Here is a 48,382-nt window from a genome sequence, read left to right on the forward strand (position 1 = left end):
GCGAGCCTAGTGAAGACTGGGCGCGAGTGACCTGACCACGACACTGGGAGGCAGCGCCATGACCCGCCCGATCACCGCAGGCGTCGACGGAACCGAGGAGAGCATCGCGGCACTGGACTGGGCGGCCCGGGAGGCGGTCCGCCGGGGGCTCGCGCTGCGGGTGGTGCAGGCCTGGCGGTTCCAGCCGTACGAGGCGATCGACGCGGCGGACCTGGAGACGCAGGCCGGGTGGGTGCGGGACGCCGTCGCCGAGGCGGCCCGTGCCGTCAGCGGCCGCCACTCCGGCCTGGAGGTGACCACGGACGTCCTGGAGGGCGAGAGCGCCGAGCAACTGGTCGGCGCGGCGGCGGACGCCGAGATGCTGGTCATCGGTGCGCGCGGGCACGGACCGGTCGTCGGGTTCCTGCTCGGCTCGGTCGGCCAGCAGGTGATCGCCGAGACGACACGGCCGGTGGTGCTCGTCCGCGCCGGTGACCAGCCGACGGCCGAGGCCGCGGGCCGCGAGATCGTCGTCGGCCAGGAGGGCGAGCCGGAGGACAGCGCCGACACACTGCGGTTCGCCTTCGAGACGGCCGCCGCCCGCGGGGCGACCGTGCGGGCGGTGCGCGCCTGGACGCTGCCGCCGGTGTTCGCGTACAGCCCCGGCTCGATGCAGCTCCTCGACGAGGCCGGCGGCCTGGAGCCGTACGAGAGGAAGGCGCTGACCGCGGCGCTGCAGCCGTGGCGGGAACGCTTCCCGGACGTGCCCGTGGTCGAGCACATCGAGATGGGCAGCGCGGGGCAGGTGCTGCTGTCGGTCGCCGGGCGGGCCCAGCTGATGGTCGTGGGCCGCCGCGCCCGCCGTACGGCCGTGGGCGCGCGGATCGGCTCGGTGGCGCACGGCGTGCTGCACCACGCGCCGTGCCCGGTGGCCGTGGTCCCGCACGCCCGGGTCACTCCGGCGTGACCGGCTCCAGGGTCTCCCGCGCTTTGGGCAGCACCCTCTCGATGTAGTCCGCGACCGCCACGTCGAGGCCTATGTCGTGCTGGGCGCGCTCGGACAGGTACCAGCGGTGTTCGAGCAGCTCGTGGTAGATCTCGGCCGCGTCCATCGAGCCGCGCAGCTCCAGAGGGACGGCCCGGACCGTGGGCCGGAAGACGTCCCGCACCCAGCGGTGGGCGAGCACCTCGGGGCGGGCGGCGAGGGGGTCGCCCGGGGCGTAGTCGTCCTGGGTGGCCATCCAGCTCTCCAGGTCGTTGAGCAGCCGGCGGGCCTGGTTCTCCTCGGTGTCCAGGCCGGTCAGCCGCAGCAGCTGGCGCTGGTGGTGCCCGGCGTCGACGACCTTCGGCACGAAGGTGACCGTGTCGCCGTTGGAGGAGTGCTGGATCTGCATCTCGGCGACGTCGAAACCGAGTTCGTTGAGGCGGCGGATCCGGCGCTCGATGTAGTGGTACTTGCCCGCCGGATAGACGGAGGTCCGGGTCAGCTCGTCCCACAGGTCGCCGTAGCGGGCGCAGATCTCCATGCCGAACTCGATCGGGTCCACGGAAGGGTGCAGCGCCCCGGACGCCTCCAGGTCGAGCAGCTCGCCGCTGATGTTCACGCGCGCGAGGTCGAGGTCGTACTCCCGCTGTCCGGTGCTCAGTTGGGGATGCAGATCCCCGGTCTCGGCGTCCACGAGGTAGGCGGCGTAGGCGCCCGCGTCGCGCCGGAAGAGCGTGTTGGACAGCGAGCAGTCGCCCCACGCGAACCCGGCCAGGTGCAGCCGCACCAGCAGCACGGCCAGGGCGTCCATGAGGCGGTGCATGGTGGCCGGACGCATCGTCGTCTCGAACATCGAGCGGTACGGCTGTGATCCGCGCAGATGCCGCGTGATGAGCACCGGCTCCAGCGGGGCGTCGTCGGCGCCGGTGCGGCCGGTGACCACCGCGAGGGGGTCGACGGCGGGGATGCCGAGCCGGTCCAGGTCGCGCAGCAGCTCGTACTCGCGCAGGGCGGGCCGTTCGGCGAGTTCCTTGACGGCTATGACCTCGTCGCCGGCGCGCGCGTACCGCACGACGTGCCGGGAGATGCCACGCGGCAGCGGGACCAGGTACTCGTCCGGCCACTCTTCCAGGGGCAGGTGCCACGGCAGGGCCAGCAGGAGCGCGGGATGCTCCGGGTTGGTCGCGCTGATCTGCAGTGCCATGGCGTGCGTGTCCTTGCCTCGCGGGTGATCGTCACCTCACCTTAGAGGGCTCGCTCCTTGGCCTGAAGTGCCGATTCAAGGACCGGACCGCGGTGCTCGGGGCCGTGCCCGGGCAGCAGCAGCCCGGCCTCCAGCCCGGCCAGGACGTCCAGGGACGCGACGGCCCGCGCGCGTTCGTGGTGGAACATGTCGGGCAGCAGCTGCGGCCCGTGCACGCGTGAGGTCGGGTGGCCGGTGACCAGGGCGTCGCCCGAGATCAGCACGCCCGCGTCCGGGAGGTGGAAGGCCACGTGCCCGTCGGTGTGGCCCGGCGTGTGCACGGGCACGGGCCGGCCGGGCAGGTCCAGCGCACCTGGCGCCGGGAACGCCTCGGGCGTACCGACCGGGACCTTGGCGGTGCCGCCGGAGCGCAGGGCGTGCACCGCCCAGGGCAGCACACCCGGCCGCCAGCTGTTCTTCGCCACCTGTCCGATGGTCACCTGGTGGAGGAACTCCCGGCGGGCGTGCGGCACTTCGGCCTCGTGCAGATAGACCGGCGTGTCGTAGGTGCAGCGCAGGAACTCGGCGGAGCCCAGGTGGTCGTTGTGGGCGTGGGTGATCAGCACCGCCGCCACGGCCTCCGGCGAGCCGCCCACCTCCGCCAGCGAGGCGAGGACCTGCTGCCGGTCCCCGGGATAGCCGGTGTCGATCAGGGTGAGTTCGTCCCCCTCGCTGAGGATCACCCAGTTGGTGTTGCTGCCGTGCACCAGATGAATGCCGTCGGCGACTTGCCGCACGTCTGCCCGCATGACCGACCCCGAGTTGAGAGTTCCTGCCCGACGGCATCAGCAAAGCAGAGTCCGCGGCGACCGGAACCACCGGGTCCGCGCCAATTCGCTGCTCAGGCACGCATCCCGGTGTGCGACGCGCGCAGAGGTAGGGCGGCCTCCGGCACCGTCCGCCGGAGGCCGCCCCCGCGTGCGCCGGAAGCGGCCGCCTCTCCGCCTCAGCGCACGCCGTTCGGCCGGAACTGGATGCTGATCCGCGGACCGGCGGCCCGCGTGCTCTTGGGTACGCAGTGCTCCCACGTCCGCTGGCAGGAGCCGCCCATCACGATCAGGTCGCCGTGCCCGAGCGGCCGGCGCACCGACTCGCCGCCGCGCATCGGACGCAGCAGCAGATCCCGCGGCGCGCCCACCGAGAGGATGGCGACCATCGTGTCCTCCCGCGCGCCCCGCCCGATCCGGTCCCCGTGCCAGGCCACGCTGTCCCGGCCGTCGCGGTAGTAGCAGAGCCCTGCCGTGGCGAACGGCTCGCCCAGCTCCTCGGCGTAGTGCGCGGTGAGGGCGGAGCGCGCCTCGTCCAGCAGCGGGTGCGGCAGGGGGTCGTCCGCGCCGTAGAAGGCGAGCAGCCGGGGTACGTCCACGACCTGGTCGTACATCTTGCGGCGCTCGGCGCGCCACGGGACCTCCGCGGCCAGCTGTTCGAACAGGGTGTCCGAGCCGCCGAGCCAGCCGGGCAGCTCGTCGATCCAGGCGCCGAGGCCGAGCCGCGTCCGGCGGATCCCGTCGAGGGAGCCGAGGCGCAGCTGGTCGGTCTGGTCGAAGAGGGAGCCCTGGAGGTGCGTGCTCATGGAGCCAGCGTACCTCTTATTCGAAAATATGTTCCCACCTAATTCGGGCCTGTCGCTTGGGGTCCATCGCTTTCGGGTCGGACGCTTTCGATACACCGCTGTATCGGATACATTCGCGTATCGAACGGAGGGCCGGGCATGGTGGCGGAAGAAGCGGTGCGGCGCGTGACGAGGCGCCGGGTACGCACGCGTGCCAACCTCCTCGACGCCGCCTTCGCCGTGTTCGCCGCCAAGGGCTTCGGGCGCGTCTCCATCGAGGAGGTCTGCGAGGCCGCCGGATACAGCCGGGGCGCCTTCTACTCCAACTTCGGCAGCCTGGACGAGCTGTTCTTCGCCCTCTACCGACAGCGCGCCGACCTGATCGCCGAGCAGGTCTCCGGCGCCCTCGCCCTCGACGGCCCCGACCTCGACGTACCGGCCGCCGTCGACCGCGTCACCGAGGTGCTGCTGCTCGACCGCGACTGGCTCCTGGTCAAGACCGACTTCCTGGTGCACGCCGCCCGCGATCCCGACGTCGCCCAGATCCTGCTGGAGCACCGGGCGCGACTGCGGCAGGCGATCGCCGACCGGCTGGCACGCGCGCGTGGCTTCGCGAAGCCACCCGCCGTGCTCGGTGACGCCGAGGGCGCGGCCCACGCCGTGGTCGCCGCCTACGACGGAGTCACCGTCCAACTGCTGCTGGACAAGGACGTCGACGGCGCCCGGATCTGGCTGAAACACCTGCTCACCGCGCTGCTGACCGACGGCAGCGGCACCCCCCAACGAGACCCCCACCAGTAAAGGAACGGTCGCCATGGATGCGGACGTCATCGTCGTCGGAGCGGGCCTCGCGGGCCTGGTCGCCGCGCACGAACTCACCAGCAAGGGCAAGCGGGTTGCTCTGGTCGACCAGGAGAACGCCGCCAACCTAGGGGGCCAGGCCTTCTGGTCCTTCGGCGGGCTGTTCCTCGTCGACTCCCCGGAGCAGCGCCGCCTCGGCATCAAGGACTCCTTCGACCTCGCCTGGAACGACTGGCAGGGCAGCGCGCAGTTCGACCGGGCCGACGACGAGGACTCCTGGGCGGTGCGCTGGGCGCGCGCCTACGTCGAGTGGGCAGCGGGGGAGAAGCGGTCCTGGCTGGAGGGCCACGGCATCAAGTTCCTGCCGACCGTCGGCTGGGCCGAGCGCGGCGACCTGCGCGCCGACGGACACGGCAACTCCGTACCCCGCTTCCACGTCACCTGGGGCACCGGCACCGGCGTGGTCGAGCCCTTCGTCGACTCCGCCAAGCGGGCCGCCCGCGACGGACTGCTGACCTTCTACCACCGCCACCAGGTCGACGAGCTCGTCGTCGAGGACGGCTCCGCGCGCGGGGTGCGCGGCACGGTCCTCGCCCCGGACGACTCGGCCCGCGGTGTCGCCTCCAACCGCGACCGCGTCGGCGACTTCGAACTCACCGCGCAGGCCGTCGTCGTCACCACCGGCGGCATCGGCGCCAACCACGACATCGTCCGCCGCTACTGGCCCGAGCGCATGGGCACCGCGCCCACCGAGATGGTCACCGGCGTCCCCGCGTACGTCGACGGCCGCATGCTCGACATCAGCGCCGAGGCGGGCGTCCGCCTGGTCAACCGCGACCGCATGTGGCACTACACCGAGGGCCTGCAGAACTGGGACCCGATCTGGCCCGGCCACGGCATCCGCATCCTGCCCGGCCCGTCCTCGATGTGGTTCGACGCACTCGGCCGCCGGCTGCCCGACCCGTGCCTGCCGGGATACGACACCCTCAACACCCTCAAGCACCTGCGCACCACCGAGGACATCGCCGCCTACGACCACTCCTGGTTCATCCTCACCCAGAAGATCATCGAGAAGGAGTTCGCGCTCTCGGGCTCCGAGCAGAACCCCGACATCACCGCCAAGGACAAGGCCGCGGTCCTGAAGAACCGTCTCGGCAAGGGCGCCCCGGGCCCGGTCGACGCCTTCCTGCGCAAGGGCGCCGACTTCGTCACCGCCCCCACCCTGGAGCAACTCGTCGCCAAGATGAACGAGTTGACGGACAAGCCGCTCCTCGACGCGGCCGACCTGCGCCGCCAGATCGAGGCCCGCGACCTCCAGATCGCCAACCCGTACACCAAGGACTCCCAGATCCAGGGCATCCGCAACGCCCGCCGCTACATCGGCGACCGCCTCGGCCGCGTCGCCACCCCGCACCGCATCCTCGACCCGGGAGCCGGCCCCCTCATCGGCGTCAAGCTGCATGTCCTGACCCGCAAGACCCTCGGCGGCATCCAGACCGACCTCGACTCCCGCGCCATCGGCACCGACGGCAACCCCATCGAGGGTCTGTACGCGGCCGGCGAGGTGGCCGGCTTCGGCGGCGGCGGCGTCCACGGCTACAACGCCCTGGAGGGCACCTTCCTCGGCGGCTGCCTCTTCTCGGGCCGGGCGGCCGGCCGGGCGGCGGCGAAACAGACCGCCTGACACGGTGGCCATGAGGAGAGGCGGTCGGCGGAACCTGTCGGCCGCCTCTCGGCATTCCCGGAACAACCCGTCCCCGCAAGGGGATTGACCCTCGGACGGCTCCACTGGTTCAGTGGCTCAGCCACTCATCCACTCGGCTCGTGCGAGGAGACGTCCATGGAAGCGCTGCCCCGGGAGACGATCGTGGACGTACTCGAGGCGCGACTGCGCGACGACATCCTCGGCGGCCGGCATCCCGCCGGAAGCTATCTGCCTCCCGAGCGCCAACTCGCCGACGGCTACGGGGTCACCCGCACCACCCTGAAACACGCCTTCGGCCGACTGGTGCAGGCCGGCCTCCTCGAAACCCGGCACGGCGTGGGCACCAAGGTGCGCGACTACGCCCGCCTCGGCGGCGCCGACCTGCTGCCGATGCTCGTACGCCACGACGCGAAATGGGTCCACGAGATCTTCGAAGTACGGCGCTCCGTCGGCGCGTTGATCGCCGAGCGCGCGGCGGCCCGGGCCACCCACGCCCAACGCGCCGAGCTGCGCGCCCTGTTGGACGCCGTACGCGAGGCGACGAGCCCCGATGACGTCCAGCTCGCCGACGTCGAGGTGCACCGCGCCCTCGCCCGCGCCACCGGCAACCGGGTCTACGTCCTGCTGACCAACACCCTGTTCAACGCCTACCTCCCCGTCCGTGCCGCCCTGCGCGGCCCCTTCACCGACCCCGAGGCGGCGCACCGGCGGCTCGCTCCGGTCGTGGCCGCGGTGACGTCCGGCGACCGCGCCGAGGCCCACAGCGCCGCCGACGCCTACCTCCGCGACACCGAGCGGATCATGCTGGAGGGGCTGGCATGAGGGGCACGACCTTCACCGAGACCATGCTCGGCACGGTCCGCCTCGACACCGGGCCGCTCCGCCGCATCCGCCTCGACCTGCGCGCCGAAGCCGACGAGCTGGTGCGCCCGCACCGCACCACCCGGGCCCGGCTGACCGGCCGTACCCGCATATCCGGACTGGCCGACGACCTGCACACCACAGGCGAGTTGGAGATCTCACCCCTCGCTCGGCGACGCATCCGCTACCGCCTGTCGTTCACCGCCGACGGCCGCCAACTGACCCTGGACGGCTGGAAGTCGGTCACCCCGCGCCACCCGGTGAAGTCGATGACGGTCCTGCCGTTCACGCTGTACGAGGACGGGGCGCACGTCGGGCAGGGAACCCTACGCTTCCCCGTCGCCACCCAACTGGTGCCCTTCCTCCTGGGCTTCCGCTTCCCACGGAGAGAGGATCCGGCCCGGTACCTCGCTCCCCGCTCGGACGGCAGCCCCGGCCGCACCGAGGTCTGGTACACCACCCTCACCGACCCTGCGACCGGCACCGGCGTCTGGCTCCACCACGAACTGGTCACCCCCACCGACGGATCCGCGCCCTTCGCCCACGGCTGGGCCGCCACCTACCCGCCCGAGGGAAAGCCCCGGCACGTCCGCTTCGGCCCCGCCCGTTGGGACAGCCCCGCGGACGGATTCACGGCCGCGGGTGTCACCGCCACCCCGGGCCGTCTGACCGGAAGCGCCGGCGACTTCCACTGGGACCTGACCGAACAGCCCCTCGCGGCGCCCCTGTTCACCTTCCCCCGCTGGTCCTGGAAGCGCCCCCTGCTGCCCGCCGCCCACATGCTCCCGGCGGCCCGGGCGAGCTACGACGGCACCTTCCACGACGGCGAACGTACCCTCACCCTGCGCGCCGCCCCCGGAGCCTCCGCCCGTATCCACGGCCACGGCAACGCCCGCCGCTGGGCCTGGCTCCACGCCGACCTGGGCGACGGCGCCGTACTGGAAGTGATCGCGGCCGTGTCGACACGGCCCGCACTGCGCCGACTTCCGCCCCTCGTCTTCCTGCGCCTGCGCCACCGGGACCGCTTCTGGCCACGCCGAGCCGAGCGCTCGGCGATCGGCCTGCTCGGCCTCGGGCGGTTCCGCGCGCGGATCGGCCTGCCCCAATGGACCGTCACCGGCCGCACCTTGCTGCGCCGCCTCCGCGTCGAGGTCACCCAGCCCGCCGACCGCACGCTCACCCTCGACTACCGCGACCCCGACGGCGCATCCGCTGTCTGCCACAACAGCGAGACCGCCGATGTCGACGTCCTGCTCGAACGCTGGTGGGGCCACTGGCGCACCGAGGCCACCTGGACCCTGCACGGCACCGCCCACGCCGAGGTGGGGGACCGATGACCGCCCAGGGACTGGTCGCCGCCCTCCTCGCCGACACCGGCGACACGCCATGGACCGCCCGCGTCCCCGGCCGCCTCGGCACGTTCCTTTCCGCACTGCCCGGACCCGTGCGCACCGGCCTGCGGGCCGCGACCGCCGCCGTGGACGCCTACGCCGTCCTGCACAGCGGGCGCCCCCTGGCCGGTCTCACCCCCGACGAGCGAGAAGCCGTACTTGCGTCCCTCGCCGCACATCCCGCGCTCCTGCCCGCCCTCGACCTCCTCAAAGTCCCCGTCCTGCTCGCCGCGGCCACCGAGCGAACACCCGCCCCGCACACCGCCACCGCACCCGACGACCCGCCCCTGGACTGCGTCCCGGCAGCGGAATGGCCGGCCCGCGGTACGGCCGACGCCGTCGTCGTGGGATCCGGCGCCGGGGGAGCCATGGCCGCCCGCACCCTCGCCCGGGCCGGCCTCGACGTCGTCGTACTGGAAGAGGGCGAACACCACACCACGGCGTCCTTCGGCCGACGCGCACCCCTGGACCGCTTCACCGCCCTCTACCGCGACGGCGGCGCCACGGCCGCCCTCGGCAACCCACCCCTCCTCCTGCCCGTCGGACGAGCCGTCGGCGGCACCACCGTCGTCAACTCCGGCACCTGCTACCGCGCCCCGGACCACGTCCTCGACCGCTGGGACCGCCGCTTCGGCTTCCACCTCGCCGAAGGCCTGCCGACCCGGCTGGACGAGATCGAGCGCACGATCCGGGTCGCCACCCAGCCCCTCGACGTCCTCGGCAGCAACGGCCTGCTCGCACTCGCCGGAGCCGAGAAGCTCGGGTGGCGCGCCGGTCCGCTGCGGCGCAACGCCCCCGGCTGCAAAGGTTCTTGCCAGTGCGTGGTGGGCTGCCCCACCGGCGCCAAACAGAGCGTGCAGCTCTCCGTCCTCCCCGATGCCCGCGCCCACGGAGCCCGCCTCGTCACCGGCGCCCGTGTCCGGCGGATCCTGGTGGAGCGGGACCGACCGGGGCCGCCCCGGGCGGCGGGCGTGCTGGTGCGCCGGGCCGACGGCACCGAACTGGAGATCCTCAGCCCCCTCGTCGTCGTGGCCGCGGGCGCCCTGCAGACCCCGCCCCTGCTGCGCCGCTCCGGCCTCGGCGGTCACCCCCGCCTCGGCCGCAACCTCAGCGTGCACCCCGCCACCAGCATCGCCGGCCGCTTCCCCGACCCGGTCACGTCCTGGAGCGGCGTCCTGCAGAGCGCCGGGATCGAAGAACTCCACGACCAGGGCGTCCTCATCGAGGCCACCGCGAGTCCACCCGGCATGAGCAGCTTCGTCCTGCCCGGCCTGGGCACCGCCCTGCGCCGCGAACTCGACGACGCCGACCGGCTCGCCGTCCTCGGCGCCATGATCGCCGACCGGCCCTCAGGCCGCGTCCTGGGGCGCGAACGCACCCTCGTGCGCTACGACCTCGATCCCCGCGACGGCGACCGGCTGATGACGGCCGTACGCGCCATGGCACGCGTCCTCTTCGCCGCCGGAGCCCAAGAGGTCCTCACCGGCATCCCGCGCGCACCACGCGCCCGCACCCTGGCCGAACTCGACGAACTGCTCTCCGCGACGACCCCGCGCGACCTGCACCTGTCCGCCTTCCACCCCACCGGCACGGCCGCCGCGGGCAGCGACCCGCAGCGCGCACCCGTCGGCCCGGACGGCCGGCTGCGCGGCGTCCACGGCGTCCTCGTCACGGACGCCTCCGTACTGCCGTCCTGTCCGGAGGTGAACCCCCAACTCAGCATCATGGCCGCGGCCCTGGCCATCACCGAGAACTACCTCGAAGAGGACTCCAGCAGCCCGACCAGCACAGCGGCATGACTCCGCTCAGGCTCCTTGGCGGACGTCAGCAACGTCACGGGCCCCTTCCGCACCCGTCCCCGCAGGTCGCCGAGGAGCTCCGCGGCCTCCGGCTCGGCCAGCTCAGCCTCGTACCGCCGCGCGAACTCCTCGTACGACCCCTCACCCGCGTGGTACCAACGCCGAAGCTCCGTCGACGGCGTGAGCCCCTTCGGCCACTCGTCGACACGCGCGGCTTCCTTCTTGAGCCCACGCGGCCACAGCCGGTCGACCAGGACCCGCACACCGTCGTCCGGCTCGGGCGGATCGTAGACGCGACGCACACGAACACTCACAGCAGGGCCTTTCCGACGGTGCGGCCGACGATGCCGAGCCTAGTGCGGGGGAATCGGATGACGCTGCGTGACTTGACCTGAATGAGGAGGAGCCCGGACCGCGACGGCGCCTAGCCTTGGGGCGATTGATCACCCCGTATCCGTCCAGGAGGGCACGTGAGGCACTACCGCCGAAAGTCCGTCAGACCCGCGACGGTCCTCCGCCGCGAGGCCCTCGTCGCCACTGTCCCCGTCGCCGTGGCCGCTTTGCTCGCCGCGGCCGGGCCCGCGTCGGCCGGCACCGTCGGTGGGTCCGGTGTCGGTGACCCGTACTTCCCGCTCGCCGGCAACGGCGGCTACCACGTCGACCACTACGACCTGACGCTGCGTTACGACACCGGCAGCCGTCACCTCGACGGCACCGCCGTCCTCACCGCCCGCGCGACGCAGCGGCTGACCCGGTTCGACCTCGACTTCAACGGGCTGCAGATCACCGGCCTGACCGTCGACCACGTCAAGGCCGACTTCCGCCGCGACGGCCAGGAACTCGTCGTCACCCCGCGCCGGACCCTGCACCAGGGCGAGGAGTTCCAGGTCAAGGTCGCCTACAAGGGCACCCCCAAGCAGGTCACCGACCCCGACGGCTCGGCCGACGGGTGGATCCCCACCGACGACGGCGCCTTCGTCGCGGGGGAGCCCCAGGGTGCGATGACCTGGTTCCCGGCGAACAACCACCCCAAGGACAAGTCCTCGTACGACATCACGATCGCCGTGCCCAAGGACCGGACCGCCGTCTCGAACGGCGTGCTGGTGGGGCAGCGCACCGCCCACGGGTACACGACGTTCCACTGGCGGCAGACGGAGCCCATGGCCGCCTACCTCGCCACCGCCACCGTCGGGAAGTTCAAGGTCGAGCAGTACACCACCCGTGACGGCCTGCGCGTCTACAACGCCGTCGATCCGCGGGAGGCCTCCGCCGCCGCGCCCGTGCTGAAGAAGCTGCCCTCCGTCCTGGAGTGGGAGAGCAAGCTGTTCGGGCCCTACCCGTTCCGCGCCGCCGGTTCGATCGTCGACAAGGCCGAGAGCGTCGGATACGCGCTGGAGACCCAGTCCAGGCCGCTGTACGACCGCGCGCCCGACCTGAGCACGCTCGTGCACGAGAACGCCCACCAGTGGTTCGGTGACTCCGTCTCCCTCACCTCGTGGAAGGACATCTGGCTCAACGAGGGCTTCGCGACCTACGCCGAGTGGCTCTACAGCGAGCAGCACGGCGGCGACAGCGCGCAGAAGACCTTCGACGCGCTCTACGCCCTTCCCGCGAGCAACGACCTGTGGGCGTTCCCGCCGGGCGACCCCGGCAGCGGCGCGAACATCTTCGGCACCCCCGTCTACGCCCGCGGCGCGATGGCCCTGCACGAACTCCGCAAGGCCGTCGGTGACCGGACCTTCTTCAGCATCCTGCGGGACTGGGCCGGCCGGAACCGGAACGGTCACGGCACGACGGCGGAGTTTGAGCGGCTCGCCGAGTGGGAGTCGGGTAAGAGCCTTCACCCCCTGTTCAACACCTGGCTCTATGCTCCCGGCAAGCCGAACAAAGCCTGAAACCTGACGAGTTCCTCACATGTCTCGGTCACAGTCGATCCCGTGATCATGAATACTCGCCGCACCGTCCTGCTCGCCGCCTCCCTGCTCCTGACGGGATGCGGCGGCGGGGCCGTGGCGTCCTCGGGCCGTCCGTCCGACGCCGCCACCGCCGAACCCGGCACGCCCGGTGTCAGCCCCCTGCAGACGTCCGAGCCCGAGATGTCCGCCGAGGCCGCCCGGGTGCAACTGCCGGGCCTGGGCCCGAAGACGCTGGCCGAGGTCCCCTCCGACGCCCGGCAGGCCGTCCTGGTCACCGGGCGCGGCGCGAACTCCCCGAAGTCCACGGTCGTCCTGTACGAGCGGACCGCGACGGGCTGGCAGGCGGGCACGGCGTGGCCCGCGCACAACGCCCTCAAGGGCTGGTCCGACCACCACATGGCCGGCGACCTGCGCTCACCGATCGGCGTGTTCGGCCTCACCGACGCCGGCGGGCTGCTCGCCGACCCCGGCACCAAGCTGCCGTACGACCAGGGCTCCGGATTCAACTCGCCCGGCACCGGATTCGAGGGCGAGCCGCTCGCCGGTTCCTTCGACTACGTGGTCGCCATCAACTACAACCGCCGGGCGGGCACTTCGCCGCTCGACTGGACCCGTCCGCTCGGGGCGGGCCGGGGCGGCGGCATATGGATCCACGTCGACCACGGCGGGCCCACCCACGGCTGCGTCAGCATCGCCAAGAACCACATGAAGGAGCTGCTCCGGGCGCTGGACCCGGACCTGCACCCGGTCGTCGTCATGGGCGACGCCGCGTCCCTGGCCCGCTGACCGCTTAGGATCCGCCGGGTGTGCGCACATGTGCTGGTCGCCGAGGACGACGAGATGCAGGCCGAACTCATACGCCGCTCCCTGCTGGCGGAGGGCCACACGGCCACCGTCGTCCATGACGGGGCGGCCGCGCTGGACGCCGCCCGCCGGCTCGGACCCGACCTCGTCGTCCTCGACCTGATGCTGCCCGTGATCGACGGCTTCGGGGTGTGCCGGGTGCTGCGCGGCGGGGACCCCGCCCACGCCGACATACCGGTGCTGATGCTGACCGCCCGCTCCGAGGAGGACGACCTCCTGCTCGGCCTCGAACTGGGCGCCGACGACTACATGACCAAGCCGTACAGCCCGCGCGAGCTGATGGCCCGTATCCGCACGGTGCTGCGGCGCAGCGGGCGGACCGCCGCCGTACCGGAGAATCCCGTCGTACGGGCGGCGGGAATCACCGTCGATCCGGAGCGGCACGAGGTGCGCTGCGACGGGGAACCCGTGGAGTGCACGCCGGGCGAGTTCCAGATCCTGCTGGCCATGGCGGGGGAGCCGGAACGGGTCTTCACCCGGCGGCAGTTGCTCCAGTGCACCCGCGGCTTCGACCGGGCGTCCACCGAGCGGGCCGTGGACGTCCACATCATGAACCTGCGCAAGAAGATCGAGGCCGACCCGCGCAGGCCGGTGCGGCTGCTGACCGTCTTCGGGGTGGGCTACAAGCTCAGCGGCGGGCGCGCGTGAAGACCCGCATCCCGTTGCGCAAGCGGCTGCTGGTACGGCTGCTGATCGCGTCCGCCCTCATCGCGGTGTGCTCCGTGGCCGCCACGACCTGGCTCGCCGTGGAGACCACCACCCGGGCCCTGCGCGAGGAACAGGGGCAGGACCTGGCCGACGACATGAAGATCCTTGCCGAGCTGAGCGGTTACGCCGCCACCCACCCGCAGTGGAAGGGCGTCCAGTCCGTGGTCAGCACGCTGGCGGAGCGGACCGGGCGGCGGATAGCGCTGACCAGCACCGACCGCACGCTCATTGCGGATTCGGCCCGCAAGGGCACCGCCCTGCCCCTCGGCGCCGCCGCCACCGTCGACCCCCTGCACACCGACACCTACACGCAGCCAGGCGCCCAGCTGAGCGGCATCGACCCGCGTGCCGTGGGACCCTACCGGCTCACGGCGAAGGAGCGGGCCAGGCTGGACGCGTTCGCCGGGAACATGCGGGCCTGCTACGCCAAGCACGGGATCGACGTGAAGATCGAGCACAGCCCGAGCGGCCGTCCGGCTCTGATCAACTCGGACGGCAGCGACGCCTCCGGCTATCTGACCGAGGAGTGCGGTTACGGGCTCGGCGAGCCCGCCCCGAGCGAGCAGACGGCGCTGAAGGCGCTGGCCGCAGCGGCCCGCGACTGCCTGCGCAAGCAGGACCCGAGCCTCGACGCGCCGCTGTACCTCTACATGAACCCGGTCGGCAGGAACCCGGTCGGCCGGCGCATCCTCGCCAAGTACGCCAAGGATCTCGACCCGAAGGCCCAGAAGACGGCGGAGACCTGCACCGAGGCGGCCCAGCGCACCCAACTCGACCCGTACGTCGCCCCCGCGGCCGACCTCTACCTCGGCGGCGACGACACCACCGCGCCCCGTTTCAACATGTCCCCGGCCAACAAGGCGAAGATCGTCGGCGTGGTCGGGCTCGTGCTCGCCGTCACCGTCGCCGTCACGGCCGTCGTCGCCACTCGGCTGGTACGGCCCCTGCGCGCGCTGACCGCGGCGGCCCAGCAGCCGCCGGAACGGCATGTGCGGGTCCCGGTGACCACCCGCGACGAGACCGGGATCCTGGCCGAGGCCTTCAACGACCTGGCCGAGCGCCGCGAACGCATCGAAGCCCAGCGCAAGGCCATGGTCAGCGACATCGCCCACGAACTGCGCAGCCCGCTCACCAACATCCGCGGCTGGCTGGAGGTCACCCGGGACGGCGTCGTCGACCCGGACCCCGCGCTGCTCGCCTCCCTGCACGAGGAGGCTGTCGTCCTGCAGCGCATCATCGACGACCTCCAGGACCTCGCGGCCGCCGACGCCGGCACCCTGCGCCTGCACGCGGAGCCCGTGGACGCCGACGAACTCCTCGCCCAGGTCGCCGCCGCCCACCGCGTCGCCGCCGCCAAGGCCGGGGTCGCCGTGCGCACCGAGACCGACGGGGACTGCTGGCTCGACGCCGACCCGGTGCGGATGCGGCAGGCTCTCGGCAACCTCGTCTCCAACGCCCTGCGGCACACCCCGGCCGACGGCACGGTCACCCTGGCCGCCCGCCGCGAGGGGAGCGAGGTGGTCCTCACCGTCGCCGACACCGGCAGTGGCATCGCGCCCGAAGATCTGCCGCACGTCTTCGACCGGTTCTGGCGGGCGGAGAAGTCCCGCAGCCGACGCACCGGCGGCAGCGGCCTCGGGCTGCCCATCGTCCGTCACCTGGTCGCCGCGCACGGCGGCACGGTCACGGTTGCGAGCGAACCCGGCACCGGCGCGGTGTTCACCCTGCGCCTGCCGGGCGCTCCGCATCCGGACAGGCCCTAGCCGTTACGGGCCTGTGCCGCGCGTCGTCGTCGTTGCAGCAGGCGGCGTTCGTTCTCGTTCATGCCGCCCCACACGCCCAGGCACTCACCCACGTCCAGTGCCCAGCGCAGACAGCGCTCGCGCACCACGCAACGGCCGCACACCGCCTTCGCCTGTTCCGTCTGCAACAGGGCGGGGCCGGAGGTACCGATCGGGAAGAAGAGGTCCGGGTCCTCGAACCGGCACGCGGCCTCGTCTCGCCAGTCGTCCATCAATGTCACCTGCGATCGATGTCGTATGTGCCCTCGCGAATGGCTTACTCGCTTCCGGGTCACCTGTCGATGCGTGAGTGAAACAACGGAGTCCTGAGAGGGCGGCGGTCACTGCTCGCGCAGGCCCCACGGAGAGCCGTACTCGGTGAGCAGGTCGAGGAAGGGGCGGGCCGGGAAAGCCTCCGGGCCGAGGACGCCCGAGCCCGACCAGGCGCCGCCGGCGAGGAGTTCGAGGGCGACGACCGGGTTCACCGCGGTCTGCCAGACCACGGCCTGGCTGCCGTACTCGGCCATGGACCACTGGTTGTCGACCACGTGGTAGAGGTACGCCTCGCGCGGCCGCCCGTCCTTGGTGCCGCGCACCCAGGTGCCCGCGCACGTCTTGCCGTGCATCCGGTCGCCCAGCGTCGCCGGATCGGGCAGACACGCGGCGACGACGTCCCGGGGCGAGACCGCGACCGGTCCGGCGGCGCTCGGCACGGTCACCGGCTCCGTGCGGTCCAGGCCCAGCAGGTGCAGCGTCTTGAGGGTGTCGATGAACTCCCGGCCCAGGCCGTACTTGAAGGTGACCCGGCGCGCGTCCACCCAGCGCGGCACGAGCAGCACCTCCTCGTGCTCCACGTTGACGCACTCCACCGGGCCGATGCCCTCGGGGAAGTCGAAGACCTCCGGCTCGCTGAACGGCTCCGTGGTGAACCAGCCGCGGCCGGCCTCGTAGACGACCGGCGGGTTGAGGCACTCCTCGATCGTCGTCCAGATGCTGAAGGAGGGGGCGAAGTCGTAGCCGTCGACGGTCAGGTTCGCGCCGTCGCGGACTCCGATCTCCTCGATCTCGTCGAAGAGCTCGTCGGCTGCGTACCGGGCGAAGACGTCCGACAGACCGGGCTCGACGCCCATGCCGACCAGGGCCAGCGCGCCCGCCTTCTCCCACTCCTCGGCCTGCGCGAATTGGTCGTCGCCGAGCTTGACCCCGCACTCCTCGTAGGGGCGCTCGGGGTGCGGGTGGGACAGGGACATCGCCATGTCGAGGTAGGAGGCGCCGGCGGCGCGGGCCGCCCGGAACAGGGGCAGCACGAAGCGCGGGTCGGTGGCGTTGAGCAGGACGTCGCAGCCGTGCCGGCGCAGCAGCTCCGTCACCGCGTCCTCGTCGCTCGCGTCGACGCGCTCGGCCAGGAAACGGCCGTCGTCGACCGCCGCGACCGCGGCCTCGGCGCGCGCCGGGTCGTAGTCGGCCACCACCATCGCCCCGAAGAACGGGCGGCGGGCCGCGATCCGGGTGATGGCGGTGCCCACACCGCCGGCTCCCACGAGCAGTACACGCATGACAGATCTCCCTGTCCTGAGGATGGATGACGAGGGGCCCCGCCGCAGATACAACGCCGCCGCCTCACGTAAGGTCAATGGCGTTGGCATAAGGGAGGCGGGCATGCCGAAAGCGGTCGTACCCGAGGAGAAGCGGCGCAGGCGCAGGCCGACCAGGAGCGGGACGGTGCTGTCGGAGGCGCTGATCGTCGAGACCGCGCTGCGGATGCTGCGCGAGCACGGCAGCGCGGGCCTGACCGCCCGCCGGCTGGGCCTCGCCCTGGACGCCGACCCGAGCACGCTCTACCGCTACTTCCGCGGCATGGACGACCTCATCCTCGCCATCGGCGACGCTCTCATCGGGCAGGCCCTCGACGGCTGGCAGCCGACGGGGGAGTGGCGGGCCGACCTGCGCGCCGTGGGCCTGCGCATCCATGCCGCCTACGTCGCCCACCCCCAGGCCGCCGTGCTGACCACGAGCCGCGTCACCGGTCGTGCGAACGAACTGGCCGCGGACGAGGCGGTGTTGGACGTACTGCGCACCGCGGGCTTCCCGCTCCCGGACACCGTGCGCGTCTACCACGCCTTCATCGACCAGACCCTGGCCTTCGCCGCCCTCGACGCCGCCTCCCTGGCCCTGCCCAGCGCGGCCCTGCGCGCCGACGAGGGCATGTGGCGCTCGACGTACGCCCGCCTGCCCCGCACCACCCACCCGCGCATCGCCGAGGCGGCACCCCTGCTGGCGGCCCGCATGGTCGACAGCGCGTACCCGACGGCACTGGAGATGCTCCTGGACAGCGCGGAGGCACAGCTGCGGGCGCTGAACGGCTGACGGCTGATTCCGCCCGTCGATTGTTTGATGCAAGTGACCTCTCTATAGTCGATTGCATCAAACAATCCACCGGGAGACGCCATGAAGGAGACCGCCGCCCTGCTCCGAGCCCTCCACTGGCCCGACACCCCCGACCGCCTGCAGGCCGTCCTCGCCCAGCAACTCCTCGCGACGAACCAACTGCGCGAGGGCTACGAACACTTCACCGAACTCGCCGCCGCCCGCCCCGAGTCGGCCCTGGCCGAAAGCCTCGCGGCGGTGTTCCACGCCCGCCTCGACGGCCCGGACGACAAGGCGCTCGCCCAGCTCGACTCCGCGGCGTCCCGCGGTCTCGGCCTGCCGCAGTACTTCCGCGGCACCACGCTGGCCCACTTCCCGGACTGCGCCGGCCGCGCCGACACGGTCGTGAGAGACCTGGAGTTCGTGCTCGCCGTACGCGACCAGTTCCCGGCGGGCTTCCTGCACTCGGTGCACGCGGGCCTGGCGCACGCGTACACGTGCCTGGGCCGCACGGAGGACGCCGCGGCGGCCCGGAGCCGTGTCGGACACGGCCCCGACGTCTCACTCGTCACGGACAACCTGGTCAGCCGCGAGGACGGGCTGCGCATGGGCCCGCCCCGGCTCGTCGAGAAGGCGCGGGGTGTGTACGTCGTCCAGGGGTACGACTTCGCCGACTTCGCGTTCGTCGTCACCGGCGAGGGAGTCGTGGCGATCGACGCCGCGAGCCACCCCGGGCACGTCGAGGCCGCCCTGCGCGACCTGCGTGCCGTCACCCGGGCCCCGATCACCCATGTGCTGCTCACCCACGCCCACTTCGACCACATCGGCGGACTGGAGGCGCTGACCGGCCCCGGCACCGAGATCGTCGCCCAGGCCGCCTTCCCCGACGAACTCGCCCTCCAGGCCGCGAGCCCGCCGCCCTTCGCCTCCCTCCTCCCCGCCGACCAGGACCGCAGCCCGAACGCCGTGCCCGACCGGCTCGTGGCCGGCCCCGAAACACTGACGGTCGGCGGGACACGCTTCACGCTCATCCCTGTCGGCGGAGGCGAGACACGCGACGGGCTCCTGGTCCATCTCCCCGACGAGGGCGTGGTGTTCACCGGAGACATGTGCATGCCCTACCTGGGCGCGCCCTTCTTCCCCGAAGGCTCGGCGGAGGGCCTGCTGGACGCCCTGCGCACGGTCCAGGACCTGAACCCGCGCCTGCTCCTGCACGGACACACCGCGCTGACAGAGAACTTCACCATCGAGGCCTTCCCGGGCCTGCTGGCGGCCCTCGGCGATCTGCTGAGGATCACCGGTGAGGACATCGCCGCGGGCCGCTCCCTCACCGGGCTGCTGGACCGCGACCACCTGCCCGACGCCCTGCGCGACCACCCCGCCGCGATCCTGCCGTACCTGGTGATGCGCGAGGGCTTCGTGCAGCGCGTGTACGACCAGCGGACCGGCTACTGGAAGGCGGACGGGGAGGGTCTGGAGCCGCTCGCCCCGGGGCAATGGGCCGCCGCGCTGGACCTGTTGGGCGGTGGCAGGGCGGAGGCCTTCGCCGCGGCCGGCGAGGAACTGCTCGGGCGCGGAGAGCCGGAAGCGGCGCTCAGGATCGTCGACCACGGCCTGCTGAGCCACCCCGGCGAGGCGCCGCTGGCAGAGCTGCGCCGGCGGATCCTGCTCGCACTGGTCGAACGCAACCAGTTCTTCTCGCCGTTCAAGTTCGCGTACTACGTGGGGCTCGCGGGACTCACCGTCTCGCCCGCGGGCTGAGCACCCGGTCCGGGCTCCATCTCGCAGTCCTGAGGACCCAGCGGCAGGCCGCAGTCCGAACAGGTGAGCCCCGGTCGCAGCCGGCCGCCGCAGCCGTGGTGCAGGACCACCAGCGGCGGCCCGTCCGGGGCCCGGTGCCGGTCACCCCACAACAGCAGCGACATGATCACCGGCCACAGCTCCAGGCCGGCCGGGGTCACCCGGTACTCGTACCGCTCGGGCCGCGACTGATACAGGTGCCGCTCCAGGATCCCGGCCTCGCACAGCTTGCCCAGCCGGTCCGAGAGCACGTTGTGCGCGATGCCGAGCCCGCTCCGGAAGTCCTCGAACCGCCGCGTGCCCCGCAGCGCGTCCCGCACGATCAGCAGCGTCCACCGCTCGCCCACCACCTCCAGCGACCGGGCGATCGAACAGACCTGACCTTCGTACGTACGGGGAAGCACCCCGTCATCGTACGTCGATTGCATCACGCAAGTCAGTGCCGGGCGGCCGGCAGCACTTTGCCTGTGGATTCCCTGTGGTCCGCCATGTGACCAGGGTGAAGGGAAGTGTCGGAAGTGACGGGAGTGCCATATTAATGTGATCCACCTGAACAGCCTTTCGAGGCAGACCCTTTGGGAAAGGTGCCCCGGCATGTCGCTGAACCCCGGCGATCCGGAGTCCATGGGCGGCTACACGTTGCTCGACCGGCTCGGCAGTGGCGGTATGGGTGTCGTCTATCTGGGCCGCTCGGACTCGGGCCGGCGGGTCGCGGTCAAGGTCGTGCACGCGCCCTACGTGCAGGACGAGGAGTTCCGGACCCGCTTCCGGCAGGAGGTCGCCGCCGCCCGCCGGGTGAGCGGGGCGTTCACCGCCCCGGTCGTGGACGCCGACCCCGACGCCCCGCAGCCGTGGATGGCGACGCTGTACATCCCGGGCCCCACGCTGTCGGACGTCGTGGCCAAGAAGGGCCCGCTGCGCGGTCGCGAGTTGCGCGTGCTCGCGCTCGGGCTGGTCGAGGCGCTGAGGGACATCCACCGGGTGGGCATGGTGCACCGGGACCTCAAGCCCAGCAACGTCCTGATGGCCGAGGACGGACCCCGCGTCATCGACTTCGGCATCTCGTACGCCGTCGACAACGAGGCCCTCACCGTGACCGGCCGGCTGATCGGCACCCCGCCCTTCATGTCGCCCGAGCAGTTCGCCGCACCGCGCGAGGTCACCGGGGCGTCGGACGTCTTCTCGCTGGGCTCGCTGCTGGTGTACGCGGCCACCGGCAACCGCCCGTTCGACGGAACCAGCCCGTATCTGACGGGCTATCAGGTCATGTACGAGGCACCGGACCTGAACGGAGTCGGTGAACCGCTCCGCAGCATCGCCGAACGCTGCCTGGACAAGGACCCGGCCGCCCGGCCCGGACTCGACGAACTGCAGGGCATGCTCCGGCAGTTGCCGCAGTCCGACGAGCCGGCGGCCTTGGCTGCTCCGAGAGTGGCAGAGGTGCCCGACTCCCTGGAGACCAGCCGCCAGGTTGCCGACCGACACCCGATCGCACCCGGCCCACCCGTCGACGGCGGGCAGACGGAGACGTACGGCACCGGAACTGGTCACGGACGCCGCCGGCGGCGCGTCCTCGTCGGTATCGCCGCGGCCGTGGCCGTCACCGGCGTGAGCATCGTGGCGGTGCGTCTCGGGTCCGACCAGGACGGCGGCTCCTCGTCGTCCGCCGCGCCCGGGGCGGCCGCGAAGGTGACGCTGCCGCCGAAGCACGTGCCCTGGGACTACCAGATCGGCGGCGCGTACCCTCCGGCGGCCGGTGTGAAGGTGGTCGGCCGAGACCATGACAGCGAGCCCGCGCCGGGCGTCTACAACATCTGCAACATCAACGCCTTTCAGGCGCAGGCGGACGGGGAGCGCGACTGGGACCCCGACCTGCTGCTGCGGGACGCCAAGGACAACGTCGTCTACGACGAGGACTGGGGCGAGGCGGTCCTGGACATCCGTACGGCGGCCAAGCGGCAGCGCATCGCCGCCAAGCTGAACGCCTGGATCGACGAGTGCGCGGCCAAGGGATTCAAGGCGGTCGAGCCCGACAACTACGACGTCTCCACCCGCTTCCCGAAGTACCTCAAGGCCGACCAGGCCGAGGCGCTGATGAAGCTGCTCTCGGCGCACGCTCACGCGAAGGGCCTGGCCATCGCCCAGAAGAACGCCGTGGAACTCGTCGCCGACCACAAGTCCGTGGGCCTGGACTTCGCCGTGTCGGAGGAGTGCGCCGAGTGGAACGAGTGCGGAGAGTTCGCCGAGGCCTTCGGCGACGACGTGTTCGTGGTCGAGTACACGGCCAAGGGCATGGCACAGGCCTGCTCCGGCTGGGGCAGCACCCTGAGCGTCGTCCGCCGCGATGAGCAGGTCGTGCCACAGGGAGCGAAGGGATACGTCCACCAGACCTGCTGACGCCACACCCCGCTAGGTCGTCGCGAGGGCCTCGGTCGGGGTCAGGCGGGCGGCGCGGAGGGACGGGTAGACACCGGCGAGCACGCCGATCAGGATCGCGCCGAGGAACCCGGCGGTCACCGACGTGAGGGGCACGACCGGCGGCCAGTGCTGGTGGCCGGCGTAGGCGATCGTGGCCAGGGTGCCCAGTACGATGCCGGCCAGGCCGCCCAGCGCCGACAGGACGACCGACTCGGTGAGGAACTGGGCGCGGATCTGGCCCCGGTTGGCGCCCAGGGCGCGGCGCAGGCCGATCTCCCGGCGGCGTTCGAGGACGGAGATGACCATCGTGTTGGCCACTCCGATACCGCCGACGAGGAGCGCGACCCCGGCCAGTCCCAGGAAGAGCGCGGAGAAGGTGGACTCGGTGGCCCGTTTCGCGGCCAGCGCGTCGGACGGGCGGCTGACCTGGACCACGCCGGGCAGTTCGGGGTTGACGGTGGCGGGCAGCACGTCGCGCACCGCCTCGATCTGCGACTCCTTCGCCTTGAGGTAGATGACGGTCGGATGTCCGTCGAACCTCAGCAGGCTGCGCGCCGAGTCCCAGCCGACCAGGACCGAGCGGTCGATGTCCGGCGACAGTGGGGTCTTCGCCAGGACGCCGATGACGGTGAACCACTGACGGTCGATGTAGATCTGCGGGGCGCTCTGCCCGGCGGTGACCTTCGGGATGCCGAGCCGGGACGCGGCGACCGAGCCGAGCACGGCCGTGGGGAAGTCCCCCGTGTTCGCACTGAGGAACCGGCCCGAGCCCACCTCGGCGTTGATCGCCCGCGGCAGGTCGGGCTTGCTCGCCAGGACGGTCAGCCCCGAGTAGTCGGCGTCGTCCTGGCGGTCGTTGCGGAAGACCTCGGCATGGGTGTTGGCGACGGCGCTGGCCACCGTGACCGGTCCGATCCGGCGGACCATGTCCACCGACTCCGGCGGCAGCAGCACCGGCGGGTCCTGCCGGGCGGGCACGGCCTGGAGCATGTCGGTGCCCAGCGCGGACAGCTCCCGCATCAGGGCCTTCTGACTGGACGCCGGAATCCCGGTGACGACGATCAGGGTGGCGATGCCGATCGAGATGCCGAGGGCGGACAGAGCGGCCCGCACCTTGCGGGTACGGATGCCCAGCAGTCCCAGGCCCAGGATGTCCAGGGGCGCCAGCCGCACCGGCCTGCTGTCGGTGACCCGGGCGGCCGACCTCGTGGATGTGGTGGTCATGACCAGCTTTCCGTGCGGGCGTATACGTCGGTGCGGACGTCGGAGAGCAGCCGGCCGTCCCTGATCTCCACCCGGCGGGGCAACTGGGCCGCGATGTCCCGGTCGTGGGTGATGACCGCGATGGTGGTCCCCTCGTGGTTCAACGCGGTCAGCAGATCCAGTACGGCCACGCCGTTGGCGGTGTCCAGAGCGCCCGTCGGCTCGTCCGCGAGCACCAGGACGGGCCGGTTGACGAGCGCGCGGGCGATGGCCACCCGCTGCCGCTCACCGCCGGACAACTGCGCCGGCAGATGCCGGGCACGGCGGGCGAGACCCACCCGGTCCAGCGCCTCCAGAGCCAGCGCACGGCGCTTGCGACGCGGAACCCCGGCGTACAACAGGCCGGTGGCGACGTTCTCGGCGGCGGTCAGCCCGTCGGTGAGGTGGAACTGCTGGAAGACGAAGCCGAGTCGGCGCCCGCGCAGCGCCGACAGCCTGCGGTCGGAGAGCCGCGCGATGTCCTGGCCGCCGATCTCCACGGTGCCGCCGGTCGGACGGTCCAGCGTGCCCATGATGTTCAGCAGGGTCGACTTGCCGGACCCGGACGGGCCGACGATGCCGAGCAGTTCGCCCTCCTCGACGGTGAGCGAGACGTCGTCGAGCGCCGTGACCCCGCCGGGGTACACCATGCTCGCGCCGCGCACCGCGAGGACCGGGGGTGCGCTCATGACGTCGTCACCACCTTGGTCCCGGCGTCGATGCCGTCGCCGCTGATCTCCACCAGGCCCTTGGAGAACATCCCGGTCTTCACCGCCACCAGTCGCCCGCCTGGCAACTGGACCGCGTAGCCGCCCTCCTGCAGTGCCAGCAGGGCGCCGATGGGCACGGTGAGCACGCCCTTGCGGGTCTCCGAAGCGAAACTCACCCGCACGGGGGCGGAGTTGAGCCCACGCACCGCACCGGTGTCGCGCAGGGAGATACCGACGGTGAGCCGCGGCTGCCCGGCGGTGTCGTCGCCGCTCGACGCGTCGCTGGTCCGGACGGTGGTACCGATGGCGGTGATGGTGCCCTTGACCGTGGAGTCGTCGGGCAGACTCACGGTCACCGTGTCGCCCCGTCGCATCGAGCCCGCCGCGTCCGGATCCACCGCCACGGTCACCGACTTGACGGTGGACGTGACCGTCATCAGGGTCCCGTCGGCCGCGTCGGCCAACTGCGCCTGTACGCCGTCGACCCGTACGGCACCGGGCAGCACGGCGAGATCCCCGACGCCCAGAACTCCGGTGACCGGCATGCCCACCGCGGTCTGCCACCGCTTGACCGCGGCGATGAGACTCGCGGTCAGGACCCCGTCGCCGCGCTTGACCTGGACGGGCGTGGGGGAGGCGGAGGGCAGGGCGCTCGACGGGGTGCCGGTGGCGTCCGGCTCCGGCGTACTGCTCGCCGCCCCCGAACCCGGCGTGGCGACCGCTTGCGGGGTCACCCACGTGTCCACCGACGGCTGTACGCCGATGTCGTAGCCGAGGGCCTTGAGGTTGTCGGCCACCGTTTTCACGTCCGGGCCGGTGGTGTCCCTGGCCTCCAGCGTCCGGTACAGGGGCGTTTCACCGTAGAAGACCGGTACCGGCACGTTGTCCACGCGGTACAGCGGCTCGCCCCGGCGCACCGTGGCCCCCGTCGCCGGCAGCCAGGTGATCAGGCCCGCCCTGCCGCCCTTCACCGTGGTCGCCCGGCCGTAGCCGAGAGTCCCGTCCAGCGTCTGGGCGTTGGAGAGGTCGCTCCTGGTCACGACGGCCGTCGCGGTCCGTACCGTGCCGGCGGACGCGGTGTCCTGCTTCCCGTCGCCGTCCTGCCACGCGGTCACGGTCCACGCGCTCGCCACGACGACGGCCGCCGCCACCGCCCCGACGACCACGCGCCGTCTGCCCGGTGGACGGGTGACCCCGTTACTTGTGTTCACCGAACGCCTTCACCTGGCAGTCGAGCACGTACTCGTCGTAGTGCGGCCGGTTGAGCTCGTCTCCGGTCTCCAGGGCCCAATTCCCGTCCGACACCAGGGCCTTGATGCCGTGCCCCTTCATGCACTTCACCATGGCGCGCACGTCGTCGCTGTAGTCCGGGTTCTTGGCCGGGTCCAACTCGGGCGGATCGAGCGGCTCCTTGTTCTTGCAGGCCAGCACCGCGGGATCGTTCGGCTTGCGCTTGTACTTCTCCGCCGCCCCGTGGTCCTTCAGGCACGCGAGCCAGGCGTCGTACATGCGATTGACTTCCTCGTTGGTGCTGTCCAGCCGGATCTGCGGACGGCCGGCGTCGGGCTCGGCGCTCGCGCTCGCCGAACCGCCCTCGGCCGCCGGGCTGGTGAGCGAGGCGACCTCGCCCTTGCCGCTCTTGTCCGCGTCGTCGTTTCCGCCGCCCCCGCAGGCGGTCAGGACGACCAGGCCGAGAGCGCCGACGGAGGTGACCACCGCGGCTCGATCGAAGAGGTTCAACATGGCGCAGACCATGGCCCGAAGTTATGACGATCCTGTCAGGACGCCGTCAGAAAGCCGTCTGACCAGATCGCCGCGTGCCTACGCTGACCCCATGAACGCCCGTGTCCTCGTGGCCGAGGACGACACCAAACAGGCCGAGGTGATCCGCCGCTATCTGGAGCGCGAGGGTCACACCGCCCTGCTCGTCCACGACGGGCGCGCGGCACTCGACGAGGTGCGCCGCCACCGGCCCGACCTGCTCGTCCTCGATGTGATGATGCCGTTCGTCGACGGTCTGGACGTGTGCCGCATCCTGCGCCGCGAGAGCGATCTGCCGGTGCTGATGCTGACCGCCCGCAGCACCGAGGAGGACCTGCTGCTCGGCCTTGACCTCGGCGCCGACGACTACCTGACCAAGCCCTACAGTCCCCGCGAGCTGATGGCCCGGATCCGCACCCTGCTCCGGCGGACCCGGGCGTCCGGCGCCGCGCGGGAGGATCCGGTACTGCGGGTCGGTGCCCTCGCCGTCGACCCCCTCCGCCGTGCCGTCGAGATCGAGGGTCGGCAAGTCGCGTGCACCCCGGGCGAGTTCGACGTCCTCGCGACGATGGCCGCCGAGCCGGAACGGGTCTTCACCCGGCGCCAGTTGCTGGCGAGCACCCGCGGGGACGACCGTTTCATCACCGAGCGCACCATCGACGTACACGTCCTGAACCTCCGCAAGAAGATCGAGCCCGTACCGCGTCAACCGGTCTATCTCCAGACGGTGTTCGGCGTCGGCTACCGCCTCACCGACGGCAGCCGTGGGCGCTGAGGAGAGGAGCGGCAGGCTGCCCCTGCGGCGGAGCCTGCTGGTGCGGCTGCTGGCCGCGTCGATCACCATCGCCGTGTGCTCGGTCGCGGCCACCGCATGGCTCGCGGCGCGCACCACCACCAGCGCCATCCAGCAGGAGCAGGGGCAGGTCCTCGCCGACGACGCGCAGATCTACGACACGCTCATCGGTTACGCCGCCGCCCACACCGACTGGTCCGCGGTGAAGCCCACCCTCGCGCGGCTGACCGAGCGCACCGGCCGCCGTATCACCCTGACCACCCAGGACCGCCGGCCCATCGCCGGGTCCGGCACCGCGACCACTCTCCCGACCAAGGCTTCGGCGCTGGTCGACCCGCTGCGGGCCGACCCGGCGCTGCTGCCCGGTGTCAAGGCGGACGGTATCGACCCGCGAGCCGTCGGCCCGTACCGGCTGCCGGAAGCCGAGCGCAAGGAACTCCGGGGCCGTGTGGACAAGTTGCAGTCCTGTATGCGCGGCGCCGGTTTCCCCGCCGGGGTCACCGAGGAGCCGAGCGGCAGGCCCTCCCTCGTCCTCGCCGGAGACAGCGACATCCAGCGGAAGGTCAGCGAGGTGTGCGAGCTGTACACACTCGACGATCCCACTCCCACCGAGAAGAAGGCGCTCGACCGGCTCAACACCCTGGTCGCCGGCTGCCTGAAACGCCAGAGCCTCGGCCCCGTACCGGTCGGCCTCGACTTCGCTCCCTCCGGGAAGGACAGCGAGGTCGTCCAGCGGTGCATCGACACCGCCCGCCGTGAGCAACTCGTCCCGTACGTCGCCCAGCCCGCGCTGCTGTTCGTCGCCACCCCGGCCGGATCGCCCGCCGCCCCCGGCTTCGACCTTTCCTCGGCCAACACGGCCCGCGTCGCCGGAGTCGCCGCCCTCGTGCTCGTCCTCACCGTGGCCGTCACCGTCACCGTGGGCACCCGGCTGGTGCGGCCCCTGCGGGCACTGACCGACGCCGCCCGTCACCCGACCCAGCAGCATCTTCGGGTGCCGGTGACCACCAACGACGAGATCGGTCGTCTGGCCGCTGCCTTCAACGACCTGACGGAGCGCCGCGAGCGTGTGGAGATCCAGCGCAAGGCGATGGTCAGCGATGTCGCCCATGAACTGCGCACCCCGCTCAGCACGATCCGCGGCTGGCTGGAGGCGGCCCAGGACGGCCTGGCCGCCTCCGACGAGGCGTTCGTGGCCTCGCTCCTGGAGGAGGCGCTGCTGCTCCAGCACATCGTCGACGACCTCCAGCACCTGGCCCAGGCCGACGCGGGCCGACTCCGGCTGCACCCGGAGCCCCTGAGCCTGCGGGAACTCCTCGACCACGTGGCCGCGGCCCACCGCGGCGCTGCCGAGACCGCCGGGGTCACGCTCACCACCCGCATCGAGGACGCCCCCACCCTCCACGCCGACCCGGCGCGCCTGCGCCAGACCGTCGGGAACCTCCTCTCGAACGCCGTCCGGCACACGCCTCCCGGCGGCACGGTCACCCTGCGCTGCCGGGCTGAGAGCGACGAGGTCGTGATCGAGGTCGCCGACACCGGCACGGGAATAGCCGCCGACGACCTGCCCCGCGTCTTCGACCGCTTCTGGCGCGCCGACAAGTCCCGCAGCCGGCAGACCGGCGGCAGCGGCCTGGGCCTGGCCATCGTCCGCCAGCTCACCGAGGCCCACGGCGGCACGGTCTCGGTGACCAGCACCCCGGACACGGAGACGGTCTTCACACTGCGCCTGCCACGCGCCTCCGACGCGCGGTCGGCCGAAGCCGCCCGATGACACGGGACCGGGTCAGAGCCCGGTGGCCGTACGGATCAGCCCGGCGAGGGCGAGGGAGCGGCTGTGGGCCGGCCAGGCGATGTGGGTGACGACCGGGAGCGCGTCGGTCACGGGGACGGCGGCGTGCTCGGTCCACAGCCAGGCGCGGGCGTAGTTCGGGACGACGGCCGCGGTGCGGCCGAGGGCGATCAGCTGGGCCAGCTGCGTCTGGTCGCGGATCTCGGGGCCCGGGCCGGGCGGATAGACGCCGTGCCGGGGCCAGCGTGCGAGCGGGAGGTCGGGGATGTCGCTCACCTCGGCCAGGGACAGCGTCCGGCGTGCGGCGAGGGGATGCCCGGCGGGAAGGACGGCGATCTGCCCCTCGCGCATCAGCTCCTCGCTGTCGAACCCGGCGAGGGAGTTGAACGGCGCGTGCATGAGCGCCACATCGGCGCGCCCGTCGCGCAGCATCTCCTCCTGCTCGCACATGCCGCTCGGCAGCACCTCGATCTCGGCGGCGTCGGGCTGGGCCGCGTAGGCGTCCAGGAGCTTCCGCAGCAGTTCGTGGGAGGCCGCGGCCTTCACCGCCAGCACCAGACGGTTGGGGGAGCCGCCCGGGCCGTCGGCGTCTCCGGCGCGACGGGTACGGCGGGCGGCGGCGGTGGTCGCGTCGAGGGCCGTGCGGCCCTCCAGCAGCAGCACCTCCCCGGCGCCGGTGAGGGCGACGCCGCGCCGGTTGCGTGTCAACAGGCGGACGCCCAGGCGCCGTTCGAGTTGCTGGATCGCCCGCGACAGCGGTGGCTGGGCCATACCCAGGCGCTCGGCCGCGCGTCCGAAGTGCAACTCCTCCGCGACGGCCAGGAAGTACCGCAGCTCACGGGTCTCCAGGGTGTCCATGGCCAGAGCGTACTTCGGTGATACCCGCCGGGTATGACAGAGCACCGTATCGGTGTTGGATGCGTCCCTCGTCCGCGAGCGAGCATCGGCGACATGAGCGAAACGAAGATCGCGCTGGTGACCGGCGCGAACAAGGGGATCGGGTACGAGATCGCGTCGGGGCTCGGCGCCCTCGGCTACCGCGTGGGTGTGGGAGCCCGCGACGAGGCCCGGTGCGAGTCCGCCGTCGAGAAGCTGCGCGCGGGCGGGGTGGACGCGTTCGGCGTGTCCCTGGACGTGACCGGTGATCAGAGCGTGACCGCCGCGGCGGAACTGATCGAACGACAGGAAGGGCACTTGGACGTCCTGGTGAACAACGCCGGCATCTCCGGAGAGACGGGGCCGGGATGGGTGCAGGATCCGACCACGCTCGACCTCGCCCTGGTCCGCACGGTCGTGGAGACCAACGTCCTCGGTGTCATCCGGGTGACCAACGCGATGCTGCCGCTGCTGCGCCGCTCGCCGTCGCCCCGCATCGTCAACGTCTCCAGCTCCGTCGGCTCCCTGACCCGGCAGGCCGACCCGGACACCGAGATCGGCCCCGTCATGGCGGCCTACGCGCCCTCGAAGTCGTTCCTCAACGCCGTCACCGTGCAGTACGCCCGGCAGTTCGCCGGTACGGACATCCTGATCAACGCCGCCTGCCCGGGCCTGGTCGCGACCGACTTCAACGGCTTCTACGGATCCCGGACACCCCAGCAGGGCGCGGCCACGGCGATCCGGCTCGCCACACTGCCCGACGGCGGCCCGACCGGCTCGTTCTTCGAGGACGACGGCCCGATTCCCTGGTGACTCGGGGGCTCACGCCCCGCGCAGCGCCTCCGCGGCCGCCGCCACGACCGCCTCCGACACCGCAGCCAGCGCGGGCGAGTCCAGCTTCCACTGCTGCCAGTACAGGGGTACGTCGACCGACCGCTCGGGCGCCAGGTGGACGAGGCGGCCGGCCCGGAGAAGGGGTTCGGCCTGGACTTCGGGGACCAGGCCCCAGCCGAGTCCCGCGGCCACGGACTCGGCGAAGCCCTCCGAGGTCGGCATGTAGTGGCGTTCCGCGCTCGCCCCGCGCCGGTCGTGCCGCAGGCGGCGGACGAAGGCGTCCTGGAGGTCGTCGCTGCGGTCGAAGGCCACCGTCGGCGCGGTGGCGAGGGAGTCCCGCAGCGGTCCGGTGAGGTGCTCGCGCGCGAAGTCCGGGTTGGCCACCAGCACGTACCGCATCCTTCCCAGCGCCCGCACCGAACAGCCCGTGACCGGCTCGGGCGACGAGGTCACGGCCGCCATCACCAGGCCCTCCCGGAGCAGCGACGCCGTACGGGTCTCGTCCTCGCGGCGCAGCTCGAAGCAGAGCCGCGGCTCGTACCGGACGCGGGTGAGCGCCGGGAGGAGCCAGGTGGCCAGGGAGTCGGCGTTCACCGCGATCGACACCCGGGTCGGCTCCCCGGCGCCGCTCATGCCGAGTTCGGCCCGCGCGTCGCGCTCCAGGCGGGCCAGCTGCCGGGCGAACCGCACCACGACCTGGCCCGACTCGGTGGGCCGCACCGGTTTCGTCCGGATCAGCAGCACCCGGCCCGTGCGCTGCTCCAGCGCCTTCACCCGCTGGCTCACCGCCGACGGCGTCACATGCAGCGCCGCGGCCGCCGCGTCGAAGGTGCCCTCGTCGACCACCGCGAGCAGCGTCCGCACCTGGTCGAGGGGAAGCTCGGTCAGCTCTGACTTCACGAGCGCTAAGGATACATAAGAATCTTTAGCTGTACGTCAGGATGTCGCTTCCCTAGCGTCAAAGGCATGACCAACGCCCTGACCGCCGCGGCCGCCGGATTCGGCACCGGCCTCTCGCTGATCGTCGCCATCGGCGCCCAGAACGCCTTCGTCCTGCGCCAGGGGATCCGCCGCGACGCGGTCCTCGCCGTCGTCGGCATCTGCGCCCTGTCCGACGCCGTCCTGATCGCGCTCGGCGTCGGCGGGGTGGGCGCGGTGGTGGTGGCGTACCCGCAGGCGCTCACCGCGGTCGGCTGGATCGGCGGCGCCTTCCTGCTCGGCTACGGCGCCCTGGCCGCCCGCCGGGTGTTCCGGCCGGGCGACGCGGCCCTGCGCGCCGAGGGCGAGGCGGCCGGATCGCGCAGGCGGGCGGTGCTGACCTGTCTGGCGCTGACCTGGCTCAACCCGCACGTCTACCTCGACACCGTATTCCTGCTCGGCTCGATCGCCGCCCACCGCGGCCCGCTGCGCTGGACCTTCGGCCTCGGCGCGGCACTCGCCAGCCTGTGCTGGTTCGCCGCCCTGGGCTTCGGCGCCCGGGGGCTCGGCCGCTTCCTGGCCAGGCCGAGCGCCTGGCGGGTGCTGGACGGACTGGTGGCGGCGACGATGATCGTGCTCGGCGCGCTGCTCGTCGTAAGGGCGTGAAATCCTGATGAAGGTGAGCGGCTGGAGTCCACAAGCTGAGAATGCGCGTCCCGAACTCTCGGCCGCTGCTGGGATAGTGAACTCCGGACCCGAAAGATGTATCGAGCAACCAGGACGCGCGTGGACACCAGCGAGAGCAGCACCGAACCCCAGTCACCGGCCCCCGCCGCGGAGGAAGCCCCGCGCCGGGGCTGGCGCCGCTGGGCCATGGACACCCGTCCGCTGCGGATCCCGGCCTACCGCCGGCTGTGGTCCTCGACGATCGTCACGGCGGTCGGCAGCCAGCTCACCGCGGTCGCCGTACCGAAGCAGATCTACGACATCACCGGCTCCTCGGCCTGGGTCGGCGCCGCCAGTCTCGCGGGTCTGCTGCCGCTGATCGTGTTCGCGCTGTGGGGCGGCGCGGTCGCCGACAGCATGGACCGGCGCAAGCTGCTGCTGATCACCAACAGCGGGATCGCCGTCACCTCGCTGCTGTTCTGGCTGCAGGCCGTCACCGGGCTGGAGTCGGTGGCCGCGCTGATGGTGCTGCTCGCCGTGCAGCAGGCGTTCTGGGGGCTCAACGCCCCGGCCCGTAACGCCTCCATCGCGCGGCTGGTCCCCGAGGGGCAGCTGCCCGCCGCCAACGCCCTCGGCTCGACCGTCATGCAGACCGGCCAGGTCGTCGGCCCGCTGCTCGCCGGTGCGCTGATCCCCGTCATCGGACTGCCCGAGCTGTACCTGATCGACGCGCTCGCGCTGTGCGTCACCGTGTGGGCGGTCTACAAGCTGCCCTCGCTGCCGCCGCTCGCGGGCGCGGCGACCCGGCGGGCGGGCGTGCGGGAGATCGCGGAGGGCTTCCGCTACATCTCCATGCACAAGGTGCTGCTGCTCTCCTTCCTCGCCGACATCATCGCGATGGTCTTCGGCATGCCCCGCGCCCTGTTCCCGCAGCTCGCCGCCGAGACGTACGGCTCCTACGGCGAAGGGCTCGCGCTCGGCCTGCTGTTCGCGGCGATCCCCATCGGCGCCGTCCTCGGCGGACTGTTCTCCGGCACCTTCTCCCGGGCCCGGCGGCACGGTCCGATGGTGATCGGCGCGGTCGTCGCCTGGGGGCTGGCGATCACGGGGTTCGGGCTGAGCGGCAACCTGTGGATCGCGGCCGCCTTCCTGGCCCTGGCCGGGGTCGCCGACATGGTCTCGATGGTCTTCCGCGGCGCGATCCTGCTGTCCGCCGCCACCGACGAGATGCGCGGGCGGATGCAGGGCGTCTTCACGGTCGTCGTCGCCGGCGGCCCGCGCCTGGCCGACGTCCTGCACGGCACCGCGGGTTCCGCCTTCGGCCCCCGCGCGGCCGTCGCCGGCGGCGGACTCCTGGTCGTCACCGTGATGCTGGGCCTCGCCCTCGCGATGCCCGCCCTGCGCCGCTACCGCGTCTGATCCGCTACAGGGCGCCGCGCCGGTGCGTCGCGTACTGCTCCATGAGCTTGCCCCGCGTCGTCTCCAGCCGGTGCGCGAGGATTTCGGCGACGCTGCGCACCAGCACCACCCCCAGCTGCGGGTCCTCCTCGCACAGCCGCAGCACCTGCGCCGCCTCGAACTCGTAGGCGCGCACGGGGCTGAAGGCCTCCGCTCCGAAGTCCCACTCGTGCGGCGGGAACAGCCAGGACCAGCCGAGCAGATCGCCCGCGCCGAGGGTCGCCACGGTCACCCGCTGGAGCGAGTTGACCCGTTGGTCGAGGGAGACCGCCCCCGAGCGGACGACCCAGAAGCGGTCGGCCTTGCCGCCCGCCTCGAAGATCCGGGTGTCCTCCGGGAAGGAGACCTCCCGCGCGAGCGCCATCAGGCTCTGGCGCTGGGGTGGGGGCAGGGCGGTCAGCAGCTTGATCGCTTTGGTCATGACGCGGGGCTCCTCGCCGGCCGGGGTTCCGGTGTTTCCCTACGCCCATTTCATCCGCTGCGGGCGCCGTGAGCACCTCGGCGGACGGCAGTTCTGCGAAGAATCCCCAGGACGTGAAAAAGCCCTGGCTGGACGGGGGAGGCCAGCCAGGGCCGTAAGCGGTGGTGTCGGAGGACCGATATGGTCCACTCCGTCACCACGTATGCATGAACGGTAAACCATCAAAGGGGGATTCGCGTAGCCCGAAGCGGGTCACGTGACCGGTTTCACTCGGTGGTGCCCGTACGCGCCGTCCGCCTGCCCGGGGTCAGCACCTCGTCCAGCACCCTGACCACGACCTCGTAGGCCAGCGTTCGTACAGCGGCGGCCTGCGCCGGGTCGGGGGAGCCGGCCCCGAACTCGTCGCTCCGCGACTGCCAGGTCAGCTGCTCCTGCTGTGCGCAGGCCCGGGCACGCTGGAGGCGACGCAGCAGCTCGTCTGAGTCCACGACATCCGTCATGAGGTCCGGGTACCCGCAATGCGCCGCAAGATGACTGGTCTCCGGCCGCTCGTCGGGAGGTTTGTCCGGGCCTGCCCAGGTGAGCCGTAGAAGAGGGGCCCCAGTTCTCACGCTGCCTACAGGGAGCCAGGCGATGTGCAACGAGCACAGGACCGAAACGACCGTCGAGCCGGGTTCCCGGGGCTACGGGACGACGCGGCTGTGCAGGCCCGCCGAGGCGCGCAGGGCCGTGGAGCGGGTGGTGGCCGAACGCTGCCGCGCCGCCCGCACGCCGTGCGACCCGGCAGCCCTGGGCGACGCACTGCTCGTCGTCTCGGAACTCACCACCAACGCGATCCTGCACGGCGGCGGCGTCACCGACTTCCGCGTCGACGTCACCGGACCGTGCCTGCGGGTCTCGGTCAGCGACCGCAGCGACGAGATGCCGGTGACGGGCGCGCAGCCGGAGGCCCGCGACCGGCACCGCACCGGCGGCCGCGGCTGGCCCATCGTCTGCCGTCTCGCCCGTGACGTGCGGGTTTCCGAGCTGCCCAGCGGCGGAAAGTGCATCACCGCCGAGGTGGCCCTGTCCTGAACTTCTCTTCGTGAAATTATTTTCCTGGATCGCCGTTTGTTCCGGCGAGGCCAGGGCAGATGGAGATTCGTGCTTCGGACCGGAGGCGCCCCCAGCGGGAGCGGTATGACCGCCCTGGGCCCCTTTCTACCGGTCCGGGCGGCTGCCATCCCGCGGTGAGTCCCTGAAACCCACATCAGGAGCGATTCCGCATGCTCATCGACATGTCGACCAGCCGTCCCGGCACACGTAACCGGCCCACCGCCCAGCGCAAGCGCCGCCACGACGACGCCCCCGACACGGCGGACCTCTTCGCCCGTCTCGCGCACCTTCCGGACGGCCCCGAGCGGGACGTCATCCGCGAGGAACTCGTCACCGCCTGGCTGCCCATGGCCCACCGGATCGCCGGCCGCTTCCGCGACCGCGGCGAGTCCGTCGAGGACCTGCGCCAGGTCGCGGCCCTCGGCCTCGTCAAGGCGGTCGACCGCTTCGACCCGGAGCGGGGCGCCTTCGAGAGCTACGCCGTGCCCACCGTCACCGGCGAGGTCAAGCGGCACTTCCGGGACCGGATGTGGGCGCTGCGGGTGCCCCGCCGGGTCCAAGAGCTGCGCAACAAGGTCCGGGTGGCCCGCCGTGAGCTCACCCAGACCCCCGGCAGCCCCGAACCAACCGTCGCCGACCTCGCCGCCCACAGCGGCCTCACCGAGGACGAGGTGACCTGCGGCCTCGAGGCCCTGGAGAGCTTCAGCACGCTGTCGCTGGACGCCGAGCTCTCCGGCGACGAGGACGGATACAGCCTCTCGGACACCCTGGGCGAGCCCGACACCTCGTACGACGTCGTGATCGACCGCGAGTCCGCCAAGGAGTGCCTGCGCCGCCTGCCCGAGCGGGAGCGCGCCATTCTCTACATGCGTTTCTTCGAGGACATGACGCAGAGCCGGATCGCCGACCGGCTCGGCATCTCCCAGATGCACGTCTCCCGTCTCATCAGCCGCAGCTGCGCCCAGGTGCGCGCCGAGGCGCTCGGCCAGCGCGGCCGGTGCGACACCCGCCAGCGGCCGGCCGCGGCCTGAGACCCGAAGCCGACGAGGAGCGAGAACCATGCTGATTCCCCATCCCGCCGTCCTGCGCAAACTCGTCGAGGAGTACGAGTCCCTGCGCGCCGAGGAGGCCGAGACCGGCCGGGGCTGGGCGACCCCGCGGGCGCAGGACCTGGCCTACACCCTGTGCGTGTCGACCGGCACCCGTGACGTGAGACGGGCCCTGGAGGCGGCCCACCGTCTGCTCGCCGCCACCTCCGCCGACCGCGGTGAAGGAGTACCGAGCGCATGACGGCAGGTGGAACCGGAGCGGCCGACGAGAACCCGGGGCACGACGAAGTGGAGCGGCTGCGGGCCGAGGTGCGCGACCTGCGCGCCCGGGTCCGCACCCGCCCGCTGATCGCGCGGGCGCAGGGCATCCTGCAGGAGCGGTACGAACTGTCCGACGGAGACAGCGCGTTCGCGCTCATGCAACAGGCGTCCCAGCGGTTCAACGTCAAGCTGCGCATGCTCGCCGACGCGGTGATCACCGTCCCGCGCCCGGACCACGGCGAGCGGCTGTGGTTCCCGCGGCGCGTCCGCCACCCCGAACCCCCGTTGTCCTTCGTGCCCGGCCACGGCCGGGAGCCCCGCAACCGCGGGGCCGTGCTGAGCGCCGTACTGAGCCAGACCCTGGCCGTGGTCGGCACCGGCATGGGCAACGTCCAGCTGGCCGACCGGGTCAGAGGCGGTCTGACGCTGGAGAAGCACACCGGTCTGACCGAGGACTTCGTCGACTTCTTCGAGCACGTCAGCGGGGAGGGCACCGCCTGCGCGCAGGCCGCCCGCGACGTCGCCCAGGTCACCGTGCGGGACGTGGAGACCGATCCGGTGTTCACCGAACCGGCCCGCGCGGCCATCCTCGAGGCGGGCAGCCGGGCCTGTCACAGCGTGCCGCTGACCACCGCGTCCGGCCTGTGCGTCGGCATGGTCTCCGCCCACGCCGAACACACCCTGCGCGGACTGACCCGGGCCCAGCTCAAGGTGCTGGACGTGGTGGGCGCCGAGGCGGGCCGGTGGCTCGCCTGGCACGACCGCACGGTGGTCCTGAACGCCCTGGAGTACCTGCACGCTCTCGGCAGTGCCCGGCGTGGCACCCGGATGCGCAGGGCGTGACCGGGGCGGGGTCTGAGGAGCGCGAGGCGGGGAACACGGACCTGATGAACGAATCCGAGTTTCCACCCGAGCACCGGCCCGTCGACCTCTACCTCGGCCTCCTGCGCAACCGGATGGACACGGAGGAGTACCGGCAGCTCCTCGACGTCGTCGAGCCGGTCCTGCGCGCGCTGGAGGAGCAACGCCTGTCCTCGCTCGACTTCGCGCTCGACAGCGGGGAGGCGGACGAGCTGTTGCAGGAGCTGCGCGACGAGGCCGCCCTGGTCATCGCCGCCGCGGTCACCGGACGGCTGGACAACGAGGTCATCGAGATCCAGGTGGAGGACACGGGCCCGGTCAGGGTGATCACCGACGCGGACACCGCCGCCGACCCGGAACGGCTGGGCGAGATCGCCGACTACATCCGCGAACGGCACCGGCAGAACGAGGAGCTGCGCGGTATCGCCGAGGTCAGCGACCTCCCCACCGACTTCTGAGGTCCTCAGCGCTTCGGCGCACGCACGGGCACCTTCAGCGGCCGGGCCAGGCCGACCACCGCCTCGTCGAGGCGCTGCAGATGCCGCAGCACCCGGTCGGTGATGCGGCCGTAGCGGGAGGTGCCGGGGACGTCGACCTCCAGGAGCGCGGCGAGGCTCGCGCCCGCCTCGACCTCGACGGCCGCCCGCCCGTCCGCGACGCGTGCCGCGATCGCCCCGATGTTGTGCAGGATGCGCCGCCCGGCCCGCCGCAGCCGCGGATCCGCCGCGATCGACGGATGCGTGGGCAGCAGTTCGGCCATCGCGGCCAGCGAGCGCGCGTGATAGGCGCACGTCTCCAGGAGCGCCACGACATAGCGGGCGGTGTTGCGCCGGCCCCGCAGCGGGGTGATCGGGTGGGTCAGCGGCTGGGTGGCGGCCCGCAGGTCGGCCAGCGCCTGGTCCAACTCGCGCGAGGCGTCGAGCAGTTCGACCGGCGGCCCGCCGCTGAGCTGGTCGACGGCGGCCTCGGTGACGTCGCCGAGCCGGTCGAGGACGGTCACCAGGAGATCGTTGGTACGACGGTCCGTGTGCACCGGCAGCACGAAGGCCGCCGCGATGATCCCGCAAGCCGCGCCCAGCGCCGTCTCCTCCACCCGCAGCACCAGCACGGACAGGCTGTAGGTGTGCAGCAGCGTGTACAGCACACCCAGCGCGGCCGTCACGAAGAACGACATCAGCGTGTACGACAGCGGCGCGGTGTAGAACATCGCGAACACGCACAGCAGCACCAGCGCGAACGCCGGCCAGGTGTGATGGCCGACCAGGCCCGCGAGCAGCAGACCGGCGACGACGCCGAGGACGGTGCCGAGCAGCCGTCGGTAGCCCTTGACCAGGATCTCGCCCGTCGACGCGGTGTTGATGAACACGATCCAGCAGGTCAGCACCGCCCAGTACCAGCGCTGGCTGGACAGGAACTCGCCGCCGACGATGGCCAGCGACGACCCCACCGCGACCTGCAGGGCCGCCCGCGTGGTGGGCCGGTCCAGCCCGGTCGGCGCCTCCTCCGCGGCCTCCTCGCCGGCGTCGATCGCGGCGTCCTCGGCGTCCAGCTCCTCCCGCGAGCGCGCCGTGGACGGGGTGTCGTCCGACTCGTCCTGCGGGCCGTCCAGCGCGATGCGCAGGCCGAGGACCGAGCGGGCGGACTCGCCGATGCCACGGAAGACGTCCTGGACGGCGGGGGAGGCCTTGGGCAGGCTCTCCTCGTCCCGGTAGCCCAGCAGCCGGTTGCGCACCTGGGCCAGCCCGGTGCCCGCGCTCCCGGACACGGGCCGCAGCACGAGCAGTCGTAGCGCCTCCAGGTCCCGGCGCAACGCGGCCGTCGCCTCGTCACCGTCGGGCAGCCGGCCTCCCTCCGGCACGGGCGCGCCCGGCAGATGCAGGGTCAGGGTGTCGGCGCGCTCGGCGCTGCGCGCGGTGAGCAGCAGCAGCCCGAGGCGCTCGGCGGTGATCTCGGCGTCCGCCACACGCCGCTGCACCAGCCGGGCCACGGCCGCGTCGGTGGTGCCGTCCTCCAGGCGGCCCTGGATCATCATCGCCGTCTCGTGCAGCCGGGCGGTGCCCTCGCGCAGGGCCGCCAGCGCCTTCTCGCTGTCGTCCGCGCCCGCGTCGAGGAGTTCGAGCTGCGCGGACACCAGCTGGGCCAGCCGCGCCCGGAAGGCGTCCCGCAGCCGCTCCAGGATCCCCGCGGGCGTCTCCGGCACCAGCACGAAGCGGGCCAGGGCACTGGACGCGAAGGCCACCGCGACGACCCCGCACAGCCCCGGCAGGGCCGACACGGTGGCGCCGACGAACAGGGAGACGAAGTAGATCTGGAAGCCGATCAGCCCGAGCGCGGTGCCCCGGTCCCCGAACCGCCGGACGTAGACGGCGCAGAAGATGAGCGCGACGAAGAACAGGTCGCCGGCCACGACACGGGAGTGCAGCACCGCGCCCAGCGACACCGAGGCCAGCGCCACCGGGAGGCCGAGCGCGAGAGTGATGGCCTGGGCGCCGCGCTGCTTCTCCCGGATGGCGAAGGTGGCCACCATCGCCGTGATGGCCCCGGCCACCAGATGGGAGACGTCCGCCCGCAGCAGGGCGAGCACGGCCAGCGTGAGGGTGATGGCGGCCACCGTGCGCAGGCCCGCGGCCAGGCGCAGCAGCCCGGGGTCGGAGGCCATGACACGATCCCGCAGCCGCGCCCGGACCGACCCACCCGCTGTCCTCACGCCGCCGTACTCGCTCCCGTTGTCACGTCATGATCCGTATCTCAGCATGACACGACGCGGGCGGGCGGCCCGCACCCGTCTCATTCCTTCCGGTCGGCGCCCTCGACGTGCGCCTGTACCTGTTCGGGCGTCAGGTAGGCGTCGGTGAACTCGAAGTCCTTGAGCCGGGCCGCTTTGCGGGCCTGGAAGCCGGTGCGCACGAAGTCGTCGCCGGCCAGGGCGTTGAGCGTCCAGTTCGTCGCGACCCGGACCTTGGCCACGTTCGTGCGCAGCGCCGCCCAGTGGTAGCCGCGGGCCGCGAACTGGGCGGGAATGCCCCGCAGTTCGATGCCGAGCGGCTTGGACACTGCGTCCGTCCCGCCGAGGTCGACGACCAGGCCGAGGTCCTTGTGCTCGTACGGCGTGAGCGGCTTGCCGCGCAGGGTCGCGATCACGTTGTCGGCGACGTGCTTGCCCTGCCGCATCGCGTGCTGCGCGGTGGGCGGGCAGATGGCGTTCTCGTCGTCCTTGGCCTTGTCGGGCACCGCGGCGGAGTCACCGAGCGCGAAGACGCCGTCCTGGCCGGGCAGGGTCATCTCGGCGTTCACCGCGAGCCGGCCGCGGACCGTCTCCGCGCCGAGTGTGGCGATCAGCGGGCTCGCGACCACCCCGGCGGTCCAGATCAGGGTGCGGGTGGGCACCACCCGGCCGTCGGTGAAGGTGACCTCCTCGGGGCCCGCCTTCGCGATGGACACGCCCAGCGACACGTCGATGCCGCGCCGGGCCAGGATCTCCATCGCGCTGCGGCCGAGCTTGTCGCCCATCTCGGGCATCAGCTTCGGCGCGATGTCGATCAGATGCCACTTGATCAGCGCCGGGTCGATGCGCGGGTAGCGCTTGACGGCCGCGTGGGTGAGCTTCTGCAGACAGGCGGCGGTCTCGGTGCCGGCGTAGCCGCCGCCGACGACCACGAACTGCAGCCGGGAGGCGCGCTCGGCCGGGTCGTCGCTCGCGTCGGCAAGGTCGAGCTGCGAGATGACGTGGTCGCGGATGTAGGCGGCCTCGGCGAGGGTCTTCATGCCGAAGGCGTGCTCGGTCAGCCCCGGGATGTCGAAGGTGCGGGTGACGCTGCCGGGGGCGAGCACGATGTAGTCGTACGGCTCGTTGACGGTCTTGTCGGTGATGGTGCGGATGACGCAGACCTTGGACTTCAGGTCGACGCCGATCGCGCCGCCCGGGATGATCCGCGTGCGGTACTTCTTGCTGCGCCGCAGGGACACGGCGATCGACTGCGGCGTCAGCACGCCGGAGGCGACCTGGGGCAGCAGCGGCAGATAGAGCTGATAGGCGAACGGCGTCACCAGGGTGACGTCCGCTTCGTCGGGCGCGAGTTTCCGCTCCAGCCGGCGCACGCACTCCACACCGGCGAAGCCCGCGCCAACCACCAGGATCCTGGGTCGTGTCACGTCGTTCATCCCTTTCTGCGGCTCCAGGCGGTCTGCATCCAACGCCTTTCGCATGCCCTGGATCGCTGCACGCACCACATCGATCCCACCCTGCCTTGAGCCGTTCCGCCAGCTGGACGGGGCAGGCAGACGAACGCGTCGAGGACAACCTTGCCGGTCGTCGGCGATCAGCGAAAGACGTTGTCCGCCTCGTCCCAGCTCGAGAGCTCGTCCATCGCGCTCTGCCGCGGGTGCCGGGTGCGGGCCTGGTACATCGCGTCGATCTCGAAGGCGTAGTGCTTCACGATCGCGTCCCGGCGCAGCTTCATGGACGGCGTCATGAGCCCGTTGGCCGTGTCGAACTGGTCCGGCAGCACCCGGAACACCCGGATCGACTCCGAGCGCGACACCGCGCTGTTGGCCGCGGCCACGGCCCGCCCGATCTCCTCCCGCAGCGCGTTCTCCTCACGGGCCGCGTGGCTCGGCGTGTCGCTCTGCAGGGACAGCGAACCGCGCCAGTACGCGACGAACTTGGGGTCCAGGGTGATCAGCGCCCCCACGCAGGGGCGGTTGTCGCCGACGACGACCGCCTGGTGGATCAGGGGATGCATCCTGAGCCGCTGCTCCAGGGCGGCGGGCGCGACGTTCTTGCCGCTGCTGGTGACGATGATGTCCTTCTTGCGGCCGGTGATCGTCAGATAGCCCTCGGAGTCCAGCCGTCCCAGATCCCCCGTGGCCAGCCAGCCGCCGCGCAGGACGGACCGCGTCGCCGCCTCGGCGTTGATGTAGCCGTGGAACACCGACGGCCCGCGGACCAGGATCTCGCCGTCGTCGGCCACGATGATCTCGTTGCCCGGCAGCGCCTGCCCGACGGTGCCCGACATCTCCCGGCCGAGCGGCTGCGCGGTGACACCACCGGCCGCCTCGGTGAGGCCGTATCCGTCGTTGACGTAGATCCCGATGCCCTCGTAGAACAGGGAGAGTTCGCGGCTGAGGGACGAGCCGCCGGACGTCGCGCGGACCACCCTGCCGCCGAGCGCGGCGCGCAGCTTGCGGTACACCGTCCGCTCGAACAGGGCGTGTTGCAGCCGCAGATCGAAACCGGGGCCCGAACCGCCGCCCAGCCGCTGCCGCTCCAGCGCCGCCGCGAAGTCCCGTGCCGTGTCCGCGGCCCGCTCGAACAGCGCCCCGCGGCCCGACTCCTGGGCGGTGCGCAGGAAGTTCTTGTAGATCTTCTCCAGGAGCGAGGGAACCGCGCACAGATAGGTGGGGCGGAAGGACCGCAGGGACGCCGACAGCGCCTCCTCGCTCATGTCGGGCTCGTGCGCCATCTGCATGCCGCCGCGGACGCACAGCGTCTGCACCAGAAGGCCGTAGACATGGGAGAAGGGCAGGAAGGCGAGTACGGTCGCCTGCCGCTCTCCCGGCGGGATCACGGTGTGGCCCCAGCCGTGCAGCAGTACGTCGCAGGCGCTCGCGAGGTTGCGGTGGCTGAGCGCGCAGCCCAGCGCCCGGCCCGTGGTGCCCGAGGTGTAGCTGATGGCGGCCGTCGAGTCCGGCAGCACGATACGGCGCAGCGAGTCGACGGTGGCCAGCGGGATGAACGTGCCGCGCTGCACGAGGTCGTCCATGGCGCCCGCGTCCAGCTGCCAGACGTGCCGCAGCCGGGGCAGGTTGCCGCACACGGAGCCGACCGTCATCACCGCCTGCTCGTCCTCCACCACCACGGCCACGCAGGCGGCGTCCCTCAGGACCCATTCCACCTGGTCCCGGGAGGCGGTCGGGTAGATCGGCACGACCTCGGCGCCGACCGCCCACAGCGCGTGACTGAGCACCGTCCACTCGTACCGGGTGCGCGCCATGATCGCGACGCGGTGGCCGGGCGAGATCCCGGAGGCGATCAGCCCCTTGGCCAAGTCCACCACCTCGTCCCGCACTTCGACCGCGGTCACCTCCTCCCACGTGCCGGAGGCGGGGTCGGTGCGGCGCGCGAGGAGCGGCAGCGTGGGGTCGAGGGCCGCCATGTCGAAGAGGCTGTCGGCCAGCCCGCCGGTGAGAGGTGAAATGGTCGGGGGAGCGATGGCGAAGTCGCGCATGCGCTGCTCCTGAGCTGTACGGAGGGTGACCGCGCCGACGAGTTCCGTTGTCGACGGTGCTCGAATCTAGCCCAGGTGAGAGCGAATGGTGACCGGAACGTGCGAAGTGACGGACCTGTGATGATCTCGGGGGCGCCGGATCACTCCTGCGTCTGGCGCGCGCAGCCCGTGACGACCTCGCGCAGACTCCCGGTCCGCTCCAGCAGACCGCGCTGGACCTGGGCGCCGGTGCCGCCGTCCAGCAGCCGTGCGCATCCGGAGCGGGCGTGGTCCAGGTCGCCGCTGTCGGCGAGCGCGTCCCCGACGTGCTCCAGCAGTCCGCCGACCACGGTCTCGGCGGGCAGCCGGCGCATCGTCGCGGGATGGAGCAGTTCCTCGGTGAGCCCGGAGCGGGCGGCCCGCCAGGCGGCCAGCCGCAGCAGGCTCACGCTGTGGTCGGCCGGTGCCCGGCCCGCCCGCCAGTCCCGGGCCGCCGTCTCCACGAGTCCACGGGCCAGTACGGCGATGAGGACGGCCGTCGAGGCGTGCAGACAGACGTCGGCCACCCGGATCTCCACGGTCGGATAGGTGCGGGACAGCCGGGCGTCGAAGTAGATCATCCCCTCGTCGAGGATCACCCCGCTCGCCACCATGTCGGCGACCAGCCGGTGATAGCGCTCGGCCGACCCGAACACCTCGGTCGGCCCGGCCGACGGCCAGCGCGGCCACACCCGGCTGCGGTAGCTGGCGTACGCGGTGTCCCTGCCCTGCCAGAAGGGGGAGTTGGCGCTCAGTGCCGCGAGGACCGACAGCCAGGGCCGGATGCGGTCGAGGACGGCGACGCCCTCCTCGTCGGAGTCGACGGCGACATGGACGTGGCAGCCGCACACGAGCTGTTCGTGCGCGGGCAGCCCGTACTGCTCGGCCATCCACTGGTAGCGGCTGCCCTTGCCGACGGACGGGCTGACGGGCAGCGGCGAGCTGGCGAGCGCGGCGACCGTGCACCCGATCCCGCCGGCGTGCCGGGCGGCCTCCCGGCGGCAGCGGACGATCTCGGCGCCCAGGTCCGCCATCTCGGCCTGGGGATGCGTGGCGAACTCCAGCATCTGCCCGTACAGCTCTTTCTCGAACACCCCCTTTTCGGCGCCGTCGTGCGTCGCCCGCGCGAGCACCGCGGCGGACAGCGCCACCGGCTCACCGGTCTCCGGGTCCACCAGGAGGAGTTCCTCCTCCACTCCGACGGTCCGCACCTGAGGCCGCCCTTCTCCGACGTCGCCCTGCGATACGACGCCCGGGTACCCCGGTGATCGTCACTGGAACGGGGTCAGCCACACCGTCGCGAGCGGCGGCAGGGTGAGCGAGATCCTTCCCGACTCCGGCTTGAGGTCGTCCGGGTTGGTCACGTCGCCGCCGCCGTACCGCGCGGCATCGGTGTTGAGGACCTCCCGCCAGGCGGGCACGTCCTCGGGGACCCAGAGCCGGTAGTCGGCGCGTACGACCGGGGAGAAGTTGGAGACGGCGAGCAGCGGGCTGCCGTCGGCCGCGAACCTCAGGAAGGCCAGGACGTTGTCCTCGGCCGCGTCGCCCGCGACCCACCGGAACCCGGCCGGATCGATGTCCCGCTGCCACAGCGCCGGGGTGTCCCGGTACACGGTGTTGAGGTCGCGGACCAGGTCCCGCACCCCGCGATGGTCGGCTTCGGCGCTGTACCCGGCGTCCAGCAGCCACCAGTCGGGCCCGTGCGTCTCGGACCACTCGGCGCCCTGGGCGAACTCCTGGCCCATGAACAGCAGTTGCTTGCCCGGATGGGCCCACATGAAGCCCAGATACGCACGGTGGTCGGCGCGCTGCTGCCACCAGTCGCCGGGCATCTTCGAGACCAACGCCCGTTTCCCGTGGACGACTTCGTCGTGCGAGATGGGCAGCACGTAGTTCTCGCTGTAGGCGTACACCATCGAGAAGGTCATCTCGTTGTGGTGGTACTTGCGGTGCACCGGCTCGTGCGCCATGTACCCGAGCGAGTCGTGCATCCAGCCCATGTTCCACTTCAGGCCGAAGCCCAGGCCGCCGCCGTCGGTGGGCCGGGTCACCCCGTCCCAGGCGGTCGACTCCTCGGCGATCGTCACCACACCCGGCGCCCGCCGGTACACGGTCGCGTTCATCTCCTGCAGGAACGCCACCGCGTCCAGATCCTCACGACCGCCGTGCACATTCGGCGTCCACTGGCCCGAGTCGCGCGAGTAGTCCAGGTAGAGCATCGACGCGACCGCATCCACCCGCAGCCCGTCGATGTGGAACTCCTCGCACCAGTAGACGGCGTTCGCCACCAGGAAGTTGCGCACCTCGACCCGGCCGAAGTCGAACTCGTACGTCCCCCAGTCCGGATGCTCGGCACGTCGCGAGTCCCCGGGCTCGTACAGCGGATCCCCGTCGAAGCGAGCCAACGCCCAGTCGTCCTTGGGGAAATGGGCGGGCACCCAGTCCATGATCACGCCGATGCCGGCCCGGTGCAGGGCGTCGACGAGGAACCGCAGATCGTCCGGAGTGCCGAGCCGCGAGGTCGGCGCGTAGTACGAGGTCACCTGATAACCCCAGGACGGTCCGTACGGATGCTCGGCCACCGGCATCAGCTCGACGTGGGTGAAGCCCAGGTCCTGCACGTACGCGGGGAGCTCCTCGGCGAGCTGACGGTACGTCAATCCTGGCTTCCAGGACGGCAGATGGATCTCGTACACGGAGAACGGCGCCTCGTGCACGGGCGTGTCCCCGCGGTGCGCCATCCACTCCGCGTCGCCCCACTCGTGGTGCGCGGCCGTCACCACCGACGCCGTCGCCGGCGGCACCTCGGTACGGCGCGCCATCGGGTCGGCCTTCAGGAAGCGGCCGCCGTACCGGGAGGTGATCTCGAACTTGTAGCGCGCGCCCTCGCCGATACCGGGCACGAACAGCTCCCACACCCCCGAGGCGCCCAGCGAGCGCATGGGCAGGGCCGTCCCGTCCCAGCAGGTGAACTCCCCGGTGACGCGCACGCCTTGGGCGTTCGGCGCCCACACCGTGAACCGGGTTCCGGTCACGCCCTGGTGGGTCATCGGCTCCGCGCCGAGCGCCTTCCACAGCTGCTCGTGCCGGCCCTCACGCACGAGGTGCAGGTCCAGCTCACCGAGGGCGGGCAGGAAACGGTACGGGTCGGCGGCCTCGTGCTCACCGTCCGCGTACGTCACCAGCAGCGTGTACTCGGGGATCGCCGCCAGGGGCAGTACGCCCGAGAACAGCCCGTCGCCCTCCGAGGCCAGCCTGTGCCGCTCTCCGGCGACGACCACGCTCACCGCCCGGGCGTACGGCCGCAGCGCCCGGAAGGCGATGCCGTCCGCGACCGGGTGGGCGCCCAGCAGCGCGTGCGGATCGTGGTGCCGGCCGGCCAGCAGCCGTTCCCGGTCACCGGCCTCCAGGGGCGGGGCGGCCGCGCACAGCGCGGGGCCGGACGGCTCGGGGAGCGAGGTGTCGCGCAGGGCCATCGCTTCAGCCTCCTCTCACGGCGAGACGCTCGATCGCCGCCATGGGTACCGGAAGCCAGTCCGGACGGTGCCTGGCCTCGTACAACACCTCGTACACTGCCCGGTCCGTCTCGTAGGCACGCAGCAGACCGTGCTTCTTCCGCGGGTCCCAGCCGGCCCGCTCGGCATAGCCCGCGCAGTAGGCCTCGCGGCAGCGCCGCGCCCACTCCGGACGCCAGGGGCGTCGCTGCCGGGCCGCGTAGTCGAAGGAACGCAGCATGCCCGCGATGTCCCGCACCGGGGAGTGGGTGCTGCGCCGTTCGGCGAGGGGCCGTGACGGCTCGCCCTCGAAGTCGATGACGAACCAGTCCCGGCCGGCCCGCAGCACCTGACCCAGATGCAGATCGCCGTGGATGCGCTGGGCGGGCGGGCCGGGATCGCACGCGACGAGCGCACCGAACGCGGTACGCAGCCCGGGGACGTACGGGCGCAGGGCGGGCACGGTCTCGGCGGCGGCGTCCAGGCGCTCGGTCATCGCGGACGCCGTACGCACGCCCTCCTCGTGCGCGCCGGTGGGGAAGGAGGCGGCCAGCGCGAGATGCACCTCAGCCGTGGCCCGCCCCAACTCCCGCGCTTGCAGGGTGAAGTCGTCGCCCGCGGCCAGCGCCCGCAGGGCCAGCGTCCAGCCGTCGGAGGCGTCCCGCAGAAACGGCTGGAGCACCCCCAGCGTCGCCTCCTGCGGATACGTCGTCCGGAACCACGCCACCGGCGCGGGCACCCGCGCGCAGCCCTGCCCGGTCAGTGCGCCCGGCACCTCCAGGTCGGGGTTGACGCCGGACTGGACGCGCCGGAACACCTTGAGGATGAACTCGTCGCCGTACACCAGCGAGGAGTTCGACTGCTCGGCCTCCAGCACCCGCGGCACCAGCCCGGAGGGCACGCGCACGGACGGATCGGCCTCGAAACGCAGCGGACCGGCGCCACCCGGGTTGCGCAGCCGCTCCAGCAGCAACTGCGCCGACCGGGGCTCCTGCAGGGCGTCGAACACCGTCATCCCGGCCAGCGGCCCCGTCTCCGCCCTGCCGATCAGCGCCCGGCCGTGCCGCGGCGACAGATGCGGCCGTACACCGAGCAGCAACTGGTAGCAGTCGTCGCCCGCGCGCACCAGCAGATGCAGACAGCCCGGGAACAGCTCCGTCAGCGACAGCAGCCCGAGCTCGGTGACGGGCCGGTCCTTGCCCGCGAACCAGCGCTGCCTCGGCAGCCACTCCCGCAGCAGCCCCGAGAGCGAGGCCATGGGGTCGGTGACGACCGCGGGTCTGGGGCGGACGAACGCGGTGTTCGTCATGGTGACGCGTCCTTTCCTCGGCGCGGGCTCAGAGTCGTCGGCCGATGCGGGATGCGACTCGGGTGAGCCGGAACCAGTAGAAGCCGTGACCGGCGAGGGTCAGCAGATACGGCAGCTCACCGATCGCCGGGAAGCGCACCCCGCCGATCAGCTCGACGGGATGCCGGCCGTCGTACTCGCGCAGATCGAGCTCGGTGGGCTGCGCGAACCGCGAGAAGTTGTTGACGCACAGCACCAGGTCGTCGCCGTACTCGCGCAGGAAGGCCAGTACCGCCGGGTTGGACGACTGGAGTTCCGTGTAGGAGCCGAGTCCGAAAGCGGCGTTCTGCTTGCGGATCTCGATCATGCGGCGGGTCCAGTGCAGCAGCGAGGAGGGCGACGCCATCGACGCCTCGACGTTGGTGACCTGGTACCCGTATACGGGGTC

45 protein-coding genes are annotated in these 48,382 nt (G+C 72.0%); 23 read left to right on the plus strand and 22 right to left on the minus strand.

Features of this window, described 5'->3' with window-relative positions; all coding sequences use genetic code 11:
- Window positions 1–58: 58 nt before the first annotated feature.
- Window positions 59–946, plus strand: a complete 888-nt coding sequence (locus tag ABZ848_RS41350; RefSeq protein WP_360840436.1) for a universal stress protein — start codon at window positions 59–61, stop codon at window positions 944–946.
- On the opposite strand, the gene ABZ848_RS41355 is transcribed toward ABZ848_RS41350, so the two are convergent.
- The 3 genes from ABZ848_RS41355 to ABZ848_RS41365 form a co-directional block, all read right to left on the minus strand.
- Window positions 933–2,168: a DUF4032 domain-containing protein gene (locus ABZ848_RS41355; protein ID WP_360840437.1), complete on the minus strand. Its 1,236-nt coding sequence runs from the start codon at window positions 2,166–2,168 to the stop codon at window positions 933–935. The two genes, ABZ848_RS41350 and ABZ848_RS41355, sit on opposite strands and share 14 nt — an antisense overlap.
- A gap of 41 nt (window positions 2,169–2,209) precedes the next feature.
- Window positions 2,210–2,956 (minus strand): MBL fold metallo-hydrolase, encoded by a 747-nt coding sequence (locus tag ABZ848_RS41360; RefSeq protein ID WP_360840439.1) that lies wholly within the window; start codon window positions 2,954–2,956, stop codon window positions 2,210–2,212.
- Between the two features lie 197 nt (window positions 2,957–3,153).
- Window positions 3,154–3,780, minus strand: coding sequence for an alpha-ketoglutarate-dependent dioxygenase AlkB (locus ABZ848_RS41365; protein WP_360840440.1), 627 nt, complete (start codon window positions 3,778–3,780; stop codon window positions 3,154–3,156).
- Window positions 3,781–3,918: 138 nt separating this feature from the next.
- Between ABZ848_RS41365 and ABZ848_RS41370 the strand changes: the two genes are divergently transcribed.
- The 5 genes from ABZ848_RS41370 to ABZ848_RS41390 all read left to right on the plus strand — a co-directional run bounded on the left by ABZ848_RS41370 (window position 3,919) and on the right by ABZ848_RS41390 (window position 10,316).
- A complete protein-coding gene (locus ABZ848_RS41370; RefSeq protein ID WP_360840442.1) occupies window positions 3,919–4,560 on the plus strand; it encodes a TetR/AcrR family transcriptional regulator in 642 nt (213 codons plus the stop codon).
- 13 nt (window positions 4,561–4,573) lie between these two features.
- Window positions 4,574–6,244: an FAD-binding dehydrogenase gene (locus ABZ848_RS41375; RefSeq protein ID WP_360840443.1), complete on the plus strand. Its 1,671-nt coding sequence runs from the start codon at window positions 4,574–4,576 to the stop codon at window positions 6,242–6,244.
- A 156-nt stretch (window positions 6,245–6,400) separates the two neighbouring features.
- A complete protein-coding gene (locus tag ABZ848_RS41380; protein WP_360840444.1) occupies window positions 6,401–7,087 on the plus strand; it encodes a GntR family transcriptional regulator in 687 nt (228 codons plus the stop codon).
- The gene (locus ABZ848_RS41385; protein WP_360840445.1) at window positions 7,084–8,463 is read left to right on the plus strand and encodes a hypothetical protein; all 1,380 of its coding nucleotides are present in this window, start codon (window positions 7,084–7,086) and stop codon (window positions 8,461–8,463) included. The genes ABZ848_RS41380 and ABZ848_RS41385 overlap by 4 nt, the downstream gene beginning before the upstream one ends.
- A complete protein-coding gene (locus ABZ848_RS41390) occupies window positions 8,460–10,316 on the plus strand; it encodes a GMC family oxidoreductase (protein WP_360840447.1) in 1,857 nt (618 codons plus the stop codon). The genes ABZ848_RS41385 and ABZ848_RS41390 overlap by 4 nt, the downstream gene beginning before the upstream one ends.
- Here ABZ848_RS41390 and ABZ848_RS41395 read toward each other — a convergent pair.
- On the minus strand, window positions 10,271–10,630 hold the full coding sequence (locus ABZ848_RS41395; protein ID WP_360840449.1) for a DUF488 family protein: 360 nt from the start codon (window positions 10,628–10,630) through the stop codon (window positions 10,271–10,273). The genes ABZ848_RS41390 and ABZ848_RS41395 overlap by 46 nt on opposite strands.
- A gap of 156 nt (window positions 10,631–10,786) precedes the next feature.
- Between ABZ848_RS41395 and ABZ848_RS41400 the strand changes: the two genes are divergently transcribed.
- The 4 genes from ABZ848_RS41400 to ABZ848_RS41415 are packed head-to-tail and all read left to right on the plus strand — an operon-like array spanning window position 10,787 to window position 15,567.
- Entirely contained in the window at window positions 10,787–12,211 is a 1,425-nt protein-coding gene (locus ABZ848_RS41400) for a M1 family metallopeptidase (protein WP_360840451.1), read from the plus strand.
- Window positions 12,212–12,259: 48 nt separating this feature from the next.
- Window positions 12,260–13,018, plus strand: coding sequence for a L,D-transpeptidase family protein (locus tag ABZ848_RS41405; protein ID WP_360840504.1), 759 nt, complete (start codon window positions 12,260–12,262; stop codon window positions 13,016–13,018).
- A gap of 18 nt (window positions 13,019–13,036) precedes the next feature.
- The gene (locus ABZ848_RS41410) at window positions 13,037–13,744 is read left to right on the plus strand and encodes a response regulator transcription factor (RefSeq protein WP_360840453.1); all 708 of its coding nucleotides are present in this window, start codon (window positions 13,037–13,039) and stop codon (window positions 13,742–13,744) included.
- On the plus strand, window positions 13,741–15,567 hold the full coding sequence (locus ABZ848_RS41415; protein ID WP_360840455.1) for a HAMP domain-containing sensor histidine kinase: 1,827 nt from the start codon (window positions 13,741–13,743) through the stop codon (window positions 15,565–15,567). Before ABZ848_RS41410 ends, ABZ848_RS41415 begins: the two co-directional genes overlap by 4 nt.
- On the opposite strand, the gene ABZ848_RS41420 is transcribed toward ABZ848_RS41415, so the two are convergent.
- Both ABZ848_RS41420 and ABZ848_RS41425 read right to left on the minus strand, forming a co-directional pair.
- Window positions 15,564–15,818, minus strand: coding sequence for a WhiB family transcriptional regulator (locus ABZ848_RS41420; protein WP_360840457.1), 255 nt, complete (start codon window positions 15,816–15,818; stop codon window positions 15,564–15,566). The genes ABZ848_RS41415 and ABZ848_RS41420 overlap by 4 nt on opposite strands.
- 108 nt (window positions 15,819–15,926) lie before the next feature.
- Entirely contained in the window at window positions 15,927–17,141 is a 1,215-nt protein-coding gene (locus ABZ848_RS41425) for a saccharopine dehydrogenase C-terminal domain-containing protein (RefSeq protein ID WP_360840459.1), read from the minus strand.
- Between the two features lie 103 nt (window positions 17,142–17,244).
- Between ABZ848_RS41425 and ABZ848_RS41430 the strand changes: the two genes are divergently transcribed.
- Complete coding sequence (locus ABZ848_RS41430) at window positions 17,245–17,952, plus strand: TetR/AcrR family transcriptional regulator (protein WP_360840460.1); 708 nt, start codon at window positions 17,245–17,247, stop codon at window positions 17,950–17,952.
- 81 nt (window positions 17,953–18,033) lie between these two features.
- Window positions 18,034–19,713: an MBL fold metallo-hydrolase gene (locus ABZ848_RS41435; RefSeq protein WP_360840462.1), complete on the plus strand. Its 1,680-nt coding sequence runs from the start codon at window positions 18,034–18,036 to the stop codon at window positions 19,711–19,713.
- Here ABZ848_RS41435 and ABZ848_RS41440 read toward each other — a convergent pair.
- Window positions 19,671–20,156 carry a helix-turn-helix domain-containing protein gene (locus ABZ848_RS41440; RefSeq protein ID WP_360840464.1) on the minus strand — a complete coding sequence of 162 codons (486 nt, stop codon included), beginning with the start codon at window positions 20,154–20,156 and terminating at the stop codon, window positions 19,671–19,673. The two genes, ABZ848_RS41435 and ABZ848_RS41440, sit on opposite strands and share 43 nt — an antisense overlap.
- A 190-nt stretch (window positions 20,157–20,346) precedes the next feature.
- On the opposite strand from ABZ848_RS41440, the gene ABZ848_RS41445 reads away from it, so the two are divergent.
- Complete coding sequence (locus tag ABZ848_RS41445; RefSeq protein ID WP_360840465.1) at window positions 20,347–22,149, plus strand: endo alpha-1,4 polygalactosaminidase; 1,803 nt, start codon at window positions 20,347–20,349, stop codon at window positions 22,147–22,149.
- 12 nt (window positions 22,150–22,161) lie between these two features.
- Here ABZ848_RS41445 and ABZ848_RS41450 read toward each other — a convergent pair whose 3' ends face one another.
- The 4 genes from ABZ848_RS41450 to ABZ848_RS41465 are packed head-to-tail and all read right to left on the minus strand — an operon-like array spanning window position 22,162 to window position 25,865.
- Window positions 22,162–23,394, minus strand: a complete 1,233-nt coding sequence (locus tag ABZ848_RS41450) for an ABC transporter permease (protein WP_360840467.1) — start codon at window positions 23,392–23,394, stop codon at window positions 22,162–22,164.
- Complete coding sequence (locus ABZ848_RS41455; protein WP_360840468.1) at window positions 23,391–24,101, minus strand: ABC transporter ATP-binding protein; 711 nt, start codon at window positions 24,099–24,101, stop codon at window positions 23,391–23,393. Before ABZ848_RS41455 ends, ABZ848_RS41450 begins: the two co-directional genes overlap by 4 nt.
- Window positions 24,098–25,333 (minus strand): hypothetical protein, encoded by a 1,236-nt coding sequence (locus ABZ848_RS41460; RefSeq protein WP_360840469.1) that lies wholly within the window; start codon window positions 25,331–25,333, stop codon window positions 24,098–24,100. The genes ABZ848_RS41455 and ABZ848_RS41460 overlap by 4 nt, the downstream gene beginning before the upstream one ends.
- Window positions 25,320–25,865 carry a hypothetical protein gene (locus ABZ848_RS41465; RefSeq protein WP_360840470.1) on the minus strand — a complete coding sequence of 182 codons (546 nt, stop codon included), beginning with the start codon at window positions 25,863–25,865 and terminating at the stop codon, window positions 25,320–25,322. The genes ABZ848_RS41460 and ABZ848_RS41465 overlap by 14 nt, the downstream gene beginning before the upstream one ends.
- Window positions 25,866–25,956: 91 nt before the next feature.
- Here ABZ848_RS41465 and ABZ848_RS41470 point away from each other — a divergent pair, with 91 nt between their 5' ends.
- Window positions 25,957–26,658, plus strand: coding sequence for a response regulator transcription factor (locus ABZ848_RS41470; protein WP_360840471.1), 702 nt, complete (start codon window positions 25,957–25,959; stop codon window positions 26,656–26,658).
- Window positions 26,648–28,450 (plus strand): HAMP domain-containing sensor histidine kinase, encoded by a 1,803-nt coding sequence (locus tag ABZ848_RS41475; RefSeq protein ID WP_360840473.1) that lies wholly within the window; start codon window positions 26,648–26,650, stop codon window positions 28,448–28,450. The genes ABZ848_RS41470 and ABZ848_RS41475 overlap by 11 nt, the downstream gene beginning before the upstream one ends.
- Before the next feature lie 12 nt (window positions 28,451–28,462).
- Here ABZ848_RS41475 and ABZ848_RS41480 read toward each other — a convergent pair whose 3' ends face one another.
- On the minus strand, window positions 28,463–29,326 hold the full coding sequence (locus tag ABZ848_RS41480) for a LysR family transcriptional regulator (RefSeq protein WP_360840474.1): 864 nt from the start codon (window positions 29,324–29,326) through the stop codon (window positions 28,463–28,465).
- A gap of 93 nt (window positions 29,327–29,419) precedes the next feature.
- Here ABZ848_RS41480 and ABZ848_RS41485 point away from each other — a divergent pair, with 93 nt between their 5' ends.
- Entirely contained in the window at window positions 29,420–30,157 is a 738-nt protein-coding gene (locus ABZ848_RS41485; protein WP_360840475.1) for an SDR family oxidoreductase, read from the plus strand.
- 9 nt (window positions 30,158–30,166) lie between these two features.
- Here the strand turns inward: ABZ848_RS41485 and ABZ848_RS41490 are convergent, their stop codons facing one another.
- Complete coding sequence (locus tag ABZ848_RS41490) at window positions 30,167–31,078, minus strand: LysR family transcriptional regulator ArgP (RefSeq protein ID WP_360840476.1); 912 nt, start codon at window positions 31,076–31,078, stop codon at window positions 30,167–30,169.
- Between the two features lie 66 nt (window positions 31,079–31,144).
- Here ABZ848_RS41490 and ABZ848_RS41495 point away from each other — a divergent pair, with 66 nt between their 5' ends.
- Both ABZ848_RS41495 and ABZ848_RS41500 read left to right on the plus strand, forming a co-directional pair.
- Window positions 31,145–31,762 (plus strand): LysE/ArgO family amino acid transporter, encoded by a 618-nt coding sequence (locus ABZ848_RS41495; protein ID WP_360840478.1) that lies wholly within the window; start codon window positions 31,145–31,147, stop codon window positions 31,760–31,762.
- A 120-nt stretch (window positions 31,763–31,882) separates the two neighbouring features.
- Window positions 31,883–33,181, plus strand: coding sequence for an MFS transporter (locus tag ABZ848_RS41500; protein WP_360840480.1), 1,299 nt, complete (start codon window positions 31,883–31,885; stop codon window positions 33,179–33,181).
- 4 nt (window positions 33,182–33,185) lie between these two features.
- Here ABZ848_RS41500 and ABZ848_RS41505 read toward each other — a convergent pair whose 3' ends face one another.
- The gene (locus ABZ848_RS41505; protein WP_360840482.1) at window positions 33,186–33,641 is read right to left on the minus strand and encodes a cyclic nucleotide-binding domain-containing protein; all 456 of its coding nucleotides are present in this window, start codon (window positions 33,639–33,641) and stop codon (window positions 33,186–33,188) included.
- Window positions 33,642–33,907: 266 nt separating this feature from the next.
- Window positions 33,908–34,141, minus strand: coding sequence for a hypothetical protein (locus ABZ848_RS41510; RefSeq protein WP_360840484.1), 234 nt, complete (start codon window positions 34,139–34,141; stop codon window positions 33,908–33,910).
- Between the two features lie 133 nt (window positions 34,142–34,274).
- On the opposite strand from ABZ848_RS41510, the gene ABZ848_RS41515 reads away from it, so the two are divergent.
- The 5 genes from ABZ848_RS41515 to ABZ848_RS41535 all read left to right on the plus strand — a co-directional run bounded on the left by ABZ848_RS41515 (window position 34,275) and on the right by ABZ848_RS41535 (window position 37,365).
- Window positions 34,275–34,715: an ATP-binding protein gene (locus ABZ848_RS41515; protein ID WP_360840486.1), complete on the plus strand. Its 441-nt coding sequence runs from the start codon at window positions 34,275–34,277 to the stop codon at window positions 34,713–34,715.
- A 191-nt stretch (window positions 34,716–34,906) separates the two neighbouring features.
- Window positions 34,907–35,767 carry a SigB/SigF/SigG family RNA polymerase sigma factor gene (locus ABZ848_RS41520; RefSeq protein WP_360840487.1) on the plus strand — a complete coding sequence of 287 codons (861 nt, stop codon included), beginning with the start codon at window positions 34,907–34,909 and terminating at the stop codon, window positions 35,765–35,767.
- A 28-nt stretch (window positions 35,768–35,795) separates the two neighbouring features.
- The gene (locus tag ABZ848_RS41525) at window positions 35,796–36,026 is read left to right on the plus strand and encodes a DUF5133 domain-containing protein (RefSeq protein WP_360840488.1); all 231 of its coding nucleotides are present in this window, start codon (window positions 35,796–35,798) and stop codon (window positions 36,024–36,026) included.
- Window positions 36,023–36,889: an ANTAR domain-containing protein gene (locus ABZ848_RS41530; protein ID WP_360840489.1), complete on the plus strand. Its 867-nt coding sequence runs from the start codon at window positions 36,023–36,025 to the stop codon at window positions 36,887–36,889. Before ABZ848_RS41525 ends, ABZ848_RS41530 begins: the two co-directional genes overlap by 4 nt.
- 44 nt (window positions 36,890–36,933) lie before the next feature.
- On the plus strand, window positions 36,934–37,365 hold the full coding sequence (locus ABZ848_RS41535; RefSeq protein WP_360840490.1) for a hypothetical protein: 432 nt from the start codon (window positions 36,934–36,936) through the stop codon (window positions 37,363–37,365).
- A gap of 5 nt (window positions 37,366–37,370) precedes the next feature.
- Here the strand turns inward: ABZ848_RS41535 and ABZ848_RS41540 are convergent, their stop codons facing one another.
- From ABZ848_RS41540 to ABZ848_RS41570, 7 genes are all read right to left on the minus strand, one after another.
- Window positions 37,371–39,566, minus strand: a complete 2,196-nt coding sequence (locus tag ABZ848_RS41540) for an FUSC family protein (RefSeq protein ID WP_360840491.1) — start codon at window positions 39,564–39,566, stop codon at window positions 37,371–37,373.
- A 128-nt stretch (window positions 39,567–39,694) separates the two neighbouring features.
- Window positions 39,695–41,068 carry an NAD(P)/FAD-dependent oxidoreductase gene (locus ABZ848_RS41545; RefSeq protein WP_360840493.1) on the minus strand — a complete coding sequence of 458 codons (1,374 nt, stop codon included), beginning with the start codon at window positions 41,066–41,068 and terminating at the stop codon, window positions 39,695–39,697.
- 158 nt (window positions 41,069–41,226) lie between these two features.
- Window positions 41,227–43,134: an AMP-dependent synthetase/ligase gene (locus tag ABZ848_RS41550; RefSeq protein ID WP_360840495.1), complete on the minus strand. Its 1,908-nt coding sequence runs from the start codon at window positions 43,132–43,134 to the stop codon at window positions 41,227–41,229.
- A 140-nt stretch (window positions 43,135–43,274) separates the two neighbouring features.
- On the minus strand, window positions 43,275–44,363 hold the full coding sequence (locus tag ABZ848_RS41555) for a glutamate--cysteine ligase (protein WP_360840497.1): 1,089 nt from the start codon (window positions 44,361–44,363) through the stop codon (window positions 43,275–43,277).
- A 60-nt stretch (window positions 44,364–44,423) separates the two neighbouring features.
- Complete coding sequence (gene glgB / locus ABZ848_RS41560) at window positions 44,424–46,628, minus strand: 1,4-alpha-glucan branching enzyme (protein WP_360840499.1); 2,205 nt, start codon at window positions 46,626–46,628, stop codon at window positions 44,424–44,426.
- Window positions 46,629–46,632: 4 nt separating this feature from the next.
- A complete protein-coding gene (locus ABZ848_RS41565) occupies window positions 46,633–47,955 on the minus strand; it encodes a maltokinase (protein WP_360840500.1) in 1,323 nt (440 codons plus the stop codon).
- A 28-nt stretch (window positions 47,956–47,983) separates the two neighbouring features.
- On the minus strand, window positions 47,984–48,382 hold a 399-nt coding region (locus tag ABZ848_RS41570; RefSeq protein ID WP_360840502.1), incomplete at its 5' end, for an alpha-glucosidase C-terminal domain-containing protein.

The organism is Streptomyces sp. NPDC047081 (assembly GCF_040643775.1).
Classification (GTDB): Bacteria; Actinomycetota; Actinomycetes; order Streptomycetales; family Streptomycetaceae; genus Streptomyces.

Coding starts and splice junctions, on each gene's coding strand:
- ABZ848_RS41520 (WP_360840487.1), top strand. CDS start 34,907: ATGCTCATCGACATGTCGACCAGCCGTCCCGGCACACGTAACCGGCCC.
- glgB (WP_360840499.1), bottom strand. CDS start 46,628: ATGGCCCTGCGCGACACCTCGCTCCCCGAGCCGTCCGGCCCCGCGCTG.
- ABZ848_RS41495 (WP_360840478.1), top strand. CDS start 31,145: ATGACCAACGCCCTGACCGCCGCGGCCGCCGGATTCGGCACCGGCCTC.
- ABZ848_RS41470 (WP_360840471.1), top strand. CDS start 25,957: ATGAACGCCCGTGTCCTCGTGGCCGAGGACGACACCAAACAGGCCGAG.
- ABZ848_RS41565 (WP_360840500.1), bottom strand. CDS start 47,955: ATGACGAACACCGCGTTCGTCCGCCCCAGACCCGCGGTCGTCACCGAC.
- ABZ848_RS41455 (WP_360840468.1), bottom strand. CDS start 24,101: ATGAGCGCACCCCCGGTCCTCGCGGTGCGCGGCGCGAGCATGGTGTAC.
- ABZ848_RS41360 (WP_360840439.1), bottom strand. CDS start 2,956: ATGCGGGCAGACGTGCGGCAAGTCGCCGACGGCATTCATCTGGTGCAC.
- ABZ848_RS41380 (WP_360840444.1), top strand. CDS start 6,401: ATGGAAGCGCTGCCCCGGGAGACGATCGTGGACGTACTCGAGGCGCGA.
- ABZ848_RS41545 (WP_360840493.1), bottom strand. CDS start 41,068: ATGAACGACGTGACACGACCCAGGATCCTGGTGGTTGGCGCGGGCTTC.
- ABZ848_RS41390 (WP_360840447.1), top strand. CDS start 8,460: ATGACCGCCCAGGGACTGGTCGCCGCCCTCCTCGCCGACACCGGCGAC.
- ABZ848_RS41370 (WP_360840442.1), top strand. CDS start 3,919: ATGGTGGCGGAAGAAGCGGTGCGGCGCGTGACGAGGCGCCGGGTACGC.
- ABZ848_RS41445 (WP_360840465.1), top strand. CDS start 20,347: ATGTCGCTGAACCCCGGCGATCCGGAGTCCATGGGCGGCTACACGTTG.
- ABZ848_RS41405 (WP_360840504.1), top strand. CDS start 12,260: ATGAATACTCGCCGCACCGTCCTGCTCGCCGCCTCCCTGCTCCTGACG.
- ABZ848_RS41465 (WP_360840470.1), bottom strand. CDS start 25,865: ATGTTGAACCTCTTCGATCGAGCCGCGGTGGTCACCTCCGTCGGCGCT.
- ABZ848_RS41385 (WP_360840445.1), top strand. CDS start 7,084: ATGAGGGGCACGACCTTCACCGAGACCATGCTCGGCACGGTCCGCCTC.
- ABZ848_RS41525 (WP_360840488.1), top strand. CDS start 35,796: ATGCTGATTCCCCATCCCGCCGTCCTGCGCAAACTCGTCGAGGAGTAC.
- ABZ848_RS41505 (WP_360840482.1), bottom strand. CDS start 33,641: ATGACCAAAGCGATCAAGCTGCTGACCGCCCTGCCCCCACCCCAGCGC.
- ABZ848_RS41530 (WP_360840489.1), top strand. CDS start 36,023: ATGACGGCAGGTGGAACCGGAGCGGCCGACGAGAACCCGGGGCACGAC.
- ABZ848_RS41430 (WP_360840460.1), top strand. CDS start 17,245: ATGCCGAAAGCGGTCGTACCCGAGGAGAAGCGGCGCAGGCGCAGGCCG.
- ABZ848_RS41480 (WP_360840474.1), bottom strand. CDS start 29,326: ATGGACACCCTGGAGACCCGTGAGCTGCGGTACTTCCTGGCCGTCGCG.
- ABZ848_RS41375 (WP_360840443.1), top strand. CDS start 4,574: ATGGATGCGGACGTCATCGTCGTCGGAGCGGGCCTCGCGGGCCTGGTC.
- ABZ848_RS41355 (WP_360840437.1), bottom strand. CDS start 2,168: ATGGCACTGCAGATCAGCGCGACCAACCCGGAGCATCCCGCGCTCCTG.
- ABZ848_RS41550 (WP_360840495.1), bottom strand. CDS start 43,134: ATGCGCGACTTCGCCATCGCTCCCCCGACCATTTCACCTCTCACCGGC.
- ABZ848_RS41515 (WP_360840486.1), top strand. CDS start 34,275: ATGTGCAACGAGCACAGGACCGAAACGACCGTCGAGCCGGGTTCCCGG.
- ABZ848_RS41350 (WP_360840436.1), top strand. CDS start 59: ATGACCCGCCCGATCACCGCAGGCGTCGACGGAACCGAGGAGAGCATC.
- ABZ848_RS41535 (WP_360840490.1), top strand. CDS start 36,934: ATGAACGAATCCGAGTTTCCACCCGAGCACCGGCCCGTCGACCTCTAC.
- ABZ848_RS41420 (WP_360840457.1), bottom strand. CDS start 15,818: ATGGACGACTGGCGAGACGAGGCCGCGTGCCGGTTCGAGGACCCGGAC.
- ABZ848_RS41365 (WP_360840440.1), bottom strand. CDS start 3,780: ATGAGCACGCACCTCCAGGGCTCCCTCTTCGACCAGACCGACCAGCTG.
- ABZ848_RS41485 (WP_360840475.1), top strand. CDS start 29,420: ATGAGCGAAACGAAGATCGCGCTGGTGACCGGCGCGAACAAGGGGATC.
- ABZ848_RS41510 (WP_360840484.1), bottom strand. CDS start 34,141: ATGACGGATGTCGTGGACTCAGACGAGCTGCTGCGTCGCCTCCAGCGT.
- ABZ848_RS41425 (WP_360840459.1), bottom strand. CDS start 17,141: ATGCGTGTACTGCTCGTGGGAGCCGGCGGTGTGGGCACCGCCATCACC.
- ABZ848_RS41450 (WP_360840467.1), bottom strand. CDS start 23,394: ATGACCACCACATCCACGAGGTCGGCCGCCCGGGTCACCGACAGCAGG.
- ABZ848_RS41435 (WP_360840462.1), top strand. CDS start 18,034: ATGAAGGAGACCGCCGCCCTGCTCCGAGCCCTCCACTGGCCCGACACC.
- ABZ848_RS41540 (WP_360840491.1), bottom strand. CDS start 39,566: ATGGCCTCCGACCCCGGGCTGCTGCGCCTGGCCGCGGGCCTGCGCACG.